General features: G+C 41.1%; 37 protein-coding genes. 11 read left to right on the top strand and 26 right to left on the bottom strand.

From position 1 onward, the window contains the following. Positions 1 to 43 precede the first annotated feature (43 nt). The 6 genes from FHS10_RS22710 to FHS10_RS22685 form a co-directional block, all read right to left on the bottom strand. Entirely contained in the window at positions 44 to 1,006 is a 963-nt protein-coding gene (locus tag FHS10_RS22710; protein ID WP_259095524.1) for a FecR family protein, read from the bottom strand. 91 nt (positions 1,007 to 1,097) lie between these two features. Next, a complete protein-coding gene (locus tag FHS10_RS22705) occupies positions 1,098 to 1,688 on the bottom strand; it encodes an RNA polymerase sigma-70 factor (RefSeq protein ID WP_259095522.1) in 591 nt (196 codons plus the stop codon). 382 nt (positions 1,689 to 2,070) lie between these two features. Then, positions 2,071 to 4,608 carry a phosphocholine-specific phospholipase C gene (locus tag FHS10_RS22700; protein ID WP_259095520.1) on the bottom strand — a complete coding sequence of 846 codons (2,538 nt, stop codon included), beginning with the start codon at positions 4,606 to 4,608 and terminating at the stop codon, positions 2,071 to 2,073. An 89-nt stretch (positions 4,609 to 4,697) separates the two neighbouring features. Continuing rightward, positions 4,698 to 5,822 carry a TIGR03364 family FAD-dependent oxidoreductase gene (locus FHS10_RS22695; protein ID WP_259095518.1) on the bottom strand — a complete coding sequence of 375 codons (1,125 nt, stop codon included), beginning with the start codon at positions 5,820 to 5,822 and terminating at the stop codon, positions 4,698 to 4,700. Between the two features lie 15 nt (positions 5,823 to 5,837). Continuing rightward, the gene (locus tag FHS10_RS22690) at positions 5,838 to 7,172 is read right to left on the bottom strand and encodes a DUF5690 family protein (protein ID WP_259095516.1); all 1,335 of its coding nucleotides are present in this window, start codon (positions 7,170 to 7,172) and stop codon (positions 5,838 to 5,840) included. 245 nt (positions 7,173 to 7,417) lie between these two features. Further along, a complete protein-coding gene (locus FHS10_RS22685; protein ID WP_259095514.1) occupies positions 7,418 to 7,996 on the bottom strand; it encodes a helix-turn-helix domain-containing protein in 579 nt (192 codons plus the stop codon). Positions 7,997 to 8,279: 283 nt separating this feature from the next. Between FHS10_RS22685 and FHS10_RS22680 the strand changes: the two genes are divergently transcribed. The 6 genes from FHS10_RS22680 (at position 8,280) to FHS10_RS22655 (ending at position 18,733) form a co-directional block, all read left to right on the top strand. Beyond that, the gene (locus FHS10_RS22680) at positions 8,280 to 8,864 is read left to right on the top strand and encodes a phosphonate degradation HD-domain oxygenase (RefSeq protein WP_259095512.1); all 585 of its coding nucleotides are present in this window, start codon (positions 8,280 to 8,282) and stop codon (positions 8,862 to 8,864) included. Positions 8,865 to 9,043: 179 nt separating this feature from the next. Further along, a complete protein-coding gene (locus FHS10_RS22675) occupies positions 9,044 to 12,322 on the top strand; it encodes a SusC/RagA family TonB-linked outer membrane protein (RefSeq protein WP_259095511.1) in 3,279 nt (1,092 codons plus the stop codon). 14 nt (positions 12,323 to 12,336) lie between these two features. Then, complete coding sequence (locus FHS10_RS22670; protein ID WP_259095509.1) at positions 12,337 to 13,911, top strand: SusD/RagB family nutrient-binding outer membrane lipoprotein; 1,575 nt, start codon at positions 12,337 to 12,339, stop codon at positions 13,909 to 13,911. A 72-nt stretch (positions 13,912 to 13,983) separates the two neighbouring features. Next, on the top strand, positions 13,984 to 15,081 hold the full coding sequence (locus FHS10_RS22665) for an alkaline phosphatase family protein (protein ID WP_259095507.1): 1,098 nt from the start codon (positions 13,984 to 13,986) through the stop codon (positions 15,079 to 15,081). A gap of 27 nt (positions 15,082 to 15,108) precedes the next feature. Continuing rightward, entirely contained in the window at positions 15,109 to 17,853 is a 2,745-nt protein-coding gene (locus FHS10_RS22660; protein WP_259095505.1) for a hypothetical protein, read from the top strand. 61 nt (positions 17,854 to 17,914) lie between these two features. After that, complete coding sequence (locus tag FHS10_RS22655) at positions 17,915 to 18,733, top strand: glycerophosphodiester phosphodiesterase family protein (RefSeq protein ID WP_259095503.1); 819 nt, start codon at positions 17,915 to 17,917, stop codon at positions 18,731 to 18,733. A gap of 168 nt (positions 18,734 to 18,901) precedes the next feature. Here the strand turns inward: FHS10_RS22655 and FHS10_RS22650 are convergent, their stop codons facing one another. Next, complete coding sequence (locus FHS10_RS22650) at positions 18,902 to 19,510, bottom strand: HmuY family protein (protein ID WP_259095502.1); 609 nt, start codon at positions 19,508 to 19,510, stop codon at positions 18,902 to 18,904. A 33-nt stretch (positions 19,511 to 19,543) separates the two neighbouring features. Beyond that, entirely contained in the window at positions 19,544 to 21,637 is a 2,094-nt protein-coding gene (locus FHS10_RS22645; RefSeq protein ID WP_259095500.1) for a TonB-dependent receptor plug domain-containing protein, read from the bottom strand. Between the two features lie 97 nt (positions 21,638 to 21,734). On the opposite strand from FHS10_RS22645, the gene FHS10_RS22640 reads away from it, so the two are divergent. The 3 genes from FHS10_RS22640 (at position 21,735) to FHS10_RS22630 (ending at position 25,391) form a co-directional block, all read left to right on the top strand. Further along, the gene (locus tag FHS10_RS22640; protein ID WP_259095498.1) at positions 21,735 to 22,724 is read left to right on the top strand and encodes a helix-turn-helix transcriptional regulator; all 990 of its coding nucleotides are present in this window, start codon (positions 21,735 to 21,737) and stop codon (positions 22,722 to 22,724) included. Positions 22,725 to 23,036: 312 nt separating this feature from the next. Further along, positions 23,037 to 23,525, top strand: a complete 489-nt coding sequence (locus FHS10_RS22635; protein WP_259095496.1) for a peptide deformylase — start codon at positions 23,037 to 23,039, stop codon at positions 23,523 to 23,525. Positions 23,526 to 23,999: 474 nt separating this feature from the next. Further along, positions 24,000 to 25,391, top strand: coding sequence for a Gfo/Idh/MocA family protein (locus tag FHS10_RS22630; protein ID WP_259095494.1), 1,392 nt, complete (start codon positions 24,000 to 24,002; stop codon positions 25,389 to 25,391). 510 nt (positions 25,392 to 25,901) lie between these two features. Here the strand turns inward: FHS10_RS22630 and FHS10_RS22625 are convergent. The 7 genes from FHS10_RS22625 to FHS10_RS22595 form a co-directional block, all read right to left on the bottom strand. Continuing rightward, the gene (locus FHS10_RS22625) at positions 25,902 to 26,936 is read right to left on the bottom strand and encodes a DUF1735 domain-containing protein (RefSeq protein WP_259095493.1); all 1,035 of its coding nucleotides are present in this window, start codon (positions 26,934 to 26,936) and stop codon (positions 25,902 to 25,904) included. Positions 26,937 to 27,009: 73 nt separating this feature from the next. Next, positions 27,010 to 28,686, bottom strand: a complete 1,677-nt coding sequence (locus tag FHS10_RS22620; protein WP_259095491.1) for a RagB/SusD family nutrient uptake outer membrane protein — start codon at positions 28,684 to 28,686, stop codon at positions 27,010 to 27,012. A gap of 26 nt (positions 28,687 to 28,712) precedes the next feature. Continuing rightward, positions 28,713 to 31,565 carry a SusC/RagA family TonB-linked outer membrane protein gene (locus tag FHS10_RS22615; protein ID WP_259095489.1) on the bottom strand — a complete coding sequence of 951 codons (2,853 nt, stop codon included), beginning with the start codon at positions 31,563 to 31,565 and terminating at the stop codon, positions 28,713 to 28,715. A gap of 32 nt (positions 31,566 to 31,597) precedes the next feature. Continuing rightward, positions 31,598 to 33,454, bottom strand: a complete 1,857-nt coding sequence (locus tag FHS10_RS22610; RefSeq protein ID WP_259095488.1) for a RagB/SusD family nutrient uptake outer membrane protein — start codon at positions 33,452 to 33,454, stop codon at positions 31,598 to 31,600. A 19-nt stretch (positions 33,455 to 33,473) separates the two neighbouring features. Then, entirely contained in the window at positions 33,474 to 36,995 is a 3,522-nt protein-coding gene (locus FHS10_RS22605) for a TonB-dependent receptor (RefSeq protein ID WP_259095486.1), read from the bottom strand. Between the two features lie 229 nt (positions 36,996 to 37,224). Continuing rightward, positions 37,225 to 38,436 carry a FecR family protein gene (locus FHS10_RS22600; RefSeq protein WP_259095484.1) on the bottom strand — a complete coding sequence of 404 codons (1,212 nt, stop codon included), beginning with the start codon at positions 38,434 to 38,436 and terminating at the stop codon, positions 37,225 to 37,227. Between the two features lie 198 nt (positions 38,437 to 38,634). Beyond that, on the bottom strand, positions 38,635 to 39,213 hold the full coding sequence (locus tag FHS10_RS22595) for an RNA polymerase sigma factor (RefSeq protein WP_259095483.1): 579 nt from the start codon (positions 39,211 to 39,213) through the stop codon (positions 38,635 to 38,637). 331 nt (positions 39,214 to 39,544) lie between these two features. Between FHS10_RS22595 and FHS10_RS22590 the strand changes: the two genes are divergently transcribed. Further along, positions 39,545 to 40,258, top strand: a complete 714-nt coding sequence (locus FHS10_RS22590; protein WP_259095477.1) for a DUF4397 domain-containing protein — start codon at positions 39,545 to 39,547, stop codon at positions 40,256 to 40,258. A 941-nt stretch (positions 40,259 to 41,199) separates the two neighbouring features. On the opposite strand, the gene FHS10_RS22585 is transcribed toward FHS10_RS22590, so the two are convergent. From FHS10_RS22585 to FHS10_RS22535, 11 genes are all read right to left on the bottom strand, one after another. After that, on the bottom strand, positions 41,200 to 42,549 hold the full coding sequence (locus FHS10_RS22585) for a sugar transferase (protein ID WP_259095475.1): 1,350 nt from the start codon (positions 42,547 to 42,549) through the stop codon (positions 41,200 to 41,202). Positions 42,550 to 42,853: 304 nt separating this feature from the next. After that, on the bottom strand, positions 42,854 to 43,774 hold the full coding sequence (locus FHS10_RS22580) for a glycosyltransferase family 2 protein (protein WP_259095461.1): 921 nt from the start codon (positions 43,772 to 43,774) through the stop codon (positions 42,854 to 42,856). Between the two features lie 135 nt (positions 43,775 to 43,909). Continuing rightward, positions 43,910 to 44,821 (bottom strand): glycosyltransferase family protein, encoded by a 912-nt coding sequence (locus FHS10_RS22575; protein WP_259095459.1) that lies wholly within the window; start codon positions 44,819 to 44,821, stop codon positions 43,910 to 43,912. Then, complete coding sequence (locus FHS10_RS22570; protein WP_259095457.1) at positions 44,818 to 45,990, bottom strand: hypothetical protein; 1,173 nt, start codon at positions 45,988 to 45,990, stop codon at positions 44,818 to 44,820. The genes FHS10_RS22575 and FHS10_RS22570 overlap by 4 nt, the downstream gene beginning before the upstream one ends. Then, positions 45,987 to 46,940, bottom strand: a complete 954-nt coding sequence (locus FHS10_RS22565; protein WP_259095455.1) for a glycosyltransferase — start codon at positions 46,938 to 46,940, stop codon at positions 45,987 to 45,989. Before FHS10_RS22565 ends, FHS10_RS22570 begins: the two co-directional genes overlap by 4 nt. A gap of 10 nt (positions 46,941 to 46,950) precedes the next feature. Further along, positions 46,951 to 48,051, bottom strand: a complete 1,101-nt coding sequence (gene glf / locus FHS10_RS22560) for a UDP-galactopyranose mutase (protein WP_259095453.1) — start codon at positions 48,049 to 48,051, stop codon at positions 46,951 to 46,953. A 4-nt stretch (positions 48,052 to 48,055) separates the two neighbouring features. Continuing rightward, positions 48,056 to 49,381, bottom strand: a complete 1,326-nt coding sequence (locus FHS10_RS22555) for a flippase (RefSeq protein WP_259095450.1) — start codon at positions 49,379 to 49,381, stop codon at positions 48,056 to 48,058. A gap of 46 nt (positions 49,382 to 49,427) precedes the next feature. After that, complete coding sequence (locus tag FHS10_RS22550; protein ID WP_259095445.1) at positions 49,428 to 50,483, bottom strand: GumC domain-containing protein; 1,056 nt, start codon at positions 50,481 to 50,483, stop codon at positions 49,428 to 49,430. A gap of 22 nt (positions 50,484 to 50,505) precedes the next feature. Continuing rightward, on the bottom strand, positions 50,506 to 52,986 hold the full coding sequence (locus FHS10_RS22545; RefSeq protein WP_259095443.1) for an SLBB domain-containing protein: 2,481 nt from the start codon (positions 52,984 to 52,986) through the stop codon (positions 50,506 to 50,508). Positions 52,987 to 53,152: 166 nt separating this feature from the next. After that, the gene (locus FHS10_RS22540) at positions 53,153 to 54,820 is read right to left on the bottom strand and encodes a capsule assembly Wzi family protein (RefSeq protein ID WP_259095437.1); all 1,668 of its coding nucleotides are present in this window, start codon (positions 54,818 to 54,820) and stop codon (positions 53,153 to 53,155) included. A 343-nt stretch (positions 54,821 to 55,163) separates the two neighbouring features. Further along, positions 55,164 to 55,742: a Crp/Fnr family transcriptional regulator gene (locus tag FHS10_RS22535; RefSeq protein ID WP_259095434.1), complete on the bottom strand. Its 579-nt coding sequence runs from the start codon at positions 55,740 to 55,742 to the stop codon at positions 55,164 to 55,166. A 574-nt stretch (positions 55,743 to 56,316) separates the two neighbouring features. On the opposite strand from FHS10_RS22535, the gene mgrA reads away from it, so the two are divergent. Beyond that, positions 56,317 to 57,312 (top strand): L-glyceraldehyde 3-phosphate reductase, encoded by a 996-nt coding sequence (gene mgrA, locus FHS10_RS22530; RefSeq protein ID WP_259095433.1) that lies wholly within the window; start codon positions 56,317 to 56,319, stop codon positions 57,310 to 57,312. Positions 57,313 to 57,671: the final 359 nt, after the last annotated feature.

The raw sequence follows: 57,671 nt of genomic DNA, 5'->3' as shown, positions 1-57,671 counted from the left end.
GGTTAGTTAATAATTGGTTATATTTTTATGAATTGGCTATTTATCAGCAGCCCTTGCCTTTAAGCCGGTAACCATTACCTTCCTGTATAGCTTTCCCTTTCACCAGTTTCGACATGATCTTCATGATATTTACCAGCGATACATTGGTAAAATTGGCCGATATGGAGCACCTCACCAGGTTAATATCGGCACTAACCTTAACATTAAAGCGGTGTTCAATGCTGTTTAACACTTCGGGCAGGGGCATATTTTTAAATACAAATTCTCCGTTTGTCCAGGAGGTAAGCACATTCACGTCAACAGCTTCTTTTTTTACTGCGATGTTGTTATCCTTGTTAAACATCACCTCCTGGGCGGGTGTTAAAAAAATAGTTTGTGATTCATTGGTGTTATGCGCTTTGCCTATAACACCAACCTTACCGGTAAGCACATCAACTTTTACAAAATTATCTTCGGGGTAGGCTTTTACATTGAAACTGGTGCCTAAAACCTGGGTACCAATATTGCCGGTATGCACAATAAAAGACCGTTGTGTATCATGGGTTACATCCAAAAAAGCTTCGCCCACTAAAGTAATTTCCCTTTTATCCCCCCGGAATTTTTCTGGATAGGTTAATTTGCTGCCGCCGTTAAGCCAAACTTTGGTACCATCGGCAAGGGTAACATTCATGATCTTACCATTTGCCGCCATCACTTGCTTAACAGCAACCGGAGAAACATAATTAAGGATTGTATCGCGATAGATGTACGCGGCAAAACATAAGCCTGCCAGCATGGAGGCAGCAACCAGCCACTTCTTGTTAAAAGCCGGGGCTGATTTTTCCGCTCCATCAATTGCAGCTGTAATCCGGTTGTATACTTTATCCCTGTTGAATTCAACACCATGGTCATTGGCTTCGGGCTGGCTACCCAAATCAACTTTATCAAAGTATTGATTAACGAGTTCTTCCTGCAGGGATTGATCCTTAGCAGAGCGCTTTTTTTTCCTGGAATTAAACTTTCTCATGGTTTATATAAGTGTAGGATGCATTTGGCATGCCCTACCCCCTAAAGAAGTTTAAAGTTTTTTTAGATTGTTATTATTGGATTAACAAATACTAACTCATCATATAAACCATAAGCAAAGCAACAACCGAAGGCAGGTAATCGGTTAAGCCGGTACGCAGGTAGCGTAAAGCAATGGTCATCTGGTTTTCGACGGTTTTTATGGAGATGTTTAACCGCGAAGCGATCTCTTTATTAGATAAATACTCTTTACGACTAAGCGTAAATATCTGCCGGCATTTTTCGGGAAGTTGCGCCACATTAGTTTCCAATAGCTGGCTAATGTCGTTTTGCAGCAGTTTACTATCAGCCGTATATTTTTCTATCAATTCTTCTATCAACGCCAAATCAAGCGTGGCCTTTTGAGTACGAATATAATAGATAACCCGGTGGCGGATGGCAACTTTTAAATAGGATTCAAGCGAGGTGATGTTGAGCTGATTTCGTTTGGTCCAAAGGTCAATAAACAATTCCTGCACCAGGTCTTCACAAACATCGCTGTCCCTGAATAAATTGTAAGCTGCGTGGAAAAGTTTAGCCGAATATTTATTGTACAGTATTTCAAATGCCTCACGGTCATCCAGCCTTAGTAAATCTAATAATTTAGCATCGGGCCACATTTGATATTCCTTCGCTGGAAGCATAAATGGACTGTAAAACGGTTTCTGAATTGGATAGGCATATTTACAAGATTATTTTTAAATAAAAAACTTTTTTGTTTGAGGTACAGGGCAAACGCATCTAATTGGGTTAACATAACTTAACACATTTCAGATGTATGTTTTATAAATATCTAAAAATCAAATATTTATATTTTCACAAGGTTAACACTAAACTGGTGTATCCGCAATTTAGACGCACCTAAATATTTGTACCCGTTGTTGCCAATACGGTGTCGAATGTAGCTGGACCTTTTAACCAGGCCCAATTATGCATCAGGTTACCTTAAACCGGATTACTATAAACAAAAAACCCGACAACTTAACACAAGCCGCCGGGTTAAAAATAAACGTATAAATGAAGCTTTTAAACCATCTTACCCATTAACGGATCGGTATAGCTGTGGTTACCGGTTTCTACACGGCCTGCAAATCTTTTCTCAAAGCTATGGCTGCCGGTTATTTTAACACTGAAATCATACCAGCCGTGGCTTTTTGACAGATCGAGCACAAGCGAGCTTGCGCCTTTTTTATTTAATGCCAGTTTATGATTATTGGCTTTATAAGCATGATCTGTTATTTCAACGCTGTAAGTCTTATCTGCACTATGGTTAGCTAATTTCAGCGCTATGTTCCCTTGTTTATAATCGCACAACACATCAACCAATGGGTCGGCAGCGTTGCCTTTGTATTCGCGGTAAAAACCGTTTGGCCCATAAGTGCGCAGGTGGTATTCTCCATTTTCAAATTCATGCAAAGGCCATACATCGGCAAGGGTATCACCGGCGGTAACGGCGTAAGCCCAGGTACGCAATGGTTCCATTTGCTGCGCATCTTTAAAGCTGGCATACTTGCCCGGCGCGTAAACATTAAATGGCGATCCTAAAGCCTTATCGCCAAATAATTGCTTACTCGCATTGAACTTTATTTCGAATGATTTTTTATCGGCGCTTAATTTACCATCGGCATACAACTGGTATGGCAAAGCCGATGATGGCTTAATACCTTTTTCCTGCTGGGGCATATAAGGCGACGAATATGGATTTTGGTTGATCTGCGCTATCTCATCAGCAGTTAGCAATTTATAATCTGTTGGCAATTTTTTGAACTGCGCCTTGTGGATGCTTTCTAAAAATACATCTTTAGCCACAAACTCCGGGTTTTCAATCTTTTCGCCGTTATACGGGCGGAAGGTTGTAGATAGATCGCCGCAAACGGTACGCCTCCAGTTGCTGATATTTGGCTCCACAACGTTTTTGCCGGTTTTATGGCTCAGGAATTTCTCCAGGAACTGCAGAGTGGAAGTATGGTCAAACACTTCGGAGTTGACCCAGCCGCCCCTGCTCCATGGTGACGCAATTACCAAAGGCACACGGTAGCCTAAGCCAATCGCGCTTTCTCGGTCGTAAACCTCGGGATAGTTATTGCGGGCTTTTTCCTGCTCGTAAGTTACAAACTCAACACTGGTATCAATTCCTTTAGATACCTTGCCGGTGCCTTCTTTATGCGGATGTGGTGCTACAAATGGTGGCACGTGGTCAAAGTATCCGTCATTTTCATCGTAAGCCAAAACAAAGATGGTCTTTTTCCAAACATCCGGGTTTTGAGTTAAAATATCCAGCACTTCTGATACATACCAGGCACCATACCAGGCCGAACTTGGGTGATCGGAAAAATGCTCGGGTGCCGATAGCCATGAAACTGTTGGCAGTTGGCCACCTTTTACATCTTCCCTAAACTGGTGCAGTACATCGCCTTTAGGCACAAGTACTTCGCGTTCGGTACCCTCGTCATTATATTTAAGCGGACTTAAGGTGCGGTAATGCGGATCATTGGTATTGGTTACAAAACCTTTTTGGTGCAGGTTTTTTTCGCGTTGCGATAGTTTGGCAAACTTACCGGGATCAAGGCTGGCCATATCTTTTTTGATATTATCCAGGTCGCGGTTCTTTTGCTTCAATTGCTTTTTAAGATGATCGATGTGCGCATCACCCACAGGCAAAGCGGCAATTTGTTTTTCAACAGCTGCTATTTCATCAGGCAGAACGGTCGAACGTTTTTGCAGGTGAGCTATGTGCTTATCATACAGTTTGATATTGTACTGCCCAAAAAACTCCAAAGGATTATCCTGAAAATTTGACAACCACGGATCTTCTTCTCCCTCCAAACCGGTATCAATAGCTATTTCATTCTGATAATGTTTCCATGAAATTTCATGATCCTCCAAACGCTCGGGGAAGGTAGCCCAATTAAGGGTACCATAATCCATATCATCGTTCCAAACGTGGGCCAATGAATTTTCATGCTGCTCGGCACGGATGGTGCCGCTCCAAAAATACAAACGGTTAGGGTTTGTACCCGTTAACGCCGAGCAAAAGTTTTGATCACAAACGGTAAAGGCATCAGCAAGCGCGTAATAAAAGGGAATATCCTCGCGATTGTGGAAACCCATGGTTAAAGGCATATTTGAATATTCCTTAATGCTGTTACGTTTTACGTTAAGCCATTGGTCAAACTTACCATCGTTACGGGCATTTACCTGGTTGGCCCATGAATGCGGTAACGAGCTCATCCAGGTTGCTTTGGTATTTTTAATATCCAAATGGAAAGGCGCATAAGTTTCGCCTTTTTTGTTGGATTGCAACCAAACCTTATTTTTATTTGGCAAATCGATAGCGCGTGGATCATTGTATCCGCGCACGCCTTTCAACATACCATAAGTATGATCAAACGAGCGGTTTTCCTGCATCAGGATCACCACATGTTCGGCATCCATATAAGTACTGCCGGGTGCCGGGTTAATGGCCATCGCTTTTTGAATAGATTCGGGTAAAATACTGGCCAAACCGGCAGCGCCGGTTAATAATGCCGCTTTCTTAATAAAATCCCGCCTGGTATCGAGCATATTCAGTTTTGAGTTGTAAGTTTTGAGTTCTGAGTAATTAAACGTTCAGAGTTTGGTTTCAAATATTGCTATGATCTATGAACCATCAACTATGATCTTGCAGCTATCGTCTGTTCACATAGGCCTAATGAAAGCGTCATACCGTTGCCGCCAAGGCCATTGATGATAGTTACGCCCGGTTCAATATCAACAATCAGTTCGGTTGCGCCGTTGGTCATGCGTGGCAAAATACCATGCCATGATTGCAGTAGCTTCCAATCCTTAAAATTAGCAAAGGTGTGTAAGTAGCCCGTTATCAAATCATTAATAAATGCTTTATCAAATGGGTCATGAACCAGGCCATACTCGTGCGAATCGCCGATGGTTAGCTCACCGTTTCCATTTTGCGATGCCATTACGTGGATGCCCCATTTAAGGTGTGTGGCATACTCTTCCTCATAACGTTTACGCAAGGCCGGTAACGATGGCGCTACCTGGAAACCCGGGTAATGGATCATTGATAAACCGCCGCAAAGTGACGGACCAATACGCCATCCATCAGGCTGACTAACTAAACGCATCATTTGCAATTTACATTTGGTAATTTTAGTTTCGGCAAAAAGCTCCGGATATAAGGTTTCAAAATCGGCACCACTGCAAATGTAAATCTCGTCGGCCTCCCAGGTTGTTTTGCCCGAGTATACCTTTGGATGTTCGATACGACTGATAGCGGTGTTCCAATGAAATTCTACGCCAAATTTATCGGCCAGGTATTGGGCTACCTGCCCTACCGCCTCGCGCGATTCGATGATCATTTCTTCGCCGCTCCATAAAGCGCCTTTTAAGCCTTCGGTTTTTATAGCCGGTGATTTGGCAAGGGCTTCGGCCGGGGTTAATAACGCGCAATCGCGATATTGTTTGTTGGCTGCTACATATTCTTCAATTACCTGTAGTTCATCATCATGATAAGCCAGGTGAAACGAGCCAACTTCATCATGCCAGATCTTTGCTTCGGTGCAAATGGTTTTCCAGATGCTGCGCGATAACATGGCACGTTCATACATTGGGCCGGTAGCCTGCCCAATTGGCCATATCATTCCAAAATTGCGGATGGATGCGCCAACAGCGCGCTCATTACGCTCAAATACAGTTACTTTGTAACCACGCATGGCCAGGGCACGTGAAGTGGCCAGGCCAACTATGCCCGCGCCTATTACTATAGCATTTTTGTTCATTGGTTCAATGGTTCATTAGTTCATTGGTCCTGTCGCCAGGTCAACGTGTTCATTTTGAATTTTTGATTTTGAATTTTGACTTGCCCGGTAACTTTGCAGGAAGTATAATAACGACAGCACACCACACACACCGCCCACTACAGCTACAATCATTACACCCTCTTTAAAAAACACGCCCCAGCTAATAGTTGGACGACCTAATTCTTTAATGAGCAGGATGCTTACGCTGCCCAGGTAACCCATAGAATCGGCTATGTACATGATAAAGCCCACGTTGCTGCGATAGTTAAATGTGGCTATCATCCGATCGAAGAATATGGCATTGTAGGGTACGTAGCCCATATAAAGACCGAGGCCGGCCATCGTCATCCAGCTAACCGGGCCTATCATTTTAAGGGTAAATAATACTGTTGAGCCGCCTACCAGTACGCAGCCGCCAATAATAAACATATGGATGATGCTAAAGGCGCGCAGGTTCTTTTTAACCAGGATAAGCAAGCTCATGCCAACCAATACGGTTACAGATATAATAGAATCTATCCCTGTATAAATGCTGTTGCTTTTTACGCCCAGATCGGCCCAGATCTCTACCTCGAAGTTATCACGCACATCGCGCATAATGGTCAGCAGTACATAAATAACCAAAGTTAAAATAACACCCGGTAAAAAACGCACCAGGAATTGTTTACGTTCGGCGGCATTCATGGGGCTGCGCTCTGCACGCAACTGCTTATCTTCGGCAGTTGGGGCAGGCATCAGCTCTATACAAAAAACAAATAATAATAGGGGGATTACAAAGATAGCGCCGGTTAAAAACGGCATGTGGTATTCGTTAACATGAAAAACCGTGAGCAAAGTACGGCCAACTGTTTTTACAAACCCCGAAGCGAATATGAGGCTGATAGAGAGCACAGCGGCCATAAACTCGGTTGATCGCCTGCCTTCCAGATAGCCAAAAACCAGCCCCCATATTAATCCTAAAGGAAAACCGTTAACAAACAGGAAAACAATATTGAATGGAGCCGGTACAAAAGCGAAGGCCAACAAAGCAGCCCAGGCAATACCGATAAGCGTTAAAATATAACGCGCCCTGTTTTTGGCGTTAACTTCGGCAATAAAGCGGATACCATAAAATTTACTGGCCGTATAACCAATAACCTGGGCTATTACCAGCCATACCTTATAATCGATATGCAAGTACTGCTGTCCGGTAAAAGTACCAGCCGCAAAGGCTTTACGAAACGCGTACATGGATGTATACAACCCAAAAGCCGATACCGCCGCCATTACAGATAACAGGGAGTACGGCCATTTGGCAACCTTAGCACGCAGCTGATCCATCAGTTTCATAAGCCTAAACGGTTTACGGTGTAAACAACTAAAATAACACTCTTAATCAAAATACAAAAGTTTAGCAATGCTAAACTTTATTTATGAATGACAAACTAACTTTGTGTTAAGGTTTGGTTAAGGATGATTTGAAAATTTGGCGATTTGAAAATTTGAAGATGGGTTTATTTATATACAAACTAATCTAAATCTACACCAGACAAACGATTTTCAAATTTTTAAATCCTCAAATTTTCAAATTACCTTCATTTCTTTTCTTCAAAAAAATAAATCACCAGCATGCTTGCTTTAGTTTTGCTCCTATTTTTGGGGGTATGTGATATTCTACCATCGAACAACATAGAGTCGCCTTCGTTGAGCATGATTTTTTCATGGCTAAACTGGTATTCAATCTCGCCCTGTAAAACGTATTTGTATTCAAAGGCTTCGGTCTCAACCATAGGGCGTTCGGCGTCAGGTTCCAATTCAAGGATCACAATATCGATGGTTGATTTGCTGATAGATTGTGTAAAGACGCGCTGATAATGGAAGCCATTAGCATGCTCTTTTTCAAAATGCTCGTATTCGGCTTTACGCTTTATTAATATAGGTACCGGGTTATCCTTTGAACGAATATCTTTAAAAAACTCATTCATATCAATTTCCAGCGCTTTAATAATATCTATTAAAACAATAAGCGATGGTATGGTTCGGCTATTCTCTATCTGTGATATAAGCCCCTTACTTACATTGGCCCTGATGGCCAGTTCCTGAACGGTTATGTTTTTTTCGCGCCGGCGTTCCTTTATCCGATTACTGATCTGGATCAGTATGTCTTGTTCCATCGTGTTTAGTATTGGTAAACTTTTGCAAAGTAAAAATAAAAATCTGAGCCCCCAACCCCCTGAAGGGGGTGCTTTTGATTTACAGGGCTAAACCCTATAAACACGCTACTTGCTAACATTGAGGTAAACGTCAAAATATCTAATGCCGTATGCATAAAAACGGGTAAAATGAAAAAACTCCCCCTTTAGGGCTTGGGGCTCTCCCGGCCGTTTTTTCATAAACATTTAATAATATCATAACCTGTATCTGCTTTATTTGCAATAAATATAAAAACCTACTGATATGAGCTATTCTGCATATGATCCCCACGCCGTTATAAAAGAAGTATTTTCATTATATGAAAAATTTGGAGATGAAGACTATATAGGTGAACCGGTTTCGCAACTGGAACATATGTCTCAAGCCGCGGCGCTTGCACAGGCAGAAGGTTATGATGATGAAGTAGTATTAGCTGCCTTCTTTCATGATATCGGCCATTTATGTACCGAAGCCGGGGAAGCCGAAAGCATGGATGGTATGGGCAATGTTGACCATGAACAGATTGGTGCCGACTTTTTATTGGAACGTGGTTTTTCTGAACGGGTAGCCAACCTGGTACAAGGTCATGTAATTGCCAAAAGATATCTTACCTATAAATACCCCGAATATTACAACCGCCTCTCTGATGCCAGTAAAGCCACCCTTAATTTCCAGGGCGGGGTGATGACAGAAGACGAAGCCGCTGATTTTGAGCTAAATCCCGATGCCGAATTGATCATCAGGCTGCGTTACTGGGATGATATGGCCAAAGAGATGAATATACCTGTTGATAACATACAGCATTTAAAAAACATTGCACTTACTCATTTACAACAAGTTAACTCTTAAAACCCGACATTAAGTTTTTGTAACAAAAGTGTGATATTTCTGTTACAAAAACCACCTGCTTAACACAGGGTGAACAAAAGCTTAAGTATAGCTTAACACTAAATTAGTTTACTAATAATAAACAAAGTTTAGCATTGCTGAATGAAAAAAGCAAATATTTCACCCTTAAATTTTAGCAGATGAACCAGTTTTACCAGAGATTGAAAACCGCTATTGCGGTTTTGTTATTTTGTATTGCGCCATCTATACTAATGGCCCAAAGCAAAATAAGCGGTACTGTTACCGACGAAAACCATTTACCAGTACCCGGGGTAAGTGTACGTATTAAAGATCAAAACAAAGGTACGGTTACCGATATTGAGGGCCGCTACATCATTTCGGCAAGCGCAGGCCAAACATTGGTATTTTCTTTTATTGGCTACACCCCGCAAAACATTGTGGTTGCCGATAAAAATCTGATCAATGTGAGTTTAAACAGCGACAACAAGGTTTTAAACGAGGTAGTTGTTACAGCCCTTGGTATTAAAAAAGAAAGCCGCCGTGTTGGTTACGCCTTACAAACTGTACAAGGTGATGCTTTAACCACAGCCCGCGACCCTAACCCTATTACCGGTTTAATTGGTAAGGTTGCCGGTGTATCGGTTGGCCCATCTGCCGAGTTGTTGGGTAACCCCAACGTATTGATCAGGGGTAACCAGGTATCCTTATACGTAGTTGATGGTTTCCCTATCAACACAGATACTTATAACATCAGCCCCGATGATATTGAAACTTATACCGTATTAAAAGGCCCTGCTGCTGCTGCCCTTTATGGTAGCCGTGCATCTTATGGTGCTATTTTAATCACCACTAAAAAAGGTGCAAAAAACAAAAAAGGCTTAACTGTTGATATCAACAGCAGTACTGTATTAAACAGTGGTTTCCTTGCTTTTCCACGTACTCAAAACTCTTTCGGACCAGGTGAAAATACCTTTTACGAATTTGTTGACGGTAAAGGTGGTGCACCTGGTGGTGTGGATGGTGATTATGACGTTTGGGGTCCGTACTTTAACGGCCAGTTAATCCCTCAGTACGATAGCCCTATTGTTAACGGCGTTCGCCAGGGTACTCCTTGGTTGGCCCGCGGAAAAGATAACCTGAAAAACTTTTTACAGGTAGGTTCACAAACCAACAATAACGTAGCATTAGGCGTGGTTGGTGATAACTACACTACACGTTTTTCGGTTTCACAACAACACCAAACCAGCTATATACCTTCACAGTATCTGAATATAGCTAATGCTAACTTATACGCGTCATTTACCCCTACTCCTAAATTGACCTTTGAAGGTAATATCGACTTTAACAGGCAATCAACTGATAATTTTCCAGACGTTCAATACGGCCCTAACAGTATCATCTACAACATTGCAGTTTGGACTGGTGCCGACTGGGATATCAACGCTCCTGACATTAAAGCTATATGGCAGCCAGGTAAAGTTGGTGTTCAATCGCAATTTGCCGAATATCAACGTTACCATAACCCATATTTGTTAACCCAAAAATGGACCCGCGGTCATTACAAAAATGACACTTACGGTTACTTAGGTGGTACTTACAAATTCAACGATAACCTGAACTTAAGGTTACGTTCACAAATTGACACTTACGACATTTTACGTACCGAAGATCTTCCTTTTAGCGCCCACCCATATGGCCGTGAAGGTAACCAGGGCGATTACCGCGAAGACCGCAGGAATTTGTTTGATAACAATACCGAGTTAATTTTAAACTACAACTACACAGTTAAAAACTTCTTAAACCTGTCTGGTTTAGTAGGTTCAAACCTGCGTACCATGAGCTACAATTCAAGCTGGGTATCTACAGATTATCTTAACGTGCCTGAGGTTTATGCTTTCAGCAACTCAAAAAACCCTATCCAGGCTACCAGCTTTAACGCGTCTGAAAGAGTATTGAGCTTTTATGCTTCATTAGATATGTCGTTCGGTAAATATGCTACCTTATCTGGTACATACCGCAGGGATAAATCAAGCGCCTTCCAAAACGCCACCACTTATAATTATCCAAGTGTATCGGTAGCAACTGTAATTTCTGATTATATTAAACTGCCGGAAGTTATTTCCTTCCTGAAAGCTCGTGGTTCATATGCAAACGTAAGAGCAGACTCTTCAAGTCCAACTATCGGCCCTGCTCCGTTTAGCACAATTACCGCTTTTGGTGGTAGCACAGGGGCATCGTTGTTTAACAATCCACTGGGTTACGGATCAACATATACCTCTCCTTATAATGGTCCTAATTACGCGTTGAACTCTTCTTATAGCACCAGCAAGCCCTATAATAACCAAACAGCGGGCTCTGCAACTAATGATTTGTTTATCAACGATATCAAAACATCAACACGTGTAAATTACGAAGAAGGTTTTGACATTAAATTTTTGCAAAACCGCTTAGGTTTAAGTGGTACAGCTTTCCAGTATGTAGATGGTCCAATAGTATTGCATAACTCAATTGCGGCATCTTCTGGATATAATTACCTTAACCTTAATGCTTTAAAAACAAAAAGAACAGGTTACGAAGGCACATTAGAAGGTACACCAATTAAAAACTTAGGTGGCTTTACCTGGAATGTATTAGTAAACGTATCAACCAATAAAGAGATATTTAAAGAATTGCCTCCGGGCCAAAATGGTACCTACTTAACTTACTACAGTGAGGGCGACCGTACCGATATATTACGCGGCAGCAAATTTTTAAGAACCATAAGCGGCCAGATCATTAATGATGCTGCGGGTAAACCACTATCAGTTGGTGGCCAGGTGTTAGGTCATGAAAATGCTAACTATAGCTGGAGTATTGCTAATAATATCCGTTACAAAAACTTCAGCATGGGCTTCCAGTTTGATGGCTCTGTTGGTGGTGTTATCATCGATTACATGCACAACAAAACCATGCGTGGCGGTTCCAACATTGAAACAGCTACCGGTGCTCTTGGCGATGCCCGTTACCAGGATTGGAAAAACTTTGGTGTAGCTGGTTATAACGGCACTTATGTTGGTCCGGGTGTAACTGTATCAAATGGTACAGCCATAAACCTTGATTCAAAAACAGGCGCTATCTTAAACTACACAGCGTTGCAATTTGCACAAAACAAGCAAACCGCATTTGTTCAGGATTATGCAAGTAAATACTATAACGTTGATGAATCAAACCTGATGAGCAAAACCTTCTCAAAATTACGTGAAGTAAGTTTCAGCTATGATTTCCCTAAAGCATGGTTGCAAAAAAGCTTTATCCAAAAGATTTCTGCATCACTTTACGGTCGTAACTTATTGTACTTCTACAAAGACAAACGCTTTAAGGATGTGGATCTTGACCAATACAATGGTGCCCAGGCTTCAACTGTATTGCAATCGCCAACAGTACGCAGCTACGGCTTCAACTTAAATTTATCATTCTAAAATAACAGATGAATATGAAAAAGATATTTAGAATTTATTTACTGCCGGTATTTATGATATTGACGGTAACCAGCTGTAAAAAGAGTTTCCAGGAGTTGTCAGTTAATCCGAACGTACCAAATGCGGTGCCTGCTTCTCTTCTTTTTAATGGTATATTGAATAACATGGCTGATTTCCCTGATGGTTCAAACGAAATTTACGCCCAATACTATATTTACAATTACGATTATTATGGTAACAACCGCTATGATTTTGGCAGCGGCGACAACTACAACACTACGTTAAAAAACGTAGTTGCCATGGAAGGTCAAGCCATTAAAGCCGGCGCTCCGGCTGTTAACCCGTACAGCGCTTTAGGCAAATTTTTCAGGGCCTATTTTTTCAGCAAGATGAGTATGGAAGTGGGTGATATTCCAATGACCCAGGCTTTACAGGGCTTAGCAAATCTTACCCCTGCTTATGATACGCAAAAAACGGTAATGACCCAATCACTGGCCTGGTTAGAAAGTGCAAATACCGATTTAGCTGCTTTGATAACTAAAGGCGATAACACCCTTGCAGGTGATATTTACCTGAGCAACAGCTTAACAGCATGGCAAAAAGTGGTAAATACGTTCAGGATCAGGTTACTGATTCAGTTAAGTAAAAAAAATGGCGATATTGATGTAGCCGGCCAGTTTGCTACCGTTGTTGGCAACCCAACCAAATACCCGGTTATGACCAGCGCTGCCGATAACCTGCAATATACTTTCCTTAGCCCAACTAACTATTATCCACAAACACCGGATAACTTTGGTCAAAACGGTTCAAGACAAAATACTTCGGCTACTTACATCGGTTTATTAACCGGTTTAAAAGATCCACGTGTTTATGTAACCGCCGAACCTGCACGTTACAACGTTGATAACCTTAAAGAAAGCCCTACAGCGTTTTCATCATTCATTGGTGCCGATCCGGGTTTGGATTTAGGTGTGATGTATAACAACGCGGGTTTGCAGAAGTACTCGTTCCTGAACAGAAAACGTTATTACTCAACCTACACCGGCGAACCAGCTATTCAGATAGGTTACGCCGAGCTGATGTTTAACATTGCCGAAGGTATTAACCGCGGCTGGGCAACCGGTAATGCCGAATCTTACTATATTAAAGGTATCCAAACTTCATTGGCATATTACAGTATCCCTACAGGTACAGGTACTTTCACTGCATACTTTTATCGCCCAGGTTCAACAAGTACAGCTAATTTAGCCAACTACGATACTTATACCATCAATGTTAACTGGGATACTTATTATGCACAAGCCGGTGTTAAATACACTAATGATGCTGCCGGTCTTACCAAAATATTGCAGCAGAAGTACCTGGCCTTATTCCGTCACTCAGGTTTAGAGTCGTACTTTACTTACCGTCGTACAGGTGTGCCAACCTTTACAACAGGCCCTGGTACAGGTAATAGCGGTCGTATTGCTTCGCGTTTCCAGTACTCATCTTCTGAGCGTACTTCAAACTCTGCTAATTACAATAAAGCATTAGCCAGCCAGTATGGTGGTAATGATGATATTAATGGTGTAATGTACATCCTTAAATAATAAACACATCAACAACGAACAATGCAGAGGCCCCAGGTAACAATGGGGCCTTTGTTTTAAATCAAAAAACCTATGAAAAAGATCATTTTATTACTGGCGCTTGCTCTGGCATTTAACGGATCATTTGCCCAGCAGCACAAAACCCAAAACGTTGTTATAGTAACCATCGACGGCTTACGCTGGCAGGAAGTTTTTCGCGGGGCCGATTCGGCAATCATCAACTCAAATGATACCCGCGATAAAGACGATGTACGTAAAAAATACTGGAAAGCTACCGCCCAGGATCGTCGTAAAACACTGATGCCGTTCTTTTGGTCGGTATTGGAAAAACAAGGCCAGTTTTATGGTAACCGGGATATCGGCAGCAAAGATGAAGTAGCCAACCCTTATCATTTCTCGTACCCCGGCTATAACGAAATCTTCACCGGTTTCCCCGATAAAAGGATGAATACCAACGATCCTATCACCAACCCCAACATGAACCTGCTGGAGTTTTTGAACAAGCAAAAAGGCTTTGAAAACAAAGTAGCCACATTTGCATCATGGGAAAGGTTTACGCAGATTCTGAACGCGCCGCGCTCGGGCATGCTTATCAACGCTGGTTTTATGCCTTTGGCCATACCGGGAATGAACGACCGATTGAAGCATTTAAATGAACTGCAATTTGAAGCCCCACGCTACATCAGCGATTCAACAAGGATCGACTTTATTACTTTCGAGTTTGCTAAAAACTATATGATGCAGTATAAGCCCCGTGCCTTATACCTTTCTTTTGATGAACCGGATGATTTAGCCCATGCCGGTAACTACCAGTTTTATTTAGATAGAATACAGCAGGAAGATGGTTTTATCAAACAGATTTGGGATTACATCCAAACCGACCCGATGTATAAAAATAAAACCACGCTGATCATCACCTGCGATCATGGCCGTGGCGATGTACCTTTAAAAAACTGGCATGATCACGGTGCCGAAACGCCAAATTCAGAACAAACCTGGTTTGCCGTTTTAGGGCCAGACAGCCCTGCAACCGGCGAAATGACATCGACAGTAACTACCTACCACAAACAGCTTGCCCAAACCATAGCCAATTTATTAGGCTTCGATTTTAAAGCAGCAGCCGGTCATGAAGTTGGCGATGCTATTGGCAGCGTTACCCGGGGTAAATAACTATATTGTTCTATTAAATGGTAAAATATGAAAGCTAAATTAATTTTATCAGCTTTAGCATTACTGAGCACAGGTAGTTTTACATATGCTCAGCAACAGGTAAACGTTTTACAGGTACCGGGCGTTAATCAGTATGCTAAAATTGACACTGCCGGCACATCTGTTTTGCCAAGCGGCAGGTATATAACGCCGGCAGGCAAAACCATCCGCATCACGCATGATCCTTTTGGCTTATCCATTTCGCCCGATGGCAAAAAGGCGGTAACGCTGCACAATGGCGTTTTCACCCTGATTGACATTGCTACCATGAATGCCACCCGGGTGCCGGGTTATGGTAAAAAAATAATTTCCCCGCTTCCTAACGGATCATTTTTAGGGGTTGCATTTTCGCCCGATTCAAAAATGCTTTATTTAAGCGGGGGCGATAACGGCGCGGTAATTGTTTTTGATACGGATAAGTTTATAAAAACAGATTCGTTATCACTCAACGGCGCCATTGGCGGCAAGGATTATGATGACAGCTTTACATCAGACCTGGTACTTAACGCCGATAAAAATGAGCTATTGGTTCTTGACCGGGGTAACTTCCGTATGGTGCGGGTGAACTTAGGCACCAAAAAACTAACCGCCTCAATTGACGTTGGCCGCCAACCATTTGGACTGGCCTTGAGTCCCGATAAAAAAATAGCCTTTGTAGCTAATGTAGGCATGTACTCGTACCCGCTTATTGCAGGAGCTACACCTAAAAATGCCGATTCGATCATGATCTCGCGACACCCTTATGGCGATAATACCAAAGAATCGCGCGAGGGCACCATAGTTGAAGGACGTAAGATCCCCGGTGTTGGCAGCCCATCATCGCCAGAGGCTATGAGTGTTTTTACTATTGATTTGGCTACAAATACCGTCATCAGTAAATTTAAAACCGGCCACCAGGTTGGGCAAATGCTGGAAGATGCCGAAGTAACCGGTGGCGCAAGCCCCAACTCTATAGCCGTTGGCAACCAGTATGCCTATGTTACCAATGCTACTAATGATAACATCACCATTATTGATTATAAAAATCATAAACTACTGGGAGATATCCCTATTAAAGTTGATAGCCGCATTGATAAATTTCGTGGATTATTGCCATTCGGGATCTGTTTAAGTAAAGATGAAAAAACATTATACGTTGCCTTGTTAGGCTTTAACGCTGTAGCGGTAATTGATGTGCCAACTAAAACAACTAAAGGCTTAATCCCAACAGGTTGGGGAACATCGCGTGTAAAACTATCGGCAGATGAAAGCGAATTATACATTACCTCATGCCGTGGTTATGGCGCAGGGCCAAATGGTGGTTTCGGCTTTGTTGCCCCGCCGCAAGGCACTTACATCGGTGATATCCAGCTGGGAACTTTTCAAAAAGTCCCCATGCCCGATCAGGATCAACTGGCCGTATACACCAGGCAGGTATTGGCAAATACATTTGTAAGTACCAGTGTACCGGCCGCTACTAACAATCCTTTACCTGTTTTACCGGGTACATCAGCCACCCCAATAAAATACATCGTTTACATTACCAAAGAAAACCGCACTTATGATGAGGTTTTCGGTCAGCTTAAAAACGCCAACGGCGATAGCACCCTGGCCCGTTTTGGCGTTCATTGCGAGTATACTTTACCCGATGCTTTGCGTGTGCAGTTCCCTAACCTTAATGTATCGCCAAATCATATAAAAGTTGCCAATCAATTCGCCTTTGCCGATAATTATTATTGTGATAGCGATGCCTCTATCCATGGCCATCACTGGATGATGGGCGTTATACCTAACGAATGGGTTGAAGCCAATTCAAACGTAAGCAAAACGGCTAAACTGTTTTCTAAGGCTCCTGGCCGACGTTTCCCCGGTTCAACCGGCAGCATGGACCCTGAAGATTACGCGGAGACCGGCGGTTTATGGGAAGCGTTGGAACGCAAGCATGTGGATTTTTACAACTTTGGCGAAGCCAACGAAACGGCCCACGTTCGTGAAGATTGGGAAGATACGGCAACCGGCGCGGCCCATATTGTAATGGTGCCCATGCAGAAAGCACTGTTTACCCGTACCAGTCATAACTATGCCGGGTTTAATACCAACATTCCGGACCAGTTTAGGGTAGAGCAGTTTAAAACCGAATTTACCAAAATGTGGATCAGGGGTAAAAAGAAAATGCCTTCATTGATCACCATGCAAGTGCCTAATGATCACGGGGCCGATATAAGGCCCAAGGACGGTTATCCGTACAGGCAATCGTACATGGCGGATAACGATTTGGCTGTAGGCCGTATGCTCGATTTTTTATCACATACCAAATACTGGAAAAACATGCTGGTAATTATAACCGAAGATGACCCGCAAGGCGGTGTAGATCACCTGGATGCCCACCGGTCTATCCTGATGCTGGCCGGGCCGTATGTTAAAAAAGGATATGTAAGCCATACACATGCCAATTTTGGTTCGATATTAAAAACCATTTATAATATATTGGATGTGCCTTATGTAAACCAGTATGACGTTACCGGGTCTTTACTACAAGACTTTTTCACAAACAAGCCCGACTTTACTCCTTATACTTTTATCAACAGCGATACCCGCATTTTTGATACCAAAAAAGCAATGGCCCGTTACAGTAAAAACACCAACTGGCGAAAGATAAAAAAGAGTATAGAGATGGATGATGAAGACCGCGAACGCGAGGACCACTACAAACAGCAAAAAGGGAAAAAAACATCAGGTACTATAGTAAACTAAATTCACACCTAAAGCCGGGCATATCCCGGCTTTATATTTCACTCAAAATCAACTACAACCAATGCGCTTAATTATAATATCATCTTTATTAGTACTCCTGCTGCCTAAAGACAACTGGCAGCCCAACCCTCCCCCGCCCTTAAAGCATAAGTTTATAGTGGCCGCCCACCGTGGCGATCATGTGATCTACCCCGAAAACACCTTGGCGGCCTACCAGGAAGCCATTAAAAATGAAGCAGATTATGTAGAGATAGATCTGCGGACTACAAAAGACGGGCAACTGGTGAGCATGCACGATGGCAGCGTAACCCGCACAACGGATGGCAAAGGCTACATTAAGGATTTTACGTTTGATGAGCTACTGATGCTCAACATCAAAAATAAAGATACCACCAGGAAAGAAACGCTCAAGATCCCGACTTTTGATCAGATCCTGTCGCTTTGTAAAGACCGCATTTACATTTACCTTGATTTTAAAGCCGCCGATCCGGATCAGGCTTACGAGGCGATCAAAAAACATGGCATGGAAAAACAGGTATTGGTATACATTAACAGTACCGCGCAATTTACCGGCTGGCGCAAAACCGCGCCTAAAATGCCTTTGATGCTTAGCTTGCCCGATAGTGTTAAAAGTGTAGCAGGTATGGATAGTTTTATCAGCAAATATCACCCGGATATTTTGGATGGCGCATACAACCAATACACCAATGATATGGTTGTTTTGGCTGCCAAATACCATATCCCGGTTTGGCCGGATATTCAAAGCGCGGGCGAAGGCCCTGCAGATTGGAACAAGGCGCTGGATAAAGGCTTGATGGGTTTACAAACCGATCATCCCGCAGCACTGGTGAAGTTTTTGAAAGAAAAAGGCTTAAGATAACCATTGAGCCTAACGAAGGGAGAGACCGTGCGGTTTCCCTCTTGGCAGGGGCGCAGGATTGTATCGATCATAATACACCCTGCTGCCACCCGGCCATCCCCCCCCCACTCTCCTCCTGACAATTAACAAAGAGAGCTTTCGCTAAGCTTATCAACCAAAAAAAGAACGCTATTTAAAGCTCGTGGTACCATCGCCCTGGTATGCAAAGCGGAAGGTGTAAAATCTTGATGCAGGCCTTTTGGTAAGGTCGGCAAAATCTGCAGTGGTGGTATTAGGGTTGCCTTTGTAATAGCTTATCATTTCAACTTTGGCGTAATTGCCCGCGCTGGTTTTTATCACAAATATTTTACCGGGCACGGTAAGGATAGCATGTGTTGGTGCTGTATCGGCAGTATAGGTATACCAGCCTGTTATCGCATTTGCACCCGTAGCGTCGGCTTTATAACCATCGGCAGGGGCTGCTAAAAGGGTTTCAAAAGTGCTGCTTACAACCTGCCCCTGGGTGGTACCTATACCAGATGTGCCGCTGTTTACAAATATGCTGGTACTTTTAAATTTAAGGTCCCATTTATTGGTAGCCGTATCGGCACCGGTTACCTGGGTACCGGTTGAAAGGCTGTAGTAAACATTCCCGGTTGATCCATCAAGATCGGCTACAGTTTTGGTAGTAAGTTTACTCACTACAGGGGTTACATCGTTGTTATCTTTACTGCAAGACGATGCCAGTAAAATTACCGCGGTACTTAACGCTAAAGACATGGTTGTGATCGTTTTCATTTTTTTATGTGTATTTGAATAGTTAATTATTGATTACTTGCTAAAATTGTAGGCCAGGCCCGCATAGATCAGCCTGCCGGGCAGGTTTAGGATCACCAGGCTATCTTTGTAGTTGAGCAGGTTTTGCGCCGTAAGCTGCACCCTGATGGCATCTTTCATGAACATTTTTGACAGCGACGCATTTACCAGCACATAGCCTTTGGTGTATTCATCGTCGCGGTTTACAATGCCATTGCCGTCGCTATCCTTATAACCGTACCGGCCGCGGTATATGGCCCTTACCGACACGTTGATACCCGTTTTTTCATCAAGGTAATTTACCCTCACATTCCAGGTATATTTTGACCTGCCGAGCAAGCCGCCGTAATCACTCCGCTTAATAACCTTGGTAAGGTTAGTTTCAGGATCTTTGGTAAATACTTCACCGGCTTTTATCTGGTCAAGCACATCCTGGTCATAAGCCTCAAGGTATTGAAAGCCCGCGGCCACTTGCAGGGGTTTAAAAAGCTGGTAGCTCAAATCGGTTTCTATCCCCTGGGTAAATACTTTATTAAGGTTGAAGTAGGAGAATACCGATTGCCCGTTGGTTTTTATGGCGATAGCCGCCGTCTCTATTAGGTTATCAATATTGTTTCGGAATACGTTGGTGGTCCAGTACAGTTTATCGGTTGGTTTGTAGCGGTAACCAAAGTTGAACGAGGTTGAACTTTCGGCATTCAATCTTTTCAGGGTTGATGGATCTATCAGTACCGTTTCAATCTGCCCTTCCTGTTGCAGCCGTTGAATCCCGGCGGCGGCTTCTTCGTAACCAAATACACTGTAGCCAACTTCTGCATTGGTAAAGTTTAAATATAGCTGCCTGAAATCGGGCGCTTTGTAGCCCTTTCCCGCCGAACCTAAGATGGTTAGTTTAGAACTAAGCGCATAGCTTGCAGCCAGCTTGGGGCTAAACTGCGATTTGTAAACGCTGTGCGCATCGTACCTGCCACCGGCAATGATATCCAGTTTTTTAACCGGCAGCCAATCGGCCTGGAAATAGCCATAGCCCGATGTAAATGATTGTTGTTTGGTATACCGGGTGGCCTCTACAGTTTCGTATTGGCCCCCTGCCCCGGCAGTAAGTTTAAGATTACCCGTAAGGGCGTAGTCGTTTTGAATTTCGCCCCGGTTAAAGGTTTGGTTAAAGTAGGTTTGGTCATAAACCGAACCATTATCTTCATACCTGATATCGGAATTGGTTTTATAGGTAGACCGGTATAGCTGCAACACCGATACATCCTTTTTACTGAAACGATGGGTTAATACCGGCGCTATGTTAAAGTCCTTTTCGGTCCCCTTGCCCGCGGCATAGCGGTTATCATCAACTAAAAACCGGCTATCCTGGTTATTGGTATAATACCGTACCGATAGCCTAAGGCTGGTGTTATCATCAAATTTATAAGCCGTTTTACCATTAAAAGTATAGCCCTCAAATGGCGATACCGTTGGCACGCCCGATGATGGCTGTAAGGTATAACCGCCGCTGCTATACCGATTTACAAAGCCTGAGATATAAAACTTATCGGTTTTGTAAGCGGAGTTGACGCTCAGATCGGCAGTTTTGTTGGTACCGTATCTACCTGCCAACCCGCCTGTAAAACCTTTAACCGGTTCATTAGTAATAATGTTAACAACACCAGCCATAGCCTCGCTGCCGTATAGGGATGATGTTGGGCCTTTAACAATTTCAATACGATCAATATTATTGGTAGTGATACGTGATAGTTCCAGGATGCCGGTGCTACGGCCTATGAGCGGCAGGCCATCAATCAAGATCAGCGTATAAGCTGGATCAAAACCCTGGATCTGGATGCCCTGGCCGTGCGGGTCATCGAGGATGGTCATGCCGGTTTGTTCGCTCAATACTTCATTCAGTCGCACCAATCCTCTTTTTTTAATTTCTTCGGATGTAATGCGGGTGATGGGGATGGGCACCTGTTGCAAACTTTTCAGCGTGCGCGTGCCGGTTATTACTACCTCTTTCAACTGCCTTGATGCGCTATCCTTCTTTAAAGTATCCCGTTGCTGTGCCCGGGCATTGGTTACAGTTAGCGCTGTCAACAGGAAAAGAGAAATATAAATATGCATTTATTTAGACTAATTAAAAATAATGATGCAAATTTGTGCTATTCCTAAGATGTTTAGTCAACGTTAAACGGATTGAAAACAACGCCAAACGGATTTTATGCGCATTACCTTTACATCACCATCACAAAAAAGCAGGCAACTTATACTTGATTGCCCTGCGACGGCAACCAGTGACCTCCTTACAGAGCGCAATTCAGTTTTACATTTGGCTACCGGCGATGTTACTATTCAAAGCACCTGGTTTAGCGGTGCATGTATTATTGTAAGTTATTGGGATATTAAAAAGCCATCGCCTATTAGCATAAACTGCGATTGTTTTTGCTGGATATTGAATTTTGTGATAGACGGCGAACTGGCGATACAGCTATCGAAAAAAGAACTGGCATTAAAAGCAGGAAGGTACCATACCTTTTATAGTACATTGCTTAATGTTGACATCAGCAGTAAGTGCAAAAGCCAAATGCTTAGCATCTGCCTAAAAAAAAGCTTTATAGAAAAATTACTGGGCAACAACCAATTGCCCGCCCCTTTTGAAAGTAACGGGGATAAACATTTTACCTTAATTACAAAAGGTACCTATCAAAACAGTTCGCTAAGTTTATTGGTTAACGGGTTATTAAATGCCGACCAGCCAGTATACATCAAACGCATTTTTTTAGAGGCTAAGATATTAGAACTTTTATCTACGCAGTTACTATACCTTGAGAGTAGGGTTGATCAGACAGAAATTTTTAGTGCTGATGATAGGGCGCGTTTGCAGGAGGCGAAAATGTTAATAGCGCAAGATTTACGGTCGCCGTGCTCGCTTACAGAATTATCGCGCAAAACCGGGCTTAATGATTTTAAACTGAAGAAGGGGTTTAAAATTTTGTTTGGCAATACTGTTTTTGGCTACCTGGCCGAGCTGCGGATGGATGCGGCTTACAAGTTATTACAGGAAGGCGAACGCGTGGGTATAGTTGCCGAAACCGTGGGTTATAAAAATGCGCACCATTTTACAGCTGCTTTCAAAAAGCGGTTTAATGTTTTGCCAAGCCAGGTGCTTAGGTTATTGTTGATTATGGTTAATGTAGCTTGCTATGTTTAGGTTTACAATTTGTACAATTGTAAGATGCTGTTTAAAAACGAAAAAACAGGTCGTCATTGCGATTTTTAAAAACCTTGGACTGTGAAAGTGACGAAAGAACTCTTCTATCCACCCTGTCATGCTGAGGAACGAAGCATCTATTCGCGAACTTTCAGGGCGGACATGCATGGCGTAGAATAGATGCTTCGTTCCTCAGCATGACAAACTTTTTTTACAAAACGCCCATTGATATGAGGAACAACGAAGTAACGACGAATCTTTTTGACTATAATATCTTTTTCAAAACCATTCCTAACCAGATGCTAACATACCATGAAAACATTAGATGATCTTTTACTTCTTGGCGATGAGCGTCTTTACCAGGTGTGTCAACCGGTTTTACCTACAGAACAGCCGCAAATAGCCGGCTGGGTGGCAGATATGCACAACGTGATGGAACAGATCAGGGCAAGGTATAATTTCGGCAGGGCTATAGCGGCACCACAGTTGGGCATTATGAAAAGGCTCATCTATATGAATATCGATAAACCCGTTGTTTTTATTAACCCTGAGCTAAGCGACCTGAGTACCGATATGTTTGAGTTATGGGACGATTGCATGAGTTTCCCCAATTTGTTGGTTAAGGTAAAGCGCCATCAGCAAATAACCATTAATTACCTTGACGAACAATGGCAACCGCGACAATGGACAATGGATGGCGCCCTATCCGAACTGCTTCAACATGAGTACGATCATTTAAACGGTATCCTTTGCACCATGCGGGCTATTGACAATACCTCTTTTAAATGGCGGTCATCGTAAAGCCGAATTTGACCAAGTTAGGATTACCACCTACAGTAGTATGGAGCGCTGTCCCATATTTTTTCTACAAAGCCTCCTTCTACAGGATTACTGTGTGTACATAACTTTCTAAAAAGAAAAATGTCATTTCGATAGAGCGAAGGTGGGGCAAGAGCGGGGCGCGAAAGAGAAATCCTATACGAGCGAAGATCAAACGCAGCCCCTCGTATAAGATTTCTCACCCTTGCCCTCCAAAATCCCGCCCTCCAGGGGTTCGAAATGACAACGTTTTCTTAAACGTGATAATATTAAAAAGATGTGTACACCCGCTAGCCTATGGGGGAAGAAAACCTTAACATAATAACATTGGTGTAAAACCACTACTACAATAAATATTTATTGCATTTTGATTTTGGTTTACTAAATTGCTTTATATAAACCTCAATGATTGCGCCTTACAATCAGCATAACCAATTTTAAACTTTAATCAAAGCTATGTTAACTGATCGCCGGAAATTCATTAAGCACCTGGGTGCTTCTGTATTGCTCACTTCTGCAACGCTTAATAGTCTCGCGGCTAAAGAAGAGCATGAGCTGAACATCCTGATGGCCGAAAAACGTACCGGGCCAAACGACAAGATCCGCATTGCTACCATAGGCATGGGCATTATGGGTTTTAATGATACCCGCGCGGCCTTAACCGTTCCGGGTGTTGAACTGGTTGCCTGTTGCGATCTGTATAAAGGCCGGCTCGACAGGGCAAAGGAATTATATGGCTCTACCCTTTTTACTACCGGCGACCACCGCGAAATACTGGCCCGTAAAGACATCGACGCCGTAATTATTGCTACCAGCGATAACTGGCACAGCCAGATTGCCATTGATGCCATGCACAGCGGCAAAGCCGTTTACAGCGAAAAGCCAATGGTACACCAGATAAGCCAGGGCCTTGCCGAAATTAAAGCCCAGCGGGATACCAAAATGGTTTTCCAGGTGGGCAGTCAGCGGGTAAGTAGCATCGCCTATAAAAAGGCCAAAGAATTATATGAGGGCGGTGCCATCGGGCAGATCAATTCTATCGAGGCATCATTTAACCGCCAAAGTGCTTTAGGTGCCTGGCAGTATACTATCCCTTTTGACGCGTCGCCGCAAAATGTGGATTGGGCCAGGTATCAATCAAACGCCAAAATGAAATACGATTATGATAGCAAGCGCTTTTTCAGGTGGCGCAACTACCGCGAATATGGTACTGGGGTAGCCGGCGACCTGTTTGTACACCTGTTGAGCGGCATCCATTTCATCACCGGGTCAAAAGGACCAGAACGCATTTTTTCCATTGGTGATTTGGCTTATTGGAAAGATGGTCGTAACGTGCCCGATGTGATGAGCGCTGTAATTCATTATGGCGAAACCAAAGAACATCCCGCTTTCCAGGTGACTTTACGGGTTAATTTTATCAGTGGCGAAGGTGAACGCAGCACCACCAAAATAGTAGGCTCCGAAGGTGTGCTTGATTTGGATGATGAAAACAGCTTTACCATCAGCAAACATAAAATGCCCGCAGCACCAGGCATAGGTGGCTGGGATTCATTATCAACCTTTACCGAAGCACAGCAAAAAGCTTTGATGGACGATTATAACAAACGCTACTCCCAGGCAGATCAGCAACGACCAACTTCGCCTGATATCAGCTACCGGGTACCCGATGGCTATAATTCATCTCACGATCATTTTACCAACTTTTTTGATTCGATGCGCACCGGCAAGCCGGTTGTGGAAGACGCCGTATTTGGCTTCAGGGCTGCCGCCCCCTGCCTGGCCTGTAATGATAGCTATTTTGAAAACAAGGTGATCCATTGGGATGCGGAGAACATGAAAATTGTATAACACTGCTAATACTGCATAAATATCTGATAATGAACAACTAAGGCGTTCCACGAAGTTTACATTCCAAAAACGTTAACTACCTGATATTGAGAAGAAAAGGTGTTCGGGGTGTTCCAGGCGTTCCACCCGTTCCGGTGGAACACCCTTGAAAACGTATTGGCAAAACAAAAGCTTCCTGAATATCTGTCGCTTTATTTTCACCCAGGCTTTTATGTCAAAAAAAAACGCCCCCGGATCTCACACCGGGAACGCCCATAGCATTTAATATGCTAATCAACTAAATCTCAAGGCTATTTGAGAAGCTGTTTATTTTTTTGTAGAGACACATCACATGTGTCTCCCGCGTGCAAATCAAGTTTGGAAATCGGCAGGCAAATCGCGATTTGCAAATCCACTCTGTATAGCTGGAGACGCATGTGATGCGCCTCTACAGAAAAAACAAATTAAACAGCTCCTGAATATAAGCCCGAGAGCATTTAAAAGCAGGGCAGTGTACGCCCTGCTTCCTTATTAATTTATCCTTCTGAAATCGATATTAGTAAGCTTAATACCCGTTGTTCCCAGGCTTGAACCGCCTGAACGAATTACCAGGTAAACTGTACCCGCTGTTGGGAATGATACCACGTTGCCATTACCGGCACATGAAAGCGATGACAGCAAAGCATCAAAAGGTGTTTTACCGCAGCCATTCCAGGTATTTAGGGCAATGCGGGTACCGCCGTCGCTATAGTCCTGGCCAGCTACCGGGGCTGCTTTGCCTACGTACACTTCAAACCAGCAGTCGGTAGCACCCGATCCGGCTACGTTCATGTCAATTTTATATTGTTTGTTGGCACGCACTTCAAATGTTTGCAGGATGCCTTGCTGGCCCCAGTTACCACCGGTTGCCAATACACTACCGTCTTCATTAACCTTAAAGGTTACGCCGTCGCCGTATTTTACAATACTCCACTTGGTTTTATCAACCATGTTGTTTTTAGGCGTAACAGCATCCAGGAAATCATCGGCACTAAAGTAAATGATCACCTTATCCATAGCGCTGTTAACCGCTTGTTTGGTTGAATTGGCAATTTTAATACCCATAGCCAGCGTTTTGCCGGCGTACTTGCTCATTTGGGCAATTTTGATCTTGGGTACAATGTTGCCTTTCATGATATTGTTATCCAACGTAACCGTGTCTTTAGTCGCCAGTGTAAAATCGGCAGCATCCAAAACCACGGTGTTGGCAGGCAGCGCGCCAGAGGTGATCAAACCCGCGATAGCGGCATTGTCAACGCTCACATCTACAGTTAAAGGTGCAAAGTTCGATTCGCCGCCACGGTATACCGGCACCGAAAAGTTGGCCGTGTTTGCCACGCTGTCTACCACATATTTGGTATCGGTAAGCGCTGCTACCAGGGCATTAGTTTTTTCGGCCTGTGGGAGGTAAACCATTGTTGTTGGCGTAGTTTTTGGTCCTTCCAAAAACTCCTGCTTGCAGGATAACACCATGGTAAGCATTAAACAGGCAGACAATTTTAGTATTGATGATGCATGAGTTTTCATAAAATATCTTTTAATTAATAATTCAAATCATGAAGCCCATCGCGCCAAAACATAGCGCGATGAGCCTGTTATTTTACCAACCGGGATTTTGTGTCCAGTGTGTTTTTGCAATTTCGCTTTGTGGTATAGGGTACCAGTTCATTTTATCATAAAACGCCCTGTTCTCTAATTTTTTAACCGCGTAGGTATTGGTAGCACCAGCATTGGTGATCTCTATCCGGTTTACCGATCCATTAAAGTACGCTACACCCTTTTTCCAGCGGCGAACATCCCACAAACGCTGGTTTTCAAAGCTTAGCTCTACATTACGCTCATGCTCAATACGGGTCTGGTTTAATTGTGCCGCCGTTATTGCGGGCATACCTGCGCGCTGCCTAACCAGGTTAATGGCCTTTAAAGCTGTCATCCCGTAACCTTCAGGGTCGGCATCGGCACCGTAGGCGTTAAACATGGCTTCGGCAAAGTTCAACAGGGTTTCGCCGTACCTGAAATAACCCCAGGCGTGGTTAGCAGTGGTAGCATTTGTTAAATCGACCGATTGATTAACCCATTTTGACAGGTAATAGCCTGTTTTGGTAGCATTTTGCTTTGGCAAACCACTGCTGCCGCCTGTATAGGTTTGTATCACGCTACCTTTAAATGAACTCCCGTTGTAAACTACGGTAGCTGCAAAACGAGGATCGCGGTTGCTGTATGGTGCTGCCGCGTGTGTTGGGTTAGCCCAATCAAACGGAACGGCTGTGCCCGCTGTTACCACTTCATAATCGTTCACAAAATTCTCGGTAGGCGTAATGCTGTTGCCATTACTGTTTTGAAACGCGATAGGAAAATTGTTATATTCCAGGTAATTGATTGCACCATACCGGCGATAAAAAATATACTCTTTAGATGAGGTGTTATTTGAACCAAAAAGGTTAGCGTAACTGCCATCAAGCGAATATTTATTGAGGGCAATAACATCATACGATGCCTTGGCGGCCTGCGCCCAGGTGGTGGTTGAGCCGGCATCTTTAAATAACGGACTTGCACCATATAAAAGCGCTCTTGCCTTCAAAGCTTTGATAGCACCCTGGGTAACCCGGCCATCATCATACCATGAATAAGGCGAAAGATCGGCCGGGATAATGGCGGCTGCCTTATCGCACAGGTCGGCAATATATTTAATACATTCATCTACCGAGTTTCTTTTGATATTATCCCAACTGGCTGTGTTGCTGTAATCAAGTGGCTGCTCCAATATAGGCACGCCGCCATAGCGCTTTACCAGTTCCATGTAGAAAAACGCTTTCAAAAACAACACTTCACCCTGCATAAACTTTACGTTGTTGCGGGCATTAAAATAAGTGGTTGAATCTGTTGAGGTGATCTTGCCTTTAATGTAGCTGATATCAACCTTGTCTTTATTTTGAAGGTATTCATTGGCCTGTCTTATGCCGTTAAAATTATAAGCCCAGGCATCGTCGGGGTTACTGTATTGGTTCCAGATCCCGTTATTAAAGGCCTGCGCTTTGTCGCTCACGTTGGTAGCTTCGGCATTATCCGTTGCCGATTCCAGGTTGAGGTTGGCAAATCCATCAGGTAAATAACTGTATGTGTTCCAAACTACCTGTTGTACGTAAGTATAATTTGCATATAGCTTATCTACAGTAATATCGGCCTTTATAGTTTTCACATCCAGGTAATCCTTTTTACAGGAGTACAGTAACGCACTCATTACCAAGGCTGCTGTTATATAATAATTTCTTTTCATGTCTTCGTAATTACTAATATTTACTACTACAATTTCACTTTTAAGCCAAAGGCCACCACTTTCATTAAAGGATACCCCATTGATAGGCGCTCGGCCTCCAGGTTGTCTATTTTATCCCAAACAATAAGGTTGGTACCGTTCGCAAACACCCTTATGGCATCCAGTTTCTTTAAAAAACCTACCCGCGGCAAGGTATAACCCAGCTCTACACTACGTAGCTTAAAGAAATTACCATTACGCAACCAAAAATCAGATTGCTGATCATTATTGGCATTGCTTTGGGTTGATAAACGAGGCGTAGTTGCTGTGTTGGCAGTTTGCGGTGTCCAGGCGTTTGCAGAAAATGGTGTTATGTTATTGTTATTTACAAACGGATGCGTATAGATATAAGCATCGTCAAGCAGACTCACCGTACGGTGTAAAACACCTTCGCCGTAGGCTGCAAAATCAAAGCCCATATATTTAAAGCCTAAGTTGAAACCTAAAGTGATCTCTGGAAGTTTGGCATAACCTAATGGCACTTTATCATAATCATTGATGATGCCATTGCCATCCTGGTCGGCAAATTTCAAATCGCCGGGTTTAACGTTGGCATATGATGATGAAACTACGCCCGTTTTTAAATTGCCGTTGGCATCAAAATCCGACTGTTGGTAAAACCCTTTATAAACCAGGCCTTTCATTTGGCCAAGGCGGTAACCCTGGGTATACAGGTAAGCGTAAGGCTGCACGTTTTCAGATCGCTGTGTAATTTTGTTACGGGCAAAAGCCGCCGATCCACCTAAATTATACTGGAAGCTGCCAACGTTGTTGTTGTAATTAAGTGATGCTTCGAAGCCTTTGTTCTTTACTTCGCCGGTATTGGCGTATTGCAAATTAAAGCCGGTGAAAGCAGGCACATCTGCCGATGGGATCTCCAGGATGCCGGTGCGTTTTTCGCTGAACACATCAACAGTTGCCTGTAGGTTTTTCCATAAGGTAAGGTCTACACCGATATTCAGCGTAGTTTTTTTCTCCCATGATGAGTTAAGGTTAGCAAACGCACCTTCGGTCATCCCGTTTTTATAGGTGTTGGCGGTCCCTACAATATAGCCGTTGGCACCAACCGCGTATTGCTCGTTTAAAAAGCGAAACGCCTCGTTGATATTACCGGTAGTACCGTATGAAGCCCTAACCTTTAAAAAGTTGATAGCCAAATTATCTTTCAGGAAATCCTCTTTAGATGCTATCCAGCCCAAACCAACCGCAGGGAAAAACCCATAACGGTGACCAGGCGCATAATCGGCCGATCCGTTGTAGGCAGCCGATAGGTTAACAATGTATTTCTGGCTGTAATCATAGGTTACGTTGCCCGATAAGCCTTGGGTACGTACCTGGTAAACCAGGCCATCATGGCTGTAACCTTGCCTTTGGGCCAATAACATACCGGTAAATGTGCTTTTGCCAAAGCTGCGGTTATAATCAAACCCAAGCTTAACCGAATTACGGTTCCAGTGTACGTTGCCCCCATCGGCTATGCTTTGGCCTACACTACCAATGGTTTTGTAAACCACGTTGCCACTGCCATCCATTACCGGCTGATCGTTAGCATCTTTAGTAATTTCATAAGATGGCACCGAGAACAGCTTTTGATAAGTACCGATATACTGGTTGCTGAAAGATAATGACCCGTTAAAAGCTAAACCAGGAGTAATGATATCCAGTTTTTCAACAAAACCAAAATTGGTTTGCAGGTTACGGGTATGTGAGCTGTACACCCCGTTTTGCTGTAAAAGTTCCAACGGGTTAAAGTTATAAACCGAACTGTTGCCCCAGGTACCGTTAGGATTTTTAACCGGGAAGGCCGCCGCCGGAATGCCCAACAGGTTGTTGAATAACGATGTGGCGGTGAAACCGGCAGGGGTATTTTTATCCTCGGTGATACCAGTGATATTGGCCTCTACAGATAAGCTTTTGCTTAATTGCAATTCCACATTGGCACGCAGGTTGATTTTGTTGTAACGCGCGTTGGTGCCAAAATCCTTATCAATGGCATTGGCATTTTTGTACAAACCTTCAAAATCGGTATAGTTCATCAGCACAAAATACTTGGCCATGTCATTACCGCCACGGAACGAAAAGTTATAATCCTGTATAGTGGAGTTCTTTTTAAGTACCTGATCATACCAGTTCACATTGGGGTGAAAAGGATCGTTACCTGCCTTGTACAAGTCGGGATTGGTGTACTTAATAGGTAAACCATCATTTTGCAAAGCCTGGTTATACAAACGGGTATAATCATAAGCATTCATGGTAGTAGGTAACTGCACCGCGCTTAAAATACCGTACCGGCCGTTAACAGTTATCTGGGTGCGTGGCAGGTTAGCACCCTTTTTTGTACGGATGCTTAGTACACCTGCCCCGCCCTGTAAGCCATAAATAGCAGTGGCAGCGGCATCCTTTAACAGCGTAACCGATTCAATTTCATACGCCGATAGTGAAGCAATTGCCCCCATATCAACCTGGAAACCATCTAAATAAATTACTACCTGGTTGCCGGCAATATTCCAGCTGCTTTGGCCGCGCACGTACAGGGTTGGGTTATCATAACCTGGTTCGCCAGAGCCTGTTACTACGGTTAAACCCGGTATGCGGCCCTGCAAGGTATTTAACAGGTTGCCGGTTACCATATGGGTTAACTCTTCGTCTTTTAGGGTATAAACAGCTCCTGTACTTTTCCATAACTGCTCGGTACGCAGTCCGTAATCAACTGTTACAGGTTTAGTTTTATTGATTTTTGCAGAATCTGCCGAAGTAACGTTGGTGGTTTGTGCCGAAGCGACCGAAACACTACCGAACGTAAAAATCCAGGCAAAAAGTTTTATATATTCTTTTTTCATTGTTTTCATTAATTAAAATGTCTAAAAACCAATTACCATCCCGGATTTTGTCCATCCCAGCCTTTATCGTTACCCAGGTAACGCTTGCTCACTTCATCATTAGGGAATGGAACATAATAGTACCTTGCAGGGAACGACCGTGTAACAAATGCCGTAGTTGCCCAGGTACGTTTCAAAGTACCACCAACATTACGTGCCGTAGTTACGATGCCATGTAAGGTTCCGTTCAATACAGATTTGGCTTTTAACCAACGATTAAGATCATTATACCTGTGGCCTTCATAAGCAAACTCAATAGTGCGCTCGTTTTGTACGGCATCTCTAAATGCGGTTGCATCGCCCGGGTGTTTCTCTGGCATGCCGGCCCTTTTCCTGATCAGGTTAAGGTATTCGGTAGCCTGGCCGCTTGGTCCGGCGTACTCGTTCATCGCCTCGGCATAATTCAAATAAAACTCTGCCAGCCTAAATACCGGCCAGGCAAAATGATTATCGCTCATGTTATCAATGCGGGCAACAAACTTATAGGTTTCCATAGCGTAACCATCCACACCGGCATCGCTGCTGGCCAGGTTGCCATCGGTTGCATAATCACCTCTTTTATAGTAGGCCAGGATACCTCTTTGAGCGCTATAATACATGCCATCATAAGCGATAGTCTGGTAAAAACGAGGGTCGAGGTCAAGCGCTTTGATATCCGTTGGCAAATCGCTGCCGCTTGCAGGGAGGGTCCATTTGGTACCGTCGCGTTTTTCATATTGCTGCATAAACTCAATAGGCACGTTATTTTTTACGCCCCATTGTGCCAAACGCAATTTTGACGACAGGTACTGGCCCCATGCAGATCCATCGCCCCAGGCGTTACCGCTTGGTACCTGGTTTGATGTGTTTACCAATATCAGTTCCTGGTTGGCAAATACGTTCCATACCGATTCATAATCGGCAATGGTAGCGTAAGTTTCGCCGGTTGTTACCGTTTTACCAGTGTTGTAAAGCGATGCGCCCGATGCACCAGCAGCGTCAATTACATCTTTTGCGGCTTTTGCGGCTTTATTCCAGCGCTCGGGATCATAAGTTGGATAAGCCAAAACGGTGTCGCGGCCATCGCCATAACGGGCACCGGCTACTTCTGATTTTAGGTTGGCGGGTGTATTATAAAGCGGACTTGCAGCATATAACAAAATGCGTGATTTTAAGGCTAATGCGGCCAGCCTGGTAATACGGCCATAATCTGCAGACGGGCGGGTGGCAGGTAATAAGGTTGCCGCCAGATCGCACCATTTTACAACGCTATCAACAACAGATTGTACCGAACTGCGTGGAACTGATATTTTACCGGTACCATCCAATGGTTTATTTACAATGGGTACACCACCATAATACCTGAACAATTCATAATGCTGCATAGCGCGGCAGAACAAAGCCTGCCCTTTAACATCCTGTTTCCAGGCGTTATCGGCATCGGTAACCATGTTGATGTTTTTCAGCACCAGGTTGGCCTGCCGGATGCCTTTATAGTGCCAGCCAAAACCAGGACCATTATCGGCACCAAAACCATAATCGCAGGTGTTGTTGGCACTCATGTTACCGGTGATATAGGTGCCTGTTCCAATAGTATTTGAAGCCCAGTCATAAGCCGGGTGAATAATGTACAGCTGATCTGTAATAGCTTCGGGACGGCAGCCATCATACGTTTCAGGAAAATATCCCCTAATGCATAGCATATACATTTGCGCCACAGCATATTGCGCCTGGTTTTTGGTATGGAAAATAGTATCAACCGTTACCGCGCCACCTTTTGGTTTTTCAAGAAAACTTTTTTTACAGCCCGGTGAAAATATACCGCCGGCTAAGCAAGCTAAAAGCAGTATAATTATATTTTTTCTTTTCATAATTTCTTCTCCTGATTGATTAAAAATTAACATTTAAGCCAATATTGTAGGTTTTGGTAAGCGGGTAACCCACGTAGCCCAAATTCTCGGGATCGCCCCAGATCTTGTTTGGCGACCAGGTGTACAGGTTTGCACCGTTCACATAAAAACGTGCCGACCGGATCCCTACTCGTTTTAAAAATGCTGGCTTAAGCGTATACCCTATCTCCATATTTTTCAACCTTGTGTATGAGGTATTTTTCAGGAAGAACGTGTTGTAGGTGGCCGCCTGGTTATATGCCGCTATCGGAAAGTCAATCCGCTCACCGGCATCATAGCGTTCCTGGGTAAACCTGTTTAAATCCACCTCAAAAAGTGATTGCTGTTTGTTAAAGTGGATGGTGCTGTTGGCAAATTTGGCAACCCCGGCTACACCTTGTAACAAGGCCGAAAAATCAAAGCCTTTATAGCTAAAGCCAAATGATAAACCATAACTAAGCTCAGGAATATCGGTTTTACCAGTGCGGATGTAATCTTTCTCGTTAATCACACCATCCTGGTTAACATCTTCCAGTCTAACCTCACCTGGTTGTAATGCCGCACCTGCATAACCCAAATCTTTTTGATAAACTGGGTTGCCCGCGGCATTGGTGTATGGTTTACCGGCTTTGTTAAGCGCCAACACAGGGCTCGATAGTTCGGGGTTACCGTTAGCATCAGTTTTGTACAGTTGCGACCATGAGGTATATAAACCCTCGGCCTGCAACATTAATGGCTGATTGATCGGTCTGCCGGTTGCAGCCTGGTATTCTAAACCCGGTACAATGGCCTCATCCTGGAAAATGATCTTGTTTTTGTTGGTTGAGGCGTTGCCTTTTATCCACCAGGTAAACTTACCAGGGGTACTGTTATAAGTAAGCTCTAACTCATTACCCCAGTTTTTCACCTCGCCTAAGTTATAAGGTGGCAAAGTAGCCTGTACAATAGCCGGGACGGTGCCTTTGTATGACAGGATGTTGATACGATGCTCGTTGTAATGATCAAACACTAAGGTTACCCTATCGCCAAACAAATGGGCTTCTAAGCCAATGTTTGATTTGGTGGCGGTTTCCCAGGTTACATTGGGGTTACCAATTACGCTTTCATAAGCACCCTGAATGGTGTTACGGTCATTAAGGGTACCAAAGGTATAACCGCCGCCATTATTATAACCCTGGCCATATTGCCAGGTATCGGGCAGGTACAAATAGCGGGCACCGCCAATGTTATCATTACCTACTTTACCCAAACTGCCACGTACTTTCAAATAAGTTACGTAATCGTTTTTAGGAAAGAAGGATTCGTTACTGGCTATCCAGCCCGCTGAGTACGCAGGTAAAAAACCAAACCGTTTGCCTTCGGGGAAGTTTTCTGATCCGTTATACCCCATGTTATACTCCACAAAATACCTGTTATCGTAAGCATAGGTTACCCTGCCTGCAACGCCCATGTAAGCGTGCGGAAGATCATAAGCTAAAGTTGGATCGTATTTTTTCTCGGCGTTGTACAGCAATAAACCTGTTACCGCGTGTTTTTTATCAAATGTGTGGTTATAGTTTATAGAGAACTCGCCATAAACCTTGCGCCATTTACCGTTGTTCCAATCGCTCCAGCGTTGAGGCGGAGTATCGTCATTTAACTGTACCAGGATTGGATCAAGCTTGTTACCATTAGGGTTTGCCCTTACACCATACAACAATGGTTTGTAACCACCACCTGTACGGCTGCTAAAAAAGCTATCATAAGCGCCTTTGGCATTTACGGATAAACCTTCGGTAATGAAATCCAGCTTGTGACTTAATCTTACGGCCGAGTTTAAAGTACTGTTATTGGTGATGTTATAGTTATTGCTGCTGGCAATGGCGTACAGCGGGTTAAGCTGATCATTTTGATTGCTAAACGGAACCACAAATTTGCCATCTATCATACCGGGCGAACCAAGTGGTGATGACCACAGGATCCTTTTTTGCCAGGTATAACCATCATTATCCATACCCGTTATGGTTACGAACTGGGTACCTACATCAACCGAGATCCTGAAGTTTTTATTCACATCAAAATCAAGGTTACCACGTAAGTTGTAGCGTTTCTTTTTAAACTGCATTTCATCAGAAAAAGGCATGTACGATGTATTGAACAAGCCGCCCTGGGTAAGGTATCCTAATGAAACAAAGTATTTTACAGATTCGGTACCGCCGGTAATGTTGGCGTTGTACTGGGTTTGAGGTGCAAACTTTTTAAAGATCTGCTTTTTCCAATCCTGGTCCGGGTGACCATATGGGTCATAGTAAGGATTGGGCTGTCCGTTTACCGTTGGCGTATGTGCGTTTTGGTAATATTTCAAATCCTCGGGCGAGTAATAGATGGTAGCCTCTTTAATCCAGTTGGCATCCCGTTTTTGGGCAAAATCATTCCAGGTTTTGATGTCGGCATCTTTAGAATGCTGGATCCAGTAGTTTTCGTAGCTCTGCTCGTTAAGTAGCGAGGCGTACTGGTACGAGTTAACAAAATTAGGCATCCTTGAAAACTCCGATATAGCCGTTTGCGCCGTAGCGCTTACTTTTGGCGCGCCCTCTTTACCACGCTTGGTGGTGATAAGGATTACACCATTTGCACCACGCACACCATAAACCGCTGTTGCCGATGCATCTTTCAGGATACTGATACTTTCTACCTCGTTGGCGTCGATATCATTGTAGCTATCCCTCACAATACCATCAACCATGATCAATGGCGCGGTTTGGCCTGTGTAAGTACCAATACCACGTACGTATAAGGTTGAGTTATCATCGCCCGGTTTGCCGGATGTTTGGATAGCTGTTAAACCCGATAAACGACCAGCCAAAGCATTACTTAAGTTAGCCACCGGCGACTGCGTCAAATCTTTAGTACCTATGGTAGAGATTGCACCTGTAATTGATTCCTTTTTTTGCGTACCGTAACCAACAACAATTACTTCGTTTAAGCCTTGTTGAGTGTCTTCCAGTATTACATTCAATTCCGAACTGCCTGTAAGCGCTACCTCCTTAGGGGTAAAACCAATGAAAGTAAATACCAGCGTGGCGTTAGCGTCAGATACGTTGATGGCGTAACTACCATCGGTACCGGTTACCGCTATTGATTTGCCTCCCTTTTCCTTCACCGTTACACCCGGTACGGGTAAACCCAATTTATCGGTTACTTTACCTGTAATTTTTTTGGGCGGAGCATTGGAGTTATTTTGATTGGTTGATTTTTTTTGAATGAGTATGGTTTTATCCTCAATAGAATAAGTTAAAGGTTGTTTACCCATCAGGGCATCCATGGCCTGGCTTATGGTAACGTTGCTCAAATCTACCGTAACGGGTCTGGCTAACTTTATATCGTCAGAATTATAAAGAAAATCGTAGCTGGTTTGCGTACGTATTTCTTCAAACACTTCTTTTAAAGTAGCTTGTTTAACTTTTAAGGTTACCTTTTGCGCGTAAGTAGCAGCAGATACCTGTAAAAAAGTTGCCGTTAGCAAAATAAGAGTTAGCTTCATAATAAGCACAGGTTTGTATAGGCGCCCACGTAGTTTGCCGCAAGTAAATGCAGTAAAAATTTTATACATTTGAATGTCAGTTTATTAATAAAGTGGTTGTATTCGCTGCAATTAATTTCATTATCTGACTAAGCTGCACAGCGGCTTGAAGCCAGGGGCGGTACGAACGCTCCTGGTTTTCTTTTTTTATGCAGATAATTACTGGTATTGAATAAGAGGAGATGTAAAACTATTCCATAACAGTAACCCTCCTTCCCGAAACTTTAAAGTGAATTTTCCCAATTTTTTCAAGGTTTTTCAATAGCTCATCAATGCCTTTTGAGCGGTAAAACGTGCCGCCAAAATTTTGATTAGCAAAATTTCCTTTCAACTCCACATCCACATCATACCAGCGGGAAACCTTTTTCATGATGGTGGCTATATTATCGTCATTAAATATAAAGTAGCCGTTTTTCCAGGCCATTACTTCGTTAATGTTTGCCTGTGCTACGCGAATCTGGTTGGCATCGGCATCATTACTTACCATAGCCTGCCATCCTGGTTTTAACACAAACTGGTTATTGTTTTTACTCACCTGTACCAATCCTTCCAGCAAGGTGGTGGTCACCTCCTGATCATCACTATAAGCAGAAATATTAAAATGCGTGCCCAGCACCCTTATTTGCGTATTGTTGCTGGTTACGTAAAAGGGTTTGTCTTTATTTTTGGCCACCTCAAAGTAGGCTTCACCAGTAAGTTTTACACGGCGCTCGTTGCCCGAAAATTCAACCGGGTAACTTAAAGATGATGCCGAGTTTAACCACACCTGTGTACCATCAGGTAATACCACCTGGTACTGGCCGCCACGCGGGGTCGATAGCATATTGTACACCAATGCATTATCAATCACTTTAGGTTTAACACCTGCGGCTTGGGTATTGTAAGCCAATTTGCCGTCGGCAATTTTGTTTACCTCAACTTTACCGGCTTTGGCAAGGGTGCCATTAGCTTTGTTATCCAACACAATTACTTTTCCATTGGCCAGCGTTAAAACGGCTTTATTACCCCCGGGTAATATTTTGGTTGATTTTATCGCGGCAACCCCATTTTGATTTTGGGGAATTTTGTTTTTATTTATAAAGTATACACCGACAGCGCTAAAAAAGGTGACAACTGCTGCTACCTTTGTTATAGTGATGAATAGGCTTAAAATTTTTGCTTTAGGTTTTGCAGTTTTAGATTCAATAAAACGTGGATCGGCTTTAATGCTATCAAGCACGTTGCGGGCTTGCAGGGGAGTTAGCTCCGGACCTTCATCAAGCTTTAATAGTTTTTCGTCAACAACACCAGATACTTCGCCCGGGTTATCTTTCAGGTAGTTCAACAACTCTTCGCAATCATAGCTGTTGATGGTGCCATCAAAATACTGCTGCAGCAAATACTTTAGCTTGTCTTGGTTCATACAATTGGTTTATAACAGGGTACCCGGAAGGGGTTAGTTATGTAGAGAACACGCAGCAACGGGTATAGGACTACCCGGTATGAAAATATTTTTATTTTTTGAGCTGAGAATTTGGTTTGGAGAAGTTATACCGTCAATAAGAAACCAAAAGCTGAAACTGGCGCATATTATTACAGGAATCAACAAAATGGCAATAGCTTAAAAGAAGAAGAATAGCGGGGCCAAATAAATAAGATCGGAATACTGTAACTGGGATTTGAGGGTTTTAAGTGCCTCTACCATATGGTTTTTTACTGTATTGGGCGATATATGCAGCTGTTCGGCAATTTCTTTGTGAGTAAGATGCTCTGTTCTGCTTAACCTGAAAATAAGCTGCTGCTGTTTTGGAAGCTTACAAATAATCTGTTCTGCAAATTGCTCCAGGTCATGAACCAGTATATCTTCTTCGGTATCATTATGTATGGTAGTTACATGATGTACCAATTTTTCGGTAAGCTGGCGCGATTGACTAATTTTCCTTAGCGCGTTTAGTGACAGCCTTTTAGCTATCACATACAAGTACAGCCAAATATTACCTTCGGCATTTAATTTTTCACGCCCTGTCCAAAGGTTTATAAAACACTCCTGTACAATTTCCTGGCTTTGCTCACTATCTTTTAAAAACCTGTAAGCCAAGCGGTAAACTTTACTACTGTATGCGTCATAAATTGCATCGAAAGCGGCCTCATCGCCTGCTATCAATTGTTGAATATAACCGCCGTTAATTTCCTGGTGCACTTTGAACTGTTTATAATTGGTTTATAAATATAAAGAGTAAATTTCCGCAAATCCTAACATTAAATTAAAGTAGTGGTGTTGTAGGGGCAATAAAAACTCATTTATAACGTCTTAGCCAACATTCTAAAAACTACCTAAAACACTGTATTACAGCAAGTAACAAATAAAAAACACACCTGCAATATTTTTTTTAAATTTTCTTTAAAGAATCCATCCTAATTGTGTAGCACCTACACCTTTAAGCTCTGCAAGTTTCATACAAATTATATTGGTAGTAGTAGCGTTTAACCATCGGTTAACGTAATGGCTGTTATAGATATACTTACAAACTATGAGAAAATTATTTACAAAAGGGGCAGGCATGATCGGGATGGTGTGTTTGCTTAGTGGCCTGTTAACTTCATGCCTTAAAGATCATAACAATTACTATGTTGCCCCACCAGTTGCACTGGTATCTGCTATCAATGCGTCGCCAGATGCCCAACCGGTTGATTTTTACCTTGATCAAAACAGGGGCAACAACTTTTCAATTAAAAGTGGTGAAAGCCAGGATTACATCAGAGCTTATACTGGCAAAAGAACAGTATCTTTTTACGTAGGCGCAAGCAGGCAGGCTATTAAATCAGATACCTTAACCCTTAAAGCCAACAAACTTTATTCTGTTTTTTTAGCCAACCAGGTAAGTACGCCAGATTTGTTGGTAATTGCCGATTCGGTTAGCCAACCGGCAGCAGGTAAATTTGCGGTACGATTTGTAAACCTTAGTCCCGATGCGGGCGCGGCCGACCTGGCCATTAAAGGCGGAGCGGTATTAGCCTCAAATATTGCGTACAAACATTACTCCATGTTTACACCAGTTACAACCGGCAGTAATACCAATACCTATGAAGTGCGTAAAGCTGGTACAACAACGGTGTTATACACGCTTACCGACGCTTCATTCAGATCGAACACCATTAACACTATATGGTTGCAAGGCCTGGCCGCCGCTACAGATGTGAAAAAAATTAGTGCCCACACCCAGGAAAATGTGATCTATTATTGATCCTTCTTTAATTAAGAACAAAAAAGGCACCTCCGGGTGCCTTTTTTGTTGATAGAGAGATTTGGATGGCAGTTATCTTTATCAGACGATTTTCTTTTACTGCCTGGCATTATTTTCAATATCATCCAAAACTGTTGTGTTGCGCAACAAGTGAAACAGCTTAAAATACCATCTACTTACAAATCAACATGTTGTGAATTGCCATAATTTTCGAAACGCAACAAAACCGAAACAGCTGGTAAAAAAACGAAGCAATACCAGCCATGACATTTTGTAAAAACATTTGTCATCCTGAAGGTAGTGAAGGATCTTCTTCGCTATAAAAATCTGCGATGAGCAGGACGAAGAAGATCCTTCGTTGCAACCCATGACAACTTAAAGAACCCGTCATTGCGAGTTATAAAATCCGCAGACTGTGAAGGTGGAAATGACGTAAGAACTACCTTCTACACCCTGTCATTCTGAGGCACGAAGGATGACAAACATTTTTTACAAAACGTCATGGGTAGGAGGAACGACGAAGCAATTTCCTACTTACAGGGCGGATCTGCATAGTCGGGGATTGCTTCGTGCCTACCCATGACAAGTTATAAAACGGAAGTCATCCTTGTTTCAGGACCCCACAGGACAGGTTTCCCGCATGAAGTACACTTAGCATGGGTGGTGCCGAAACAAGTTCGGCATGACAGCGGGGTTAAAGGTGTTGTCATTCTACCTTCAAAGGCCGCGGATTTTACAACTCGCAATGACGCGTTTTATTTGTCATTTTCCCCTTCAGAAGCCACCGGATTTTATAACTCGCAATGACGATTGTTTTTTTGTTTAACCTTGATGTATACTCGTCAATAACACTTTTTAGTTATAATTAATATCAACACAAAAGGCGCTTTACAGCGCCTTTTGTGTTGATATTAATATAGGTAGATGATAGATTGCTTTTATTATTTCCCTTTAAGCTGAACCATAACCTGTATGGTTTTTAAAATAATGTTCATTTCGCTATTGAAGGAGATGTTGTTCAGGTAAAGTAAATCGTACCGCACGCGGTTCAGCATCTGGTCAACGTTTTCGGCATAACCGTAGTTTACCTGGCCAATAGAGGTAAGCCCTGGTTTAAGTGTTAATAGTTTTTTATAATTAGGAGATTTTTCTAAAAGTTGTTCAATAAAGAATTGGCGTTCTGGCCTTGGGCCAACTATTGACATTTCGCCTATTAAAACATTCCAAAACTGTGGCAATTCATCCAGTCTTGATTTGCGGATGATCCTACCCCATTTAGTAATGCGGGGATCATTCTCGCTTGATAATTGTGGTCCGGCAGTTTCTGAATTAATATACATACTGCGGAACTTATAGATGTTGAATATTTTCCTATCCCTGCCAACCCTTTCCTGGCGATAAAAAACAGGTCCTTTTGAGGTTAATTTAGTGGCAATAATCAGCAATAAAAATACCGGTGCCCCCACTATCATTACCAACGAGGAAAATGCCAGGTCAAAAACTCTTTTAAACAATATAATTTTCAGGCTAAGCTCGGGGTTTGCTGTAAGCTGTATTACCGGCAAGTTATCGTAATTAATAACGCTGGCATAATTGTTACTTAAAAACAGGTCGGAAACCAATTTTATTTTAACCTTGTGCTGGTCGCCCAGATCAACCACCTTTTGTAGTAAAGGCAACTGCATATTTTTATAGCAAATGAATATTTCATCTGCATGTTTGTCAAATAATTTTTTCAGCAATAACTCATCCGAAAGCTGTTCGATCATTTCTTCGGTGATCAAATCAATGAAATAATAGCCATATTCTGGATGACGGGAAAATGTTCTTACTAATTTATCGGCAATTAATTTATTACCAATTAAAAGAATATGTTTACGATTGTAGCCTTTTTTACGGATGTAATCAAGCAAAAAGAATATGGTTGACCTTTGCAAAACAATGAGCACCAAAAACATGCTATAGGTAAAAAACATCTCCCAGCGGCTAACCTCGTACAACTTAAAAAAGTATATCGTTCCAAGTACTGTTAGCAGATGGTATATCAATGAAGTCAAAAATTTATTGACAGTATTACTTAAAACTAAGGGCCTGTGAATTACATAGTTTTTAGTGAGCGAGGCTATGGATACCCACGCCATATTAACTAAAAGGATAAAGTTAACAGAATGAACCTCGTCCGAAAAATACCTAAACACAAGTGAATGAGCACATTGTAAAGAGATATTTAATATCAGCAAATCACTTATAAAAGTGAAAACCGGAAGTAATTTAGAGTAGCGTATATTCATAGATAAGGTGATGCAAATGTAGTATTTTTACTTTTAAAACGCATTAAGAATATTAAAAATGATAAAAATTACCAGTATTTATTACCATTACGTTTAATAATCCATTAACGCTACAACACTCCGTAAATTATTTACGCTTAAATTTATAATATCAATGATATGTTATTTGCATCCGCATTTCTATGCTATTAATTTAGCCATGCAAATGCCAGCAACATTCACTATTTATTTTCAATTAATTAATAATTTATTAACAATAATAATTTGGAAGGAGTAAAAATCCCGGTTTCTTAGTTAGATGCGCCTACTTCCAATAAAAATGATGCATTGACAGTTTCTTGAGCAGTGACCGGGACATTTTTTTATAAAAACCGCCGCTCTTGTAGCCAAGCCACTTGGCACCTAATGAAGAAATTGATTTGACGATACTTTTAGGATCATGTTTCAAAACATATTGTAACTCCGAAACCATAAATTTAATGCCAGCTCCGGTGGGCTTTCCGTAAGTGTCAATTATCCATTTATTTTGTTCGTGAAACACTCTTGTATCAAAATAGCGTTTAAATTCTTCACTAACGGTGTAGCTATGTGAATGGTAAACCGCGGCATTAGCTACGTAAGCTTTTTTATAACCCGCCTGTATCATTTTAGCAGCCACTATGGCATCCTCGCCCATAATAGAGTCAGTTGGGAAGCCTCCTACTTTCATTAACGCGCTATAACGGTAAGCAGCGAAAGAATTTGAGCAAAATGTTATTTTAAAGCCCAACTTATCCGCATCTGCAATAGAGTTTATTACAGGCTCATCAGGATAATTAAACAAGCGGGCATGTGTTTCTAAAGGTTTTGCATTTTGATGAGGGAGTTGCCTTCCATAAGCCATACCCACCTCAGGATCTTCAAAAGCATCAACAATATTTTTAATACTTTCTGGCGAAGCAAGAATTGCATCCTGGGTTAAAAAAACGCATATATCCGCGTCATTTGATAAATCGGCAGCTTGTTGCCGCGTTTTGCCGTGATTAAATTCAGCCTTTTTTATTTCAACCACATCAAAACCGTATTGCCTGGCTAAAGGAACAGTATCATCAGATGAACCCGAGTCAATGATAATTTTAGTTCTAATTTCAATTGTTTGACTCCTTATACTGTCAAGTGTATTTAACCATTCTTTACCAGCATTGAGAGTAGGAATTAATAACGCTACTTTAAAATTCAGTTTCATAAATTTTTCAAACTTACTCGTACTTTACAGAAGAATTTGAATATGAAAAAAGCTTGCTTGCGTTGGTTTTATAATCATTTAAAAGCACCTTATTTGCATTTCAAGGTATTTGATTGTTATCACTATCAAATAGACTCAAATTATATTATTGGTTTTAAATGAACGACGCTGAATATTTTTCTCCAACAAACCTTTAACCATTCCTTTTATGATTGCAAACATTTTCCTAAAACCTCGCTTTTCCATAAAGATAGATCTACCGGAATCTAATATAAATACCAAAAAATCGTTGATTATAAAACCTGGATAATATTTCAAGTATCTTCTCCAAACTATAATTCTATTTTTTGACATCAATTCTTTTCGTTCTATTGAATAATTAGTAGGAGACCATCTACCGCTTTGATTATTTCTATTACCAATACCATGGGGTATGAACAATCCCGTATCTATTTTTATTTTAAACTCTAAGCGCTTTAAAGCCAAACAAAAATCAATGTCACAACCATCAATTACCAATCTTTCATCGTAATAAATATCCTGAGGTATTAATTTTATGTTTAATAACGATGCGCTATTAATTGTAAATAAAACATCAACTATACCGATGTCCGAATTTGGCCAGGTATTTTGGGGGCACCACCTACCTCGATCAATTAATACGCGGCCAGGATACCCCGTATTAAGATTAACAAACCTTGGAGATATAATTCCAATATTCGGATATTTTAATAACGAATCAATAAGCCTTTTTGTGATGCCCAATATTGGTTGGGTATCTTGATCAAAGATTTGTAAAAAATCAAATTTTTCATCCCGGGCCTTTTTTATAGCAACATTTAATGCACCGGCAACAGTACCTATATTTCTATTAAAATAAATTGAGCTATTTGTAGGAAATTGATAACCGCTGTTTGCTAAGCTGTCATCGGGAGAATTATCAACTATTAATAAAAAATCTACTTGTTGAGCAATTATTGTACAAATATTATTAAAGCCATCTTCTGGATAATATGCTAAAATACAAGCAAGGGTTGAGTAATTCATGTTGCGGAACGCTTTTCAAATTTAAACATTAAAGCAGGTATCATTAAAATTGTAAACATTAAAATATCTAACGAAAGTATTGAGAATTCGCCATTACGGAAGAGATTAAAGGCTTTGAATGTAAGATAAATTAAAAAAATTTTCAACCAGGGAGATTTGCTTTTATTAAAAGAGACCGATACTGTTCTGAATAAAACACCCAGGATAAATACATTTATAAATGGTACAATAAACCCATACATATATGTTATTCCAGCAATACCAATAACTGGCGTAGCTGCTGGATCTCCGACTTCATTTTTAAAATATTGTACGGCTATACTGCTTTTGTTGAATAAAAACGGACGTAGTATTGTTGCTTCCGTGATTCCGCGAAGTGGGTTGTATAATTCGTTTTGCTGAATTATATATGAGCTATATGAAACCGGCGATAGCTCCTCCGAGTTCAGGTCATATATTTTTTTCCCTTCATCCCCTATACGCAGGCTCATAATAAAAACAACAATCACGAGGCTTGACACACCTAATAATAACCACTTAACTTTAGAAATCCCTTTGCCTTTAGCCAATAACAAAAAACATATCGACATAATCGCTACTTCTCGCCGCCCAAGAAAAAAATAGAATACAACTATCAGAACAGAAAATAATCCGCCAATAAAATTTAAAAAAAAACCATCTTCTTTACGAATAAGTGCAAAGCCTATTAAACCACTTATGCCTAAAAAAAAATATAAAAGTAAGTGTTCATCGGCTATAAGCCCTCCGCTTACTATAGCGAGCAAAGGGTCACTTAATATTAGTGAAACGTATTTAATTTTCACCTCTATCATGAGTATTGATGATAGAGACAAACTCCAATAAAAAAAAATCAATAGCTTTCTTACCCAATCATTTATGAGTATGAAATTAAAATTCACCTTAATAGCTGGTGCGGTAATAAAAATAATAAGTAAAAAAAAATTGATAAAAATTGCAATTAATGCAAAAACAGGCTCAACAACAATATGCCGTGTAAACCCATCAGGCAAATTAAGATGTCCGAATTTAATAATACTTAAAAAAGCTGGGCTTGAATAAATGACCACCGTTATAACAGCTGCTAATAAAGGAGGCTCACTGCGTACTCTATTTACTATCTTAAGGGTTTTACTTTCAAAATTTGTCATTTTTTGAGCTTATCAATAAGCCGTTTTGATTTTCCGTTATCTAAATTACCTTTAATTCCATCTGTAATTGCATTAAAGAAAAAGCTCAACCGCCCGGGAAGCAATATCGGGTTGGTAAATATATGCCTTGTAAATTCGCGTGCTAATACAGGAAAAGAAATTATTATAGCGGCTAACACCCCTTTTCTTTTTCTTACTATAAAGGCTTTATTACGAGGGGAAAAATATTTAATAAATAGTTTTTGTTTAGGTGTAGGCTTGTTAAATTTTAACCATTTACTTTTTTCGTGAACGTGAGCAGCTTCTTTATGAAAAATCATTGCTGAATAAACTAATAATGACTTCAATCCAGCATCTTTCATTCTTATTGAGTATTCAAAATCATCATGATGTAAAAAAAGCTCAGCTTTTGGTATTCCCACTATTTGCACTGCTTTTTTTGAATACAATGGCCCTACAAATGATACAAATTCTACATTTTCAACATAATCAGTATTTATTTTATCTTCCCGAAGTAAATGCGGTACACTTTCAAACTTTGTCAAACTCTCTACTATAGTTCCTCTATGCATAACATCAACCTTATTAGTCGACGCCTTTAATAACAAAGGAGCTATAATATCTACGTCGTTATTATTTGCCGCTTTAAGGCAATTTTCCAGGCAGTTTAATGCTGGCTCGGCATCGTCATCCATAACCCAAATCCAGTCAAAGTTTTCTTTGCTGGCCATTGATATCCCCTTTGAAAACCCCCCTGAGCTGCCCAGATTCTCTTGATTAACAATAAAAAATCCATCTTGTTGAGCAAGCCATTCTGTTGTACCGTCTGTACTACCATTATTAACAATAAAAATTTTATTGATTTTTAAGGTTTGATTTTTAAGAGCAATTAAACATTCCTTTAATAAGGATAACCTATTATAAGTAACAACTACTACAGCAATTCTCATTTAAATTTTATTAAACAGTTTCCTTTTTAAACAATGACAGTGAGCGTGCTATAACCTGATCCATGTTATAATATTTATAATCGGCCAATCGGCCACAAAACAAAACCGATTCAATTTTATCAGCTTCTGCTTTATACTTGTTAAATAAAGCGTGATTCTCCTCGCGTGGAATAGGATAATATTTGTCAGAATGATCATCGGCAAGCAAAGAATATTCACGTGTAATAGTTGTCAAATTACTTTTTTGGCCTGTTGCATGTTTCCACTCAATTATCCTCGTAAAATCAAAATCATTAGGATAATTTACCTGTTGTAAACCCTGGTAATTTTCTTGATTGAATGTTTCATGTTCAAACCTCAATGTGCGATAAGGTAGCTTACCAAATTTATAATCAAAGAAACTATCAATCGGACCTGTATAAATCATTTTTTTATAGCTAACTTCCTTTATGATATCATTATAATCGGTATTCAACAAAATACTAATATTTGGAGACATAAGCATTTTATTAAACATAGCGGTGTATCCATATTTGGGCATGCACTGATATTTGTCTGTGAAATACCTGTTATCTCTATTCGTTCTGGTTGGTATACGCGCGGTAACACTCGCAGCTAAATCTTTCGGGTGAATTTCCCATTGCTTTAAGGTGTAATTTTTAAAAAATTTATCGTACAAATCTTTCCCAACCTGGCTTATTACCATTTCTTCAGAATTTTTGGGGTTATCAATTTGCACTTTTACTGTATCAAAAAAAGTTTGTACATCTTCCGGGGACGATAATTTTAAGCCATAAAGCTCATTTACCGTATCCATATTAATAGGTATAGGAAGTAAGTTACCGTCAACATAACTCTTTACCCGGTGATAATGAAAGCGCCATTCAGTAAATTGTGATAAATAATCAAATACACCTTTATCATTAGTATGAAACCAATGCGGGCCATATTTGTGAACAAGAATTCCATCCTCATTATAATTATCGTAAGCATTACCACCTATATGGGTTCGCTTATCCACAAGCAAAACTCTTTTGTTAGCTTGTGTAGCTAAACGCTCTGCCAATACACTTCCAGCGAATCCTGCCCCTACTATTAAATAGTCAAACATGTTATTATTTATTTACTTTATCGTTAAAATTAGAAACAACTGACTGAAGATGGATTAAAATATTATTTGGCTTAAAATGATTAAAATCAATTAAATCTATATTTTTAAACCGTAATATTATATAAGCACATAATGTAATAACTGTTTCTACCACCAACCAATTCCAAGCTGTACCAACACTACCTGTGTACCTAACCATGCAAAGATTTAGTATTAAACCAACTATTGCACCACCAACGGTCACAAAAAAGAATTCTTTATCCATTTTGAGATTTAACATTACCTGAATACAAAAAAAATTATTTATGGAAACTATTAGTGGCACAAAAGCTAATATTTTAATTATAGATATAGATTGTGCAAAATGTTGTCCATAAAACCACAACAACACAATTGGACCTATAAAGAAGAGGAATATTGAAAAAGCGGCTGCAAGCAAAATTATAATGGGAAATATTTTTTTTGTAGTTTCAATTCCTTTGTTAAAATCCTCATTGAAGGCACCGCCAATAAAGGGGAATAATGTTTGAGCTAAAGGAAAACTGATAACTGCGCCGGCAACATCAATTAGCTTTTGAGCAGCTGTATAATACCCTACCTGCTCATTATCTTTAAATAACCCTAATATAACAACATTTGTAGTTGTATATAAACTTATAACTACTAACGATATAAAGATCATTTTTTCTTCCCACAGCAATAGAAATATTCGACTTAAACTTACCTTTAACATTTTAACCTTATACAATTTATATGCCCAGGCAAAAGCAGCAATGCTCATACAAATTTGGGTTATGCCTGTAATTAGTGGGGGCCATATATAATCATTCGGTTGTTTGACGAGAAAAAGTACAGTTATTGTGAAAACCAACCTACTTAAGAACGTCAAAAAAGCCAATTTAGGTAATGCCTGCATACCTTGAAATAGCCAAGTTGGTATAAACAGCATACTTATGCTATAAATAAAAGAAAAACAGGCCACCCTTTTTTCATCAGCCAAAGGCGGAACAACATATAGGCAAATCAAAAAAAATACTATTGACAAAGCACTAAGAAAAAGCTTCGAAAAGAAAACTTCGCTAAACACTACGTTCCTTAAAACCTGATCATGTGGCTTTGCAGCAATTCTTCTGGTGGCGGTGTAGTCAAAACCAAAGCTAATCAACAAGTTAAAATATGCCATAAAAGAAGCGGCATAATTGATGACCCCGAAGTTTTTAGGGCCTATAATTCGCGAGATTATTGGTATTGCTATTAACGGAAATACATAGTTTGCCATTTGCAATACCCCTAAAGAAGCAAAGTTTTTTAATAGCTTTGGGTTTTCCATTTATAATATTGCCAAAATTGTGATATATTTCAATTTAATTAGCATTTTAATACAGAAACCTCCTAATTAATAATAATATCGCAGTAAAAAAACCCATTAATATAAAACCGATAATTATACCGGCTGCTTTACTTACTCTGTCTATTTCCAAGGGTATAACAGGCTTATCAATAACTTGTATAAGCGGCTTATCTTGCATAAGAGAGATTTTGGCCAGCTCTAAATTCTTCAATATCTCTCCATAAACTTGTGTACTTGTTTGAACATCAACCTGCCTTTTTTGCGAAGATACACGAAGCTTTAACAACTGGGGATTAGCGTTGGGATTGGCGTCAATAGCGTTTGCAACTCCATTTAAAGAATAATTTAATACAGATTTTACGCTATCCGCTTGTCGTTGTAAAACATTTACGTTTTGAGTTGATTTCTTTGTTTTAGTTTGTGTATAAAATTCATTTACATTTTCAACCAGTTTATCTACAAACTCCTTAGAAAACAACTCATCTTTCGAGGAAAATTCCACATTAATTATTGACAGTTTTTTATCTGGTTTAACTACTGATAATTGTTTTTTATTAAATATATCTACGATATCAGTTATTAGACTATCCTGCTTACGATTAAATTTTTCCGGGTCTCCATTGAAATATAAATTTTCACTGTTCCCCTCGTTGTTCCATTTTTCTTTAAGACTATTAAATTCAATATATCTTTCTATGAGTTTTTTTTCATGACCATTGAAATTGGCTTTGCACAACAATGTTTTTTTAATCATTGTTCTTGATTTGTATAATTCCAAAATATTATCACCTTGAAAAATACCGCTATTACCATTACCTAAATCAATACCGGCCATAGATGCCAAACCAGCGTATTGGCCTAATCCACCGGCTTTATTACCATCATCTAACACAAAGTTGCAAGATGCTATGTAAAGCGGCTTCCTAATTATGGAATAAGTTAGTCCCAAAAAACCACCTATAACACATGCAAATAATATGGTTATCCACTTACTCTTAAAAAAATTAAATATCAATTTTACTTTTTTTAAAAAATCCTTCATTGATATTTCATCCTGTTCATCATTCTTTGGTTGAGCCATAAATAAATTATAATTTAATCTTCTATTTTTTTAAACTCAAGATTCCCAAAATGATGGCACTTATTGATGCTAAACCGGTAGAAAGACCTAAAACTGTTTGTAAAGAATTCCCTTTGCTCTCTGCCTTTTTAGGCACATATATTTCACTGCCTGGTTTAACAGATGGATGGTTATTAAAAAACAAAAACTTGCGGGTACCTTTTACCGTTCCGTTAGGATAAACAACATAAGCACCTCTTCTTAAGGCTCCAGGCGCATATCCCCCTGCATTTGAAACAAAATCGTTAAATGATTTTGACCCATCGTAAACCACCGCGCTTGGATATAGTACCTGGCCATTAACCCGTACTACCTGTTGCTGTTTTGGAACTCTTAAAACATCGCCGTCTTCTAAAAGTAAATCACCTTTTGAGCCTGGTGTTTTCAGGATCTTGTCAAGCTCAATACCTACGTAGTTATTCCGTTGCTGAATATCGTCTACATTGGTTGAGTCTTTATAAGTTCTTTTAAGCCTGTTAGCTTGCGATGCACGTTCAAGGGTTAGAGCAGCGGTGTCAGCTTTATTTTTATCAATACCCAAAATGGCTATATTTTCGCGTTTTAATGACCCTCCTTCTACATCAGCAGACGCTGTTAAGCCGCCAGCACGTGCAATCAGATCTGATACTTTTTCGTTTTTATTTTTTATAGTATATGAACCCGGGTATAAAACTTCGCCTTCAATCTTTACTGTTTTTTGCTTTTCATATCCAGGTAGGCTATATACCGATACAATATCAAATGGCGTTAGTACAAAATTAGCTTCGGCCGGTTTTAGCTGTCCATCTATGTTAACACTAAAAACCTGCGCTACCGAGCTGCTTTTTGAATTAGGATCGGCATCGGCTATCCTGCGGGCAACCTCAATGCGGTTTGTACTGGCACCTTCGGCAAAGCCACCTGCTTTTAAAATCAAGTCTTCCACCTTCATGTTTTCCGAAAAAGCAAACTTGCCCGGCTTCCTTACATTACCATTAATAGTAACAATGTACTTATCGCGTAAATCAAATATTGATGAGATGTTTACAATATCTTCGCGCTGAAGCGGGATGTTTACCACTTTGTTGATCACATTTTTAACATTAAAACCTATTATTTCGGTGCTGTTATCCGGTTTTAAACGCGTAATAGTTCCACGCTCGGTAAAGGCATCTTCTTTTAAGCCGGCGGCTTTATCAATCAGTTGCAGTAATGTTAAACCACTTTGCAATTCATAATCACCAGGCCTAAAAACCGCCCCCCTGATAACTACCCTGTTTTCAAACCTGGATATAACAGATTCGACAGTATACTTATCCCCTCTTAGCGGAATATAATTTTTATAATCGGCCTCTAATACATCGGTTATTTTACGTTGTTGATCGCTGATCTGTGATACCTTGATGCGTGCTGTATAAGCACTATCTGTGAAACCGCCAGCGTAGCTGATAATGTTATCAAGCGTTTCGCCGGGTAAAACTTCAAATAAGGCTGGTATTTTTATCTGGCCAATAAGCTCAACTCTTGTTCTGTAGGTTGGCACGCGCACAATATCCTGATCTTGGAGGGTTATATTATTTTTTTGATCGCCTTTTAGCAGGAAATCGTAAACATCAAGATGTCTTATAATCCGGTTGTTTCTAATGATCTCTATTTGCCTTAAGCTACCGTTATCATTGGGGCCACCTGCAGTATACAAGGCGTTAAATACCGTGGCAAGCGATGGCAGTGTGTAGGTGCCTGGTTTATCAACCTGACCTATAATAATTACCTGAATGCTACGAATGTTGCCCAACGTTACCTGTACCGTTGTACCACGCCCAACCGCGTAATTGTTGGCCGCCAGCTTGCTTTTGATAAGGGAGGTAGCCTCCTCAATAGTTTTGCTACCTACATTTAAAACACCTACACCGGGAATGTTGATATTGCCTTCGGGCGATACTTCAAGTTTCCAATTCACCAGTGAACTGCCGTAAACATTAATATTAAGCTGGTCATTAGGGCCAAGGATGTAGTTTAATGGTGTTGCCAGCTTAAGGTTAGGTTCAAATGAACTATTTTTATTTTTAAAGATATCGGCCCCAAAAATCTTAGGCTTCAAAACTTCAAACAAATCCTTGCGCTTATAAGATGATGTATCGGTTGTATCGGGTTTATAATTCAGCTGTCGGCCTGTGGTAGCCGATGTATCTGCGCCCTTTTGAGTCGAGCCTGAGTTTTTAGCCCTAATATCCTTAATGCGCGTTTGTAGTTTTTGAACCTGAGATGCCGACATGCCCCTGCTTTGAGCCTGCTGCAATAAATCGGTATCACTTAACCCTGCTTTTTGGGCTTGCTGTATCAACTGTATAACCTGCTGATCTGAAAGATCATCAACATTGATAGACGATATGTTTTGTAAATTGGATTGAGCTACGCCTTCATTAACAGTACCAAAGGAAATAACAACAATAATAAAAAATACTAAAAAGCTAAATTTATTCATATGTAAAAGCTATCGGAGCTTAAAAAATAACGCACCAACCAACTGCGCTATTTTTCTGCAAAAGTAAACCAATTTCCCATTTCTACAGACAATACTTACTTTTTTAATTTGAATTTAAATAGTATTATCCATCAAAGAATTTAGCCGGAGAGGGTATATCGATACATTAATTGAAATAATAAGTAAAATTAAGCCTTGCGTGTAAATTATAACTGGAGCCGTTTTTGTATTCGTAATTTAAAGAATACACAGGCGTAACATCAGCAGAAACCAAATAGTTTTTAAACCTGATATTTCCATAAAAAGTACCCGAAAGATCGACCCAATGGGTGTTATAATTACCTGTACCCGCAAAGGCGGAATAATACAGATCATTATTATGCAACTGCCTTTCAAAAGTAAAACCGTAAGCATTATAGTTTTTTAAATAGCTTAAATCCAATATAAAACTGCTGCTGCCCGGCCCTATTCCGGCACCTATATAACGGCCCTGGTTAGTATATCCATCCCTGGGACTTGCACCGTGTATATACCAGGAAGGCTCATCACGCAATAAATAAGTTGCTGCGCGCTGTAACTGCGTTATTTCTGACTTGATTTGTATAAACCCTCCTTTACTAAGCTCAAACAATTTGCGCCCCCCAAAAGTGTATGCTGCCGAATGCTCTGGTTCTTCTATTAAATCGTTAATATTTCCCCACCTGTCATTACGGGCCCATTCAAAATAGATTTCTGCTTTATATAACGGCAAAAGCTGCCTGATGTTAAACGCATAAGCAAAGTCCTGGCCATCACCCTTATCTCCATTATTGACATCATTCGCTTTTGCCGATGAGCCTGTAATAACCGGGATTGTTTTACGGATAAAACTTTTACTATGATAGGTAGAGTCCTTGTCTAAATAGTCATAACTTGAAACACCAAGGTAAAATCCTTTTAACCATTTTGGCTGCCAGTTAACGGTATATGCCGAAATGTAACGCGATACAGTGGGCTTAGGGCTATACAAATCGCCTGCATAAATTAGCTTGCTTACCTCATCTGGCGCGTAACCGGATTGTTTGAGGTTACCACCAATAATTTGCCATTCAAATGAGCCAACAATGGTTTTAACAGGCCTTGAAGAATTAAAAGTCCAATGAAAAAAACCCGGTGCTGAATTACTCATCATAATAGCGTTTTTAATACCTGGTCCCCACCATAAGTTTTCTGTTGATACCCCGGCTTCAATGCTATGATAATTAAGCGTAATTTTTGATTGGCCCGGATAAAGATGGGTTATTGCTTTGTTACCAAACCTTTCGGGAGCATCTATACCGTATATGGTATTAAAATAAGCGGCTAAAAGCTGTTGATTATTGTTATTGGCCTGTACATCGGCAAAAGTGTTAAAGGGTTTGTTTTCGGCATACACCAACTCGGGCTTAAGCTGTATTTTAAGTATGCCGGCAGTTAATAAAAAACCACCGCTCAGCATGGTTTGGTAACCTTTGTTGGGATATAATGATGAGTTATTGTAACCATAGGGGCGCTTCACATTATACTCATTAAGCCAGTTTAACGGCAGCACTTGTATGCCCGATGGGATACTCATAAAATTAAACTTTGCATAAGGTTTGCTTGCAACAAGACCACTTAACGCAGAATCGGCCCCGGTATTGCCCCATTGGCTATTTACCGGCCTTATGCTAAACGAAAAGGGATTATCACTTGTACCTGAAATTTGATTTCGACGGGCGATATCCTCGGCATAACTACCTACGGTAATAGTTTGCGAAAAGCCTTGTATTGCGCTAAAAATAATTAAGGCTAAGGTTAAAAATTGCTTTTTCACAGGTTAGGTATTGTATTAAAATGTATAAGATTATTAAATAGAAAAAATCAATCGTTCTACAGATATAATCTTGCTATCGAAATATATCTTTTTGAATAAATCAATTTTTCACCTAATCTCTTAACAATATCACAAAAAACAAAGCTTTGAATACTCAATTTTATAATATTAATGCCATATTAAATCCATTTAATAAATAATTAATGTAAACTTTACACTAAGCGATGTAACTAATACGGAAAGATGAGGAATAACGAAACACTGGATAGAAAAAATATTCTTACAGTTCCATTTTAGCATAAAATAGATCAAGTGAACTAAGCAAATCAGAAAAGTGTATCATTTACTTTTTAAGATGTCTTGTACGTAGTTTGCTCAAAAACTCGGGAGAAATGCCCAGGTACGATGCAATATAATGTTGCGGTACCCGTTGCGGAATACTTGGATAACGTTTTATAAACTCCAGGTACTTTTCCATCGCCGTGTTTGAGATGGTTTTAAATAACCGGTTTTGAACAACCGTAAGGTGGCGCTGCAGCATCAGCCTAAACATGCGTTCTAATTTGGGCACCTCGGTTAACAATTGCTCTTTGGCGTCACGCGATAAAATCAGCAGTTCGCAATCTTCCAGTGTTTCAATATACATGCTGCATGGGGTTTGGTCCTGGAAACTGGCCAGGTCGCTCACCCACCAATCCTCTACGGCAAGCTGCAGCGTTACCTCTGCCCCATTCTCATCAATAATATACTCGCGGATGCAGCCCTTATTTACGTAAGCTTCAAAGTTGCAGATATCGCCAGCCTGTAAAAGTTTAGTTTTTTTAGGTACTTTACGATACTCCAAAATCCCGTTAAAACGGCTTGTTTCATCTGCCGTTAAATTCACCGAGCGGGCTGCGTAGCTATTGATATATTGAAACATGGATCAAATATAAGCCGGGCTTAACAAAAAGCTGTAAATAAATGTCGGCAAGCAGGGAAATCGCTTTTAAACATATCAAGTAAAAAAGGATTTAAAGGAATAGTTTATTTCGCGCAAAGATGCTAAGTCGCAATTCAATTGCTCATTTTTCTTTGCTTCTTAGCGTCTTTGCGCGAGAAAATATTAGCAAACAACAGGCACAATATTTAGATGCATCTAAGTTGCATCATACATCTTTTTGTGTTAACCATGATAAAATACAAAATATTGATTATTAGGAAATTAAAATGTATTTTATCCAAAATATGTTAAGTTATGTTAACCCAATTAGCTACGTCTATCCTGTAGCGCAAATTGAAATGTGATTGAAAAAATTCGTGGAAGTAGCTATCGTCTATCTTACGGGCAGTTAAATTCGTGTTTACTCAACGATGAGCTTGTGAGCAAATAAAGTTAAATATTAAAAGCGATTTCCCTTTTTCTTGTTCCAGTTCAATGGCTTTTCCCATTCAGATGTACCATTTTTACAGATTGAATTTTAATTACAAATCATTTAGATAATTTTAAATAAAACATGACATATCTACCCAATCCAAATCGTTACCAAAACATGGAATACCGCCGCTGCGGCAATAGCGGTTTAAAACTACCCGCCGTATCGTTGGGCATGTGGCATAACTTTGGTGCCATTGATAGCCTTGAAAACGCCCGCAACATTCTGAGGTTAGCTTTTGATAGCGGTATTACTCATTTTGACCTGGCTAACAATTACGGGCCACCGGCAGGATCGGCCGAGGAAACTTTTGGCCAAATTTATAAGGATGATTTTAAGCGTTACCGCGATGAACTGGTGATATCAAGCAAAGCCGGCTGGGGAATGTGGGAAGGTCCTTATGGCGATTGGGGTTCAAAAAAATACCTGGTAGCCAGTCTTGATCAAAGTTTAAAACGCATGGGGTTAGATTATGTAGATATCTTCTACCATCATCGCCCCGATCCCGAAACGCCTATGGAAGAAACAATGGGGACTTTAGACCTGATGGTACGCCAGGGAAAAGCACTTTATGTGGGAATTTCCAGCTATAGCGCTTCCGAAACAGAACAGGCGGTGGCTATTTTGAAACGCCTGGGCACACCATGCCTTATCCACCAACCTAAATATTCGATGTTTGACCGATGGGTTGAGGGCGGCTTGCTTGACGTGCTTGGTAATGAGGGCGTTGGTTGTATCCCATTTTCGCCACTGGCACAAGGTTTGTTAAGCAATAAATATTTAAAAGGTATTCCCGAAGGCTCAAGGGCGGCAGCCCATCGCGGTAACGGCGCTATTGAAGAGAATGCCATTACAGAAGCAAATATTGCTAAAGTAGCTAAGCTAAATGAAGTGGCTATTAAACGCGGCCAAAACCTGGCGCAAATGGCGCTGTCGTGGATCCTAAAAGATCAGCGTGTAACATCGGTACTGATAGGTGTAAGCAAACCCGAACAGGTGACTGATTCATTGAAATGTTTGGCTAATACATCATTTACAGACGAAGAGTTAACGCTGATCAATAATATCCTCGATTAACCTCAGTTAGCAGTATCCGGTTAGCAGTTTGCAGTCAGCGTGGGGAAGATTTACTTTACCATACGGTAAGTCATCCCCGCGTTTGGTAACAAACTACCGCCTTTAAGAAGGGCATAAAGAGCCGGTTGGCAGCGTTGAGTTTTCAGTTTTCGGCAGGCAGTTAGCGGGGGAAGCCGGTTTGCAGATAGCAGAGGGCGGTTTTCAGTTAGTAGATTGTTCCGCTAATTCCCAATGAACGAGTGAACTAATGAACCAGTGAACATTTTAGTAACGCAAAAAGCCCTCATCGTTAGATGAAGGCTTGGCGTTAACAGCCGCTATGGCTGATTAAGATTTGGCACCGACCTACTCTCCCACGT

Source organism: Mucilaginibacter dorajii, assembly GCF_024808255.1.
GTDB classification, from domain to species: domain Bacteria; phylum Bacteroidota; class Bacteroidia; order Sphingobacteriales; family Sphingobacteriaceae; genus Mucilaginibacter; species Mucilaginibacter dorajii.
Note: the sequence above shows the minus strand (reverse complement) of the source record. Positions and strands in the feature narration are given on the sequence as shown.

Excerpts from the sequence above, each read along its gene's own strand:
- FHS10_RS22710 (WP_259095524.1), bottom strand. The coding sequence starts at position 1,006 with ATGAGAAAGTTTAATTCCAGGAAAAAAAAGCGCTCTGCTAAGGATCAA.
- FHS10_RS22705 (WP_259095522.1), bottom strand. The coding sequence starts at position 1,688 with ATGCTTCCAGCGAAGGAATATCAAATGTGGCCCGATGCTAAATTATTA.
- FHS10_RS22700 (WP_259095520.1), bottom strand. The coding sequence starts at position 4,608 with ATGCTCGATACCAGGCGGGATTTTATTAAGAAAGCGGCATTATTAACC.
- FHS10_RS22695 (WP_259095518.1), bottom strand. The coding sequence starts at position 5,822 with ATGAACAAAAATGCTATAGTAATAGGCGCGGGCATAGTTGGCCTGGCC.
- FHS10_RS22690 (WP_259095516.1), bottom strand. The coding sequence starts at position 7,172 with ATGAAACTGATGGATCAGCTGCGTGCTAAGGTTGCCAAATGGCCGTAC.
- FHS10_RS22685 (WP_259095514.1), bottom strand. The coding sequence starts at position 7,996 with ATGGAACAAGACATACTGATCCAGATCAGTAATCGGATAAAGGAACGC.
- FHS10_RS22680 (WP_259095512.1), top strand. The coding sequence starts at position 8,280 with ATGAGCTATTCTGCATATGATCCCCACGCCGTTATAAAAGAAGTATTT.
- FHS10_RS22675 (WP_259095511.1), top strand. The coding sequence starts at position 9,044 with ATGAACCAGTTTTACCAGAGATTGAAAACCGCTATTGCGGTTTTGTTA.
- FHS10_RS22670 (WP_259095509.1), top strand. The coding sequence starts at position 12,337 with ATGAAAAAGATATTTAGAATTTATTTACTGCCGGTATTTATGATATTG.
- FHS10_RS22665 (WP_259095507.1), top strand. The coding sequence starts at position 13,984 with ATGAAAAAGATCATTTTATTACTGGCGCTTGCTCTGGCATTTAACGGA.
- FHS10_RS22660 (WP_259095505.1), top strand. The coding sequence starts at position 15,109 with ATGAAAGCTAAATTAATTTTATCAGCTTTAGCATTACTGAGCACAGGT.
- FHS10_RS22655 (WP_259095503.1), top strand. The coding sequence starts at position 17,915 with ATGCGCTTAATTATAATATCATCTTTATTAGTACTCCTGCTGCCTAAA.
- FHS10_RS22650 (WP_259095502.1), bottom strand. The coding sequence starts at position 19,510 with ATGAAAACGATCACAACCATGTCTTTAGCGTTAAGTACCGCGGTAATT.
- FHS10_RS22645 (WP_259095500.1), bottom strand. The coding sequence starts at position 21,637 with ATGCATATTTATATTTCTCTTTTCCTGTTGACAGCGCTAACTGTAACC.
- FHS10_RS22640 (WP_259095498.1), top strand. The coding sequence starts at position 21,735 with ATGCGCATTACCTTTACATCACCATCACAAAAAAGCAGGCAACTTATA.
- FHS10_RS22635 (WP_259095496.1), top strand. The coding sequence starts at position 23,037 with ATGAAAACATTAGATGATCTTTTACTTCTTGGCGATGAGCGTCTTTAC.
- FHS10_RS22630 (WP_259095494.1), top strand. The coding sequence starts at position 24,000 with ATGTTAACTGATCGCCGGAAATTCATTAAGCACCTGGGTGCTTCTGTA.
- FHS10_RS22625 (WP_259095493.1), bottom strand. The coding sequence starts at position 26,936 with ATGAAAACTCATGCATCATCAATACTAAAATTGTCTGCCTGTTTAATG.
- FHS10_RS22620 (WP_259095491.1), bottom strand. The coding sequence starts at position 28,686 with ATGAAAAGAAATTATTATATAACAGCAGCCTTGGTAATGAGTGCGTTA.
- FHS10_RS22615 (WP_259095489.1), bottom strand. The coding sequence starts at position 31,565 with ATGAAAAAAGAATATATAAAACTTTTTGCCTGGATTTTTACGTTCGGT.
- FHS10_RS22610 (WP_259095488.1), bottom strand. The coding sequence starts at position 33,454 with ATGAAAAGAAAAAATATAATTATACTGCTTTTAGCTTGCTTAGCCGGC.
- FHS10_RS22605 (WP_259095486.1), bottom strand. The coding sequence starts at position 36,995 with ATGAAGCTAACTCTTATTTTGCTAACGGCAACTTTTTTACAGGTATCT.
- FHS10_RS22600 (WP_259095484.1), bottom strand. The coding sequence starts at position 38,436 with ATGAACCAAGACAAGCTAAAGTATTTGCTGCAGCAGTATTTTGATGGC.
- FHS10_RS22590 (WP_259095477.1), top strand. The coding sequence starts at position 39,545 with ATGAGAAAATTATTTACAAAAGGGGCAGGCATGATCGGGATGGTGTGT.
- FHS10_RS22585 (WP_259095475.1), bottom strand. The coding sequence starts at position 42,549 with ATGAATATACGCTACTCTAAATTACTTCCGGTTTTCACTTTTATAAGT.
- FHS10_RS22580 (WP_259095461.1), bottom strand. The coding sequence starts at position 43,774 with ATGAAACTGAATTTTAAAGTAGCGTTATTAATTCCTACTCTCAATGCT.
- FHS10_RS22575 (WP_259095459.1), bottom strand. The coding sequence starts at position 44,821 with ATGAATTACTCAACCCTTGCTTGTATTTTAGCATATTATCCAGAAGAT.
- FHS10_RS22570 (WP_259095457.1), bottom strand. The coding sequence starts at position 45,990 with ATGACAAATTTTGAAAGTAAAACCCTTAAGATAGTAAATAGAGTACGC.
- FHS10_RS22565 (WP_259095455.1), bottom strand. The coding sequence starts at position 46,940 with ATGAGAATTGCTGTAGTAGTTGTTACTTATAATAGGTTATCCTTATTA.
- glf (WP_259095453.1), bottom strand. The coding sequence starts at position 48,051 with ATGTTTGACTATTTAATAGTAGGGGCAGGATTCGCTGGAAGTGTATTG.
- FHS10_RS22555 (WP_259095450.1), bottom strand. The coding sequence starts at position 49,381 with ATGGAAAACCCAAAGCTATTAAAAAACTTTGCTTCTTTAGGGGTATTG.
- FHS10_RS22550 (WP_259095445.1), bottom strand. The coding sequence starts at position 50,483 with ATGGCTCAACCAAAGAATGATGAACAGGATGAAATATCAATGAAGGAT.
- FHS10_RS22545 (WP_259095443.1), bottom strand. The coding sequence starts at position 52,986 with ATGAATAAATTTAGCTTTTTAGTATTTTTTATTATTGTTGTTATTTCC.
- FHS10_RS22535 (WP_259095434.1), bottom strand. The coding sequence starts at position 55,742 with ATGTTTCAATATATCAATAGCTACGCAGCCCGCTCGGTGAATTTAACG.
- mgrA (WP_259095433.1), top strand. The coding sequence starts at position 56,317 with ATGACATATCTACCCAATCCAAATCGTTACCAAAACATGGAATACCGC.